We start from the raw sequence: 46,166 nt of genomic DNA, 5'->3' as shown, positions 1-46,166 counted from the left end.
TTCGGGAGCAGGTTTCTTCAACATGTCCCAATGAATCATAACCCCCCCGATGTGACCAGGGGTTTGTCAGCAGTCTGAGCCCCGCAAGCGGGGCTTTTTATTGTCCAGATTTGACAAGATCAGAATGTCAGGGCGCGGTCGCCATTCTCGTCCTTGATGCGGCTTGGCAAGCCGATTTTGTTGAGAATGTTCAAAAACGGCTGCGGTGGAAGCTCTTCCACATTTGCCATCTGCTTCACGTCCCATTCGCCCGATGCGATCAGCATGGCCGCTGCAACCGGCGGAACGCCTGCTGTGTAGGAAATGCCCTGGCTGCCCACCTCGTTGTACGCGTCCTTATGGTCGGCCACGTTGTAAATGAAGACTTCGCGCTTCTGGCCATCCTTGATGCCCTTCACGACATCGCCGATGCACGTCTTGCCGACATAATCAGGTGCCAGCGACGACGGATCGGGCAGCACGGCCTTGACGAGTTTCAGCGGCACGACTTCCAGACCCTCCGCCGTCTTGACAGGCTTTTCGGAGAGCAGGCCAAGGTTCTTCAACACCGTGAAGACGTTGATGTAGTGATCACCGAAGCCCATCCAGAAGCGCACATCGGCACCATCCATGTTCTTGGACAGCGAGTGCACTTCATCATGGCCAGTCATATAGGCCTTCTGCTTGCCGACGACGGGCAGATCGAATTCCTGACCGACCTCGAACATCTGGTTCGTCTGCCACTGGTTGTTCTGCCAAGAATAGACGACGCCGGTAAATTCGCGAAAGTTGATTTCCGGGTCGAAATTGGTCGAGAACCAGCGACCGTGGCTACCGGCATTGATGTCGACGATATCGACCGACGTGACCTTGTCGAAATACGCGTCCTTGGCCAGACGCGCATAGGCGTTGACCACACCTGGATCGAAACCGACACCGAGAATGGCAGTCACGCCCTTTTCCTTGCACTCGGCCGCGCGCTGCCACTCGTAGTTTCCATACCAAGGCGGATTTTCGCAAATCTTGGCTGGATCCTCGTGGATGGCAGTATCCATATAGGCAACACCGGTGTCCATGCAGGCACGAAGAACGGACATGTTGACGAAGGCAGAACCGACATTGATGACGATCTGCACGCCAGTCTTCACGATCAAGGCTTTCGTCGCCTCGATATCCATCGCGTCAAGCGCATGGGCCTCAAGCTTTACGTCGGTCTTGAGGCTGTTCTTTTCGCGTACGGACTCGACAATCTTGCGGCACTTTTCCAATGTGCGTGACGCAATATGAATGTCTCCCAATACATCGCTGTTCTGGGCGCACTTATGCGCCACGACCTGTGCTACGCCACCGGCGCCGATGATGAGAACGTTCTTCTTCATTTCAGGTGATGCCTCCTTTTCCCCGTAGGGGTGAGCTTGCGGATGATGTTAGGATAGGCTCTGCTGAAAATCAGCAAAGTCGAATTCACGAACGGCACGGACAGAGCCGTCCAGTTCCCTGATGGCGATGGTCGGCATCTTGACGCCGTTGAACCAGTTTTTCTTGACCATGGTGTAGCCTGCCGTGTCCTGGAAAGACACGCGGTCGCCCACCTTCAGTTCATTTTCGAAGCGGAACTCGCCAAACACGTCGCCTGCAAGGCAGGACTTCCCACAGACCATGTAAGCGTGGTCCCCTTCATTGGGGGAAACCTTGGCTGTTTCGCGGTAGATCAGCAAATCCAGCAGATGCGCCTCGATCGAGCTATCGACGATGGCGAGGTTCTTGCCGTTGAACAAGGTGTCAAGAACGGTGGTTTCCAGTGTCGTGCTCTTGGTGATCGAGGCTTCGCCGGGTTCGAGATAAACCTGAACACCGTATGTCTGCGAAAACTCCTTGAGGCGATCACAGAAGCGGCCGATCGGATAATTGTCGCCCGTGAAGTGAATACCGCCACCCAGGCTCACCCATTCCGCGCGCGTCAGAAGCGTGCCGAATTTTTCCTCAATCTGGCCCAGCATGCGGTCGAACAGTTCGAAATCGCCATTTTCGCAATTATTGTGGATCATGAAGCCGGAGATGCGGTCCATGACCTTCTCGACCTTCGTCACATCCCATTCTCCCAGACGGCTGAACGGCCGGGCCGGATCGGCAAGATCGAAGGTCGATGAGCTGACCTGCGGATTGAGGCGCAGACCGCGCGTGATGCCAGACGCCTTGTCTGCGAAACGCTCCAGCTGACTGATCGAATTGAAGATGATCTTGTCGGCATTGCCGACGACCTCATCAATCTCGTAGTCGGCATAAGCCACGCTATAGGCATGCGTTTCACCGCCAAATTTTTCGCGGCCCAGACGCACTTCGTAAAGCGAAGACGATGTGGTGCCATCCATATATTGCGACATGAAGTCGAACACCGACCACGTCGCAAAGCACTTGAGCGCCAGCAATGCCTTGGCACCGGATTTCTCGCGCACATAGGCAATCTTCTCCATGTTGCGAAGAAGCTTGGTCTTATCGATCAGATAATAGGGTGTCTGCAGCATCGGTCTGTCACACGTTCTGTAATGTCTGGGTTATGGCATCTTGAGAGGGGCCTTATATGATGCTTGTGACAGGAAAACAAACCCGCACACGAGATTCTGCAATCACTCTGTTTTTTATATCTGCAGGCGCTCACCAACGGAACAAAACCATCAGAGACACGTTCAAAGCTCAAGTGTGGGCCGTGGATACGGCGTTTTGACTTCATTCAAGCAAAGGAAACATCATGGCGACGGTTCGCAACGTGGAAGACAAGGTACGTGAAACTCTCGAAAGCGGAGAAGCTGCAGACGTGTCTGCTCAGCTGGCCCAGCTGCGTGAAGATTTGGCCAACCTCGCTGGTAGCGTGAAGGCGCTTGGCGCAGGCGTATCCCACGATGTCAAGGCACGAGCCGCCCGCGCAGCCGACGACGCGATGGCCGCCGGTGAGCAAACCGTTGAAACTGTTCGCAACGAAATCCAGTCGCTCAACGACAATCTGACCTATCAGGTTCAGAAGAACCCGTTGCAGTCTTTGGGAATCGCAGTGGCTGCGGGCTTCCTGATCGCGCTCGTCACCCGCAAGTAAGGCAGCAACATGCTTCAAACGCTGCTGCTCTATATCGGCGATACCCAGCGTGAAGGTCAATTGGTAACGCGCCGGATCAAGTCCACAATCATTTTATGGACATTGGCCGGCGTGTTTTTCCTGATTGCCTTCATCGCGGCAATCGTCGGTGGTTCCATCTACCTGGCGAAGGAAATTGGCGCTGGACCCGCAGCTCTGGTGATTGCGGGCAGCGCCTTCCTGCTCGGCGTCATCATGCTGGTCACTCTTTCCATAAAACGTAGACCTCGCGTCTACGCGGCAAGGCCGGTTCTGCCGCTGGCAGCAGCGCCCCTCGCGGCACAATCACTGTTGGGGGGTGCGCTGGGCGCCAGACCCATCGTGACGCTACTGACAGCGATTGCACTCGGGTATATCGGCACTAGAACGACGATCCTGAAGAAGAAATGATCACCCTGAAAGCCGCCCTCGACTAGAAGGCGGCTTTTCCTTTTCATCCGCAATAAATTCCACTGCCCTTCTGCCGACAAAATGTTAGGCAGTTTGCCAACACGTCTTTTAACGGAGAGAATGTTGGATGCGGAAAAAAGTCCTTGTCGTCGGCGGTGCCGGATATATCGGTTCCCACACATGTCTACTGCTGGCCGACCGGGGATATGAGCCTGTCGTCTTCGACAATCTTTCCAACGGTCACGAAGAGTTCGTCCGTTGGGGACCCTTCGAGCAGGGCGATATCAGAGACAAGGCCCGCCTTAATGAGGTCTTTGCGAAACACCAGCCTGAAGCCGTACTGCATTTTGCCGCTTTGATTGAAGTTGGCGAATCCGTCAAAAACCCCGTCGCCTTCTACGATAACAACGTCACCGGCGCATTGACCCTGCTCTCCGCCACGATCGACGCTGGGGTCAAGGCTTTCGTTTTTTCCTCGACATGCGCCACCTATGGCCTGCCGGAACGGGTACCGCTGGACGAAACGCACCCCCAGGCACCGATCAATCCTTATGGCCGCACCAAATGGGTGGTCGAGCAGGCGCTGAAGGACTACAGCACCTACAAGGATTTGAAATCCGTCATGCTGCGTTATTTCAATGCGGCGGGTGCGGACTTCGAAGGCCGTATCGGCGAATGGCACAAGCCTGAAACCCACGCCATACCGCTGGCCATCGAGGCTGCGTTGGGCCGCCGCGAGGGGTTCAAGGTGTTCGGCACGGATTACGATACGCGCGACGGCACCTGCGTCCGCGACTATATCCACATTCTCGATCTGGCAGACGCGCATGTTCGGGCGGTCGATTATCTCTTGAATGGCGGCGAAACAGTCGAACTCAATCTCGGCACTGGCACCGGCACAACGGTGAAGGAACTGCTTGACACGATCTCGGAGGTTTCGGGCCGTCCTTTTCCGGTCGAATATGCCGACAGGCGCGAGGGTGATTCAACGACGCTCGTGGCCAATAATGACAAGGCTCGTGAGGTCTTGGGCTGGGAGCCGCAATATACGCTGACAGATATCATCCGCTCAGCATGGCGCTGGCACTCGTCCCGCAATGACAGTGTGTAGGCTGCAGCCTTCCAGTCGCGCAAAAGAACACCGGCCGTGTGGCCGGTGCTTCCCGCTATAAGAACGCTCTCGTAGCTCCTCTCCCAGGTAACCGTATTATGGCTTGGGCGCGGTCGTGGTTGTGCCGCCGGTTGCAGCGGGAGCCGCAGCCCCTTCTTCGGCCTTCTTTTCCTTCATCGTGACGAACTCTGGGGCAGCCTTCAATGTTTCGGCTGTCTCGGTCGTCGTCAGACGAACAGTGCCGTCTGCTGCATCGCGGGTTACCGTCAGCTTGTCCATGGGTACGGCAACGTCCTTGGCACCGATACCGAGGAACCCGCCGACGCCGACCACAGCCGCGACGATTCCGCCGTTTTCTTCCATGATGAGGTTCGTCACGCTGCCGATGCTTTCGTCGGCGGACGTGTAGACAGCGTTGCCGATGTAATCATTCGCACTGATCTGGTTTGCGGCTTGCTGAGTAAGGTAGGCGCCACCCGAAGATGCGGTCGAGCTAGGCATCGCAGGTGCTGCTGGCGTCGCGGGCGCGGTTGCGCTTGGGGCGGCAGGTGCCGTGGTCTGGGCCATTGCCATCGGAGCGAATGCGGTCGAACCCAGCAGCGCTGCAGAGATGAGTGTCGCAAATGTCTTTTTCATTGTAAAAACCTTTCCTTGATCCTCGATGTGTCACTAGCCCGGAGCGGTAAACCCGTTTTCTGTGTGGGCCTGTTGAGTAGAAAACGGAGGAAAAAGGGATTGGTTCCGCCAAAGTTTTAGGCATATTAGAACGAATCAAATTTCGAAAATGACCTATACCCCTGAGTATAAGTAGGGATTGCGTGGCGTAATCGCTTCGGACATTCTACGGCTCGCCCACCTTAACGTCAGCTCCAGCCTAACCCGGCGAGACAATGCCAAACGCACTCATGACCAAATTCAGACAGCGCCTAGCCAATTTTTTTCCCACGGCGACAATAAGCGTTTATCTCGTTGTTATGACTGCGGTAATCACACTTCCGCTGATTATATTCGTCGGTTATCTGATGCTGAAACTGGAGGCGGGCGAAAGAGATGACCTTCAACGCGAAGCCGTCGAGGATGCGCGCTCGATCAGCCGTAACGTCGATCGTCGTCTTCAGGAAATGGCAACGTCTCTTAATCTGCTGTCACAGTTTCCCGAGCTCGAAAGCGGCGACCTCTCGGCTTTTCACAAGCGAGTGAGCGAAAGCCTCCAGCGGCAGGGCCTCTACGTCATCGTTGCGAAATCAGATGGCAAACAACGACTGAACACGCGTGTGCCTTTCGACCAGCCGCTGGGAAATGTGCCCGAGGACCTGAGAATTAAAGACATCATAACCGGTGCCCGGATCGTCGTGTCAGACATATTCTTCGGTAAGACCAGCAAGGAGTGGGTCTTCAACGTCATGCGCCCGCTTCCATCTGCGCTGAGCGCAACCGGCGACGTTTTGATGATGACCCAGAATGCGCGAGATCTGAGCGGGCTGATCAACGACGACGGTTTGCCGCCAGGATGGACGATTGCCGTTCTGGACAGCGACAACCGCGTCGTCGTCTCAAGCAATCCAGACGCCGCAACCACGGGAAATATTCTTACCCGGCCAATCGCACTTGACCAGATGCGGGCTTTAAGCGGTAGCTTCGAGGATGAGGACGGCACAATTCATGCCTATTCGCAGCTGGCCGGATGGTCCTGGAAAGCGGTCGTGTGGGGGCCAGCTGATAACACGCGCTCGGCGCTTGCAAGCACATGGCGCAAAATGATGGCGGGCAGCCTGTTACTCGTCATCATCGCCATCACCGGCGCCTATCTGGTCGGCGTGCAACTGCGCGGCTCCATCCGCGAACTCGTGGAGATGGCAGGACGCATCGGCGAGGGGAAAATCGTCGCGCCGCTGGACACAAAAATCAAAGAGGCCAATCAGGTCGCCATCGCTCTCTCCAACGCGTCTTTTGATCGCAGTCAGGCAGAAGACCAGACACACCTCATCTTGCAGGAGCTTGTCCACCGCTCCAAGAACCTGCTGACGCTGGTCCAAGCCATGATGCGCCAGCTGGCGCGCGAGAATACGACAGTGGAGGAGTTCCAGAAAGCCGTGGATTATCGCCTGCGCGGACTGGCCATGTCCATTGGCGCCTTGGCCGAGGTGCAATGGCAGGGCGTGCCGATGCGCAAGCTGATCGAAAACCACATCCAGGTCTTCGGCACTGCCATCAATCAGGTCAAGATCAATGGTCCGGACTTCATGCTATCACCGGAAGCTGCCCAGAATTTCGGTCTCATTTTGCACGAGCTCGCCACCAACTCGATGAAATATGGGGCTTTGTCCACGAAGGCTGCCGTAGTCGAACTGACCTGGACCCACCCACAAGGCCGAAAGGACGATCACGATCTGTTGACCATCGACTGGAAAGAGGTCGGCGGTCCCGCAGCTATCGAACCGACATCGACGGGTTTTGGCAACACCATCATAAAACGACATGCGGAAACGGCGTTTTCTGCCAATATTTCAATAGAATACACCGAGGCTGGATTCCGCTGGACACTCACCGCGCCGATCCGTCACTTCCTCACCCGGAAAGATACATCCCCGGTCGATTAAAAAGATGGGATGGCCTGGAACAAAAAATCGGGTGCGCCGTTATTGATGCAAGCCAAGCCACTCCCCGTCCCCGCCTGAGGCTTGGCGCAACAGGTTTTGCCCCTGAAAACCTGTCATGAATAGCACGGCTCTCCGGAGCCGTGCTTTTTTGTTTGGGTCAACCGTTCCGGTTCTGCGTCCCATCAAATCCACTTGTTTCAATCGGCGATAGCGTTGCCAACACCGATCGTTCGGTGGCGGACACGACGCGTTAGAGCGTTTCCTTGTTAAATTGAAACGTTCTAGACAGTGATATCAGGTCGGAAGAGGTGCCGGGAAACGCAGGAAGTAGTCGATGTTGTCGGTCGAGACACCGTACTTCGCCTCACCACCCAGTGCGGCAGGGACAACCTTTTCGAGAACAACACTGCCAAAGTTGCTGCGCTTGCTGCCATCCTCGGACGACATCAAGATCGCAGAACCGCCCAGAGGCTCGATCCAACGCACTTCGAAGAACTCACCGTCCTTGCGACAATCGAGTGTGATCGGTGAATGTTGCGACAGGTTGCCACCATGGCTGACGGTGTTGACCACCAGCTCGTGGAACGCGAGGCCGACATAGAGCGCGCCGTTCGGGTTCAGAAGGAGGTTCTCGCCCACCATCTTGATCAACTGCGGATATTCGGGAAGGTAAAGGTCAGACTGCTGCTTTAACAAATCAAAGATGTCGGCACCGCGCCAATCGGAATCCGTGATGAGATCCTGCGATTGCGCCAACGCATGCAGACGGCCTCGAAATTTACGCAGGAAATCGTCTTTTGTGAAACTGAACCGGGCCGTCTGGGCAGACAGGCTCTGGATGATGGCAAGCAGGTTCTTGGAGCGGTGGCTGACTTCGCGCAAAAGCGAGCGCAGCAATTGCTCACGCCGGCGTTCGACCGTCATCTCCCTGATCGTCGTCTTCAACACGCGCAGGCCGGACATGTTGACCGTGGAATAGACGTGGAACTGAAACACCCTGTCTTTGCCGGCGGTGACTTCCAGCATGCCGCGGCTACCAGCAGCAGTCAGGTCCTTCTTCAGCTCCGCCAGGCGACCGGCAATGTCCTTGCCGAACATGGACAGGTCTGTCGGCGGTTCGGCGGAGCTCGATGGGAAAGCCCAAACATCGGGAAGGTTCGCGATAAAGATATACTCCTTATCGCGGTCTTGAAGCATGACCGTTTCATCGGAATCGAGGAGAGCGAGCACGAGTGAATCGTGAAGCTCCCCCTCGTCCCGCTCACCATTATGCCACGCCAGCCGATGCAATACGATCTCCTAACGGACAACAGCGATGGTCGTCGCTACGCTCGAAACAACATAACGACGTCAACGCCGGACTATAACCCGGGTTCCAAATTATTCGACGGTGAGTTCTATATTTCAAGCGGCGACACGGGAGCTTTCATTGAAGAAGAGAGCCTGGCTGATAAGTGCCTTGACCATATCCGGGTTAAACGGCTTGGTCACCAGAAATGTCGGCTCAGGGCGTTCACCTGTCAACAGGCGCTCGGGGAAGGCGGTGATGAAAATGACCGGCAGAGTTGTCATCTGCAGAATTTCCTTCATCGCTTCCAGACCGGAACTTCCATCAGCCAGCTGGATATCGGCGAGAATCATCTTTGGCTGGGTGCGGTGGAAGAGTTCGAGCGCTTCCTTGTGGGTACGCGCAATGCCGGTGACGTTATGGCCCAGATCGGTGACCATCTGCTCGATGTCCATGGCGATCAGAGGTTCGTCTTCGATGATCATGATATCGGTTGCGACCTGACGGGCGATTTCGGATGCCGCTTCATCGATCAGCTTTCCAACTTGCGATTCAGGAACGCGCAAAATCTCGGCAACCTCTGCAACCGAGAATTCTTCGACCGTCGTCAACAGAAAAGCCTGACGCGGTACTGCGGGGACGGCCGAAAGGTTTGCCGATGCACGCTTTTCCCAACCCGTGAGGTTTTCGTCGCTTTTGATGTTGAGCGTTACGGAACTAAAGATGGATACAAACAATTGATAAAGCGAAACACGGTCGTTGCTGGTCTGCGGGAAAATGCTGACATCGGCAATCAGGGCTTCGAGGCTGGCGGCGACATAGGCATCGCCAGTGGATTGTGAACCGCATACGGCACGCGCAAACCTGCGGAGATAAGGCAGATGTGGTGCGATGCGTGTAGAAACTGACATGGAATACTCCCCTGGCTCATGCGGCTTGCACTGCAAACCTAAACGATTAAACGCCACACTTCAAAAAAAGTTCCACCGGATGTGGAACTATTTTTTCCTTTGTGCATTGTTAGCTGCGTCACCAAAGGAATACCGGAAATCATGAACATGTTTCAATCGGACCAGGATCCATCTGACAGAGGAACATCTCCCAATGTTCCCGATTCGGGTCGCGCTGTCATATCCAAGAAATTACGCGAATTGTATGATGCAGTTCAGGATGAGGGCATACCCGACAAATTTCTCGACCTCCTTGAAAAGCTTGACGAAGCTGAGAACAACGCAAAAGCTTCGAGGCGCTGATGGTCACGGAAACGAGTCAGAACGAACACAATTTCAAACGCGAAATGTTGGCAGCCCTGCCAAATCTTCGCGCGTTTGCCATCTCTCTTATCAGATCCCGTGATCGCGCCGACGACCTCGTGCAGGACACGATCATGAAAGCGTGGGCCAAACAGGAAAGTTATCAACCCGGCACCAACATGCGTGCTTGGCTCGTGACCATCCTGCGCAATGAATTCTACAGTCAGATCAGAAAATCCGGCCGCGAAGTTCAGGACACGGACGGCGTTTACACATCGCGCCTTTCCGTTCCGCCTGAACAGCATGGTTCAGTCGATTTGCAGGATTTCAAAACTGCCCTTGCAAAGCTGCCCGAAGACCAACGCGAAGCGATCCTTCTGATTGGCGCGTCGGGCTTCGCCTACGAGGAAGCAGCCGAGATTTGCGGTTGCCCCGTCGGCACCATCAAGAGCCGCGTCAGCCGTGCACGTCTTCGTCTCCAGGAGCTTCTCGGCATTCAGGACGAGAACGAGTTCGGTCCCGATGCGCAGGTAGCGGCCGTCACCTCTGTGGCTGCCATTCGCTAAAGTGGAAAACCCACAATAAGGGCGCGGCTGAACAGTCGCGTCCTTTTATATTCCAACATCTTTGACTGACTGCATGACCACGAATGTCGATGTGTTGGCAACGCACGGCAGGCTGGAAATTTTTTCGCCCAGAACCTGTCTGTATTTGCGGATGTTGGTGGTGCGCACCTTCAAGAGGTAATCGAAGGCACCGGCGATCATATGGCACTCCTCCACCTCCTTGATCTTACGGACGGCCGTGTTGAAGTCCTCCAAAGCCTTTTCCCGTGTATCCGAGAGCTTGACTTCGGTGAACGCGATATGCTCGAGCCCCAACTTGGCCGGATTGAGCATGGCGCGAAAGCCAAGAATGTAACCTTCATCCACCAAACGTTTCAGCCGTGTCTGGCACGGGGTCTTCGAAAGACCGACCTGTTTGGACAATTGAAGAATGGACATGCGCCCATCGTCGCTCATAGCCTCCAGAATTTTCAGGTCAAAGTGATCGAGATTGCCTGCTTCTACATGCTTTATCATCCATATGTTCTTTCAGATCGACAATTATAAGTCTATTTAACCTGATATACCGCTAAAATAAGACCATAGCAATTTCAGCAGTAATGATATTCTGACGGCGAAAAAACGGCGCCGAGATCGAGAGCGCACGTGACCGATATCAGGGACCGGACCGATGGCCGAAAATCTAGCTGGACTTGCGACCACAAACACCGACGAAGCAGGCGATGTTTTCGCCCGGTTCGCGCCACCGCTGCGACCGCAGAGCGCATTGCGCAAGGCCATTACGTCAGCCTATCGCCGCGCGGAGCCGGACTGTGTTGCCCCCCTCATCGAAGCAGCAACCGTTTCGCCTGAGCAGGCTGAAACCATCCGCGCCACAGCCCGCAAGCTGGTCCAGGCTTTGCGATCCAAGGCGAAAGGTACCGGTGTCGAAGGTCTGGTGCAGGAATATTCGCTGTCTAGCCAGGAGGGTGTGGCGCTGATGTGCCTTGCCGAGGCGCTGCTGCGTATTCCCGATTCAGCCACCCGCGACGCGTTGATCCGCGACAAGATCGCCACTGGCGATTGGCGATCGCATCTGGGTGGTGGTCGTTCCCTGTTCGTCAATGCCGCCACCTGGGGGCTGGTGATCACGGGCAAGCTGACATCCACCGTCAACGACAAGAGCCTGTCGACAGCCCTGACAAAGCTCATTTCCCGTGCCGGAGAGCCGGTCATTCGTCGTGGTGTGGATATGGCCATGCGGATGATGGGCGAACAATTCGTGACGGGCCAGAACATCGCCGAAGCCATCAACCGTTCCAAACCGCTGGAGGCCAAAGGGTTTCAATATTCCTACGACATGCTGGGCGAAGCCGCGACCACAGCCAAGGACGCGGAACGCTACTATCGAGATTACGAACAGGCGATCCATGCCATCGGCAAAGCCTCCGCCGGGCGCGGCGTCTATGGCGGGCCCGGCATTTCCATCAAGCTGTCTGCCCTCCACCCGCGTTACGTTCGCCCACAGGCACAGCGCGTAACGGATGAACTTTTGCCGCGTGTGAAATCCCTGATGCTGCTGGCAAAGCGCTACGACATCGGCCTCAATATCGATGCGGAGGAAGCCGACCGGCTGGAGCTATCGCTCGACCTTCTGGAAAGCATTGCGCTGGATCCAGAACTCGGCAACTGGCAAGGCCTCGGCTTCGTCGTGCAGGCCTATAGCCGCCGTTGCCCCTTCGTGCTGGACTACATCATCGACCTTGCCCGCAGATCGGACCGCCGCATCATGGTGCGCCTGGTCAAGGGTGCTTATTGGGACGCGGAAATCAAGCGGGCGCAACTGGATGGTCTCGAAGACTTCCCCGTCTTCACCCGCAAGGTCCACACGGACGTGTCCTACATCGCCTGCGCGCGCAAGCTGCTGGCGGCGCGCGACGTGATCTTCCCGCAATTTGCGACCCACAATGCGCAGTCGATGGCGACCATCTACCACCTTGCTGGACCGGATTTCAAAATCGGCGATTATGAATTCCAATGCCTGCATGGCATGGGCGAGCCGCTCTACAATGAGGTCGTCGGAAAACACAATCTCGATCGCCCCTGCCGCTTTTATGCGCCGGTCGGAACACACGAAACGCTGCTCGCCTATCTGGTGCGTCGCCTTCTGGAAAACGGCGCCAACTCCTCGTTCGTCAACCGCATCGCCGATCCGAATGTCCCCGTCGATCTGCTGCTGGAAGACCCGGTAGCCGTGGTCGAAGCCATGCCAGCACCCGGTGCGCAGCACGACAAGATTTCCAGGCCTGCCGATCTCTATGGCGCGCGCGCCAACTCTTCGGGGCTGGATCTCGCCAACGAAGACACCCTCGCCTCACTCTCTCAAGCACTGTCGGCCAGCGTTGAACATCAATGGAGCGCGGCTTGGCAACATGCCACGGGTCCTGCTCGACCTGTTCTCAACCCCGGTGATCGGAATGACGTCGTCGGCTTTGTGACGGAGCCGACCGAAGAGGATGTTACCAAGGCGCTTGAGACAGCCGCCGCATCCACATGGTCACAAACCGGTGTTGAAGATCGTGCCGCATGCCTCGAAAAAGCGGCCGACCTGATGCAGGCGAGATTGCCGACACTGCTCGGTCTCATCATGCGCGAAGCTGGAAAGTCGGCGCCCAATGCCATCGCCGAAGTGCGTGAGGCTATCGACTTCCTGCGCTATTACGCAGCAGAGGCTCGCAACACATTTGGCGTGCAGCGACAGGCGCTTGGACCCGTCGTCTGCATCAGCCCGTGGAATTTCCCGCTGGCGATCTTCATCGGTCAGGTCGCGGCAGCGCTGGTGGCTGGCAATCCGGTTCTGGCAAAGCCCGCGGAAGAAACGCCGCTGATTGCCGCAGAAGGCATTCGCCTGCTGCATGAGGCCGGCATTCCTGCAGATGCCGTGCAGCTTCTGCCGGGCGATGGCAAAACCGGTGCGCAGCTGGTCGGCGCCACACAGACCGCAGGCGTGATGTTCACCGGTTCCACGGACGTTGCACGTCTCATTCAGAAACAACTTGCCGAACGCGTATCAAACGACGGTCAGCCCATTCCGCTGATTGCCGAAACCGGCGGCCAGAACGCCATGATCGTCGATTCCTCGGCTCTGGCCGAACAGGTGGTGGCCGATGTTATCGCCTCGGCGTTTGACAGTGCGGGTCAGCGTTGCTCGGCGCTACGGGTTCTGTGCCTTCAGGACGATATCGCCGAGCGGACATTGACGATGCTCAAGGGCGCTTTGCATGAGTTGCGCATCGGCAGGACAGACCAGCTGTCGGTCGATGTCGGCCCGGTCATCACGCTGGAAGCCAAGGACAATATCGAAAAACACATCGAATCCATGCGTAGCCTTGGCAACCGCATCGAGCAGATTGCCCTTGCCGGAGAGACGGACAAAGGCACCTTCGTGCCGCCAACCATCATCGAGCTGACGTCGCTGTCCGATCTCAAGCACGAAGTGTTCGGCCCGGTGCTGCATGTCATCCGCTTCAAGCGCGAAAAACTCGACCGCTTGATCGATGACATCAACGCCACGGGGTACGGCCTGACATTCGGCCTGCATACCCGCCTCGATACGACGATCGCGCATGTCCTGTCACGCATCAAAGCGGGCAATCTCTACGTCAACCGCAACATCATCGGCGCGGTCGTCGGTGTTCAGCCCTTCGGTGGACGCGGCCTTTCCGGCACCGGCCCGAAGGCAGGCGGCCCACTTTACCTGGGACGTCTGACGCGATCAGCCCCTCATGTCGCGCGCAACGGTCAGCAGAACGACACGTCCGTGACCGATCTGGCAAACTGGCTGGATACAAAAGGCAACCCAGTTGCGGCGGAAACCGCGCGCCTCTCCGCCAAGCTCTCCGGCCTCGGTTTCGAGACGGAACTCGCAGGCCCGGTGGGTGAGCGCAATCTGTATGCCCTGCATCCGCGTGGCCACGTTCTTCTGGCTCCACTGACGGCGCAGGGATTGTTTCGACAGCTGGCGGCAGCGCTTGCAACCGGCAATACGGTCGCAATCGACAAGCAAGCCGGTCTGGAGACGGAACTGACAGGCCTGCCATCGAGCGTCGCCGCGCGCATCACCTGGTCGGATGATTGGACCAAAACCGGACCCTATGCCGGCGTGCTGGTGGAAGGTGATGCTGACAGGGTGCAGCAGGCCAATGCGCACATTGCGGAACTGCCCGGCCCGCTCCTTCTGGTTCAGGCGGCAGTGACGGCAGCTTTGCAGGGCACCGAACAGCCATATAATCTCGATTGGCTGCTGGAAGAGGTATCCGTCAGCGTCAACACGACAGCGGCGGGTGGAAATGCCAGCCTGATGTCGATTGGTTGAACCGGATCGGCTGGCGGGAAATCTCGCCAGCCGATTTTTCCGTTATTCGATGTCGAAGGTCACGCCCTGAGCAAGCGGCAGCGCCTTGGAATAGTTCACCGTGTTGGTGGCCCGGCGCATATAGGCCTTCCAGGCATCGGAGCCGGATTCGCGACCGCCGCCGGTCTCCTTTTCGCCACCGAAGGCTCCGCCAATTTCCGCGCCCGATGTGCCGATGTTGACATTGGCAATGCCGCAATCGGAACCGTCAGCCGCCATGAAGCGCTCGGCCTCCTGAAGATCACGCGTGAAGATGGACGAGGAAAGGCCAGCGGCAACGGCATTGTGGTCACTGACGGCCTGATCAAAATCGCTGTATTTCATCACATAGAGAATCGGCGCGAAGGTTTCTTCCAGAACAGGACCAACCTGCTTGGGCATCTCGACCAGGGCAGGCTTGACGTAATAGGCCGTCTCCTTGCCAGCGTCAGCCACCCGTTCGCCGCCAGTGATGACACCACCATGTGCCTTGGCGTCTTCCAGTGCCCTCTGCATGCCATCGAAAGCAGCCTTGTCGACCAGCGGGCCGACGAGTGCGGAGGTTTCCAGCGGGTTACCGACGGACACGGACGCATAGGCCTTCTTCAGACGCGGAACCAGCTGGTCGTAAACGCTGTCGTGTACGAAAAGACGACGAAGCGTGGTGCAGCGCTGACCGGCCGTGCCCATGGCACCGAAGGCGATGGCGCGCAACGCCATGTCGAGATCGGCAGAGGGACAGACGATACCGGCATTGTTACCACCAAGCTCCAGAATGGCGCGGGCAAAACGCTTGGCCAGACGCGGGGCCACATCGCGGCCCATACGGGTGGAGCCGGTGGCCGAAACAAGCGGCACTTTCGGGTGATCGACCAGCGCTTCGCCAACGGTGCGGTCACCGATGATGAGCTGGCTGAGACCTTCAGGCGCATCTGCGAAGCGGGCAGCGGCGCGCTCGAAAATACCCTGCACGGCAAGGGCGGTCAGCGGCGTCTTTTCAGAAGGCTTCCAGACCACGGAATTGCCGCAGACGATGGCGAGTGCTGCATTCCATGCCCAGACGGCGACGGGGAAGTTGAAGGCGGAGATGACACCAATAACGCCAAGGGGATGCCAGGTTTCCATCATGCGGTGGCCGGGGCGTTCCGTTGCGATCGTCAGGCCATAGAGCTGGCGGGACAAGCCGACCGCGAAATCGCAGATATCGATCATTTCCTGCACTTCGCCCAGTCCCTCGGAAGGTATCTTGCCAGCCTCGAGCGAGACCAGACGACCGAGGTCATCCTTGGCGGCACGCAGTTCTTCACCCAGCAAACGCACCAGTTCGCCGCGCTTGGGCGCTGGCACCAGACGCCATGTCTTGAAAGCGGCATCCGCCTTTTCGATAATGACAGCCACATCGCCTGCCGATACCGTCTTCAGCCGGGCAATCTCTTCGCCGCTGACGGGGCTGAAGGAGGCCATGTCACCGCCCTGATAAAGCTTAGGAGAAACGCCCATCTTGGCCAGAAGCGCTGCGGCTTCCTTGACGACATCGACCTTGGCTGCTGATTGGCTCATTATGATGGCTCCTTGGTTTCTGAACGCTGGATATTGACGCGAGACAATACCCGTTTCATTCTCTTTCCTGATCATATACGGGTTCAAGTGCCGTTTTCAAATGAGGAAACCGGTTCGGTTGATGCGAGACAGGAATGGACACACGCAGACGGCTTGTTCCCGATATCGTCACTTTGCAGGCGTTCGAATGTGCTGCACGGCACGGCAACTTTACGCGCGCTGCCGAAGAGCTGAACCTGACGCAAAGCGCCGTCAGCCGCCAGATCAGCGATCTGGAGGCACAGACCGGCATGTTGCTGTTCGAGCGTATCCGCCGCCGCGTGGTGCTTTCGGATGCCGGGCGCAAGTTTTTGCCCGACGTCCAACGATTGTTGCAGCAGTCGGAGCAACTGATGGTGCGCGCGGTCACCGCCGGAGCGTCCAGTGCCTCGCTATCCATCGCCACGCTGCCGACATTCGGTAGCCGATGGCTCACCCCTCGCCTTCACAAATTCATGGCCGCACGCCCCGATACGGTGCTGACGGTGGGCTCCCGCTCCCAGCCTTTCGACTTTGACGAAGAGGGCTTCGATATCGCCATCCATTACGGCCAGCCGATCTGGGCGCACGGCACCTGTGCCTTTCTGTGTAACGAGGTGATTGTGCCTGTTGCGAGCCCTGCCCTCATGGCGTCTCGCCCTGTCGAAAGCCATGCGGATATGCTGGAAGGCCCGCTTGTGCATGTCACAACCCGGCCGAAATTATGGAAAGAATGGTTCGAGATGAACGGGCTTGCCGCCGAAAACGCCTACCGCGGTAGCCGTTTCGACCAGTTTTCCATGCTGATCGAGGCCGCTGTCAGTGGTCTCGGATTTGCACTTTTGCCGAAATACCTGATCGAGGCCGAACTAAAATCCGGATTGTTGAATGTGGTGTTCGACGTGCCGCTGCAAACCGAAAACAGCTACTATATCGCCCTGCCCGAAGGACGGCAGGACAATGTGCTGGCGCGCGCGTTTCAAAACTGGTTGCTGGACGAAGTGGGCACGCCGGTCTAACCGACCATCATCACAGGCGATTGCGGAAAAACGGGTTCCAACGCACGACACCGAGACGGATCTTCTCGCGCATCATCGTCAGCAATCCGGCAGAGGCGATGACAACCAGGCCGGAAATCGCGAGTGTATCCGGATATTCTCCGAAGAAGGATGCACCGATAGCGACGGCCCACAATATCTGAGAGTAATGCGATGGTGCGATCTGGCTGGCGGGTGCGATCTTCGTTGCCGTCAGCAAGGTGATCTGGCCGATGGCGGTGCACATGCCGATGACGATGAAGGCACCGATCTGGTTCAGCGTCGGCACCTGGAATTCCGGGATCATCAGGATGCCATTGAATGTCAGACCGTAGATGATCAGCACACCCATGATCGATGTCCGCTTTTCGCGTCCCGCAAGCGAGCGCAGGAGAACGATGGTCAGGCCTGCCAGAAAGGCAACGCAAAGTGCTGCGAAATGGCCAAGCTCCAGCGTTTTGAAGCCGGGCCGCACAACCAGTATCACACCAACGATGCCTGCCATGACGGCAGACCACCGCCATAGCCCGATGTCTTCCTTCAGCACCAGCGCCGACAGAATGGTGACGAAAAGCGGAGACAGGAAAATCAGCGCATAGGCTTCCGCCAATGGCACACTGGTAAAGGCGTAGATGCCCAGAATACCCGCAAACAACCCTGAGATCGCGCGACCATGCACAGCCCATGGCCGGCTCATGCGCCAGAAGTACCGCCAGCGCTCGTCTTTCGGCTTTAAAAAGAAAATCAGGGACGCCGACGACAGAATGCTGAAAAAGCCGATTTCGAAGACGCTGACGTGCGAGCCGAGCGACTTGATGGTGGCGTCTCCACAGGAAAAGCTGGCATAGGCGAGCAAGCCCAGTAGAAAACCTTTTTGCATGATAACCGCTCCCGCAGCGACAGCCGGGTGGCATGGAAAGAAACTCAAAGGCCCGGCGTGAACGCTATCTCCGGGTTCTGGCTACGCCTCACATAGCAAGGGCGCAAGGCGCCGAGACGAAAAAACCGTTCGGCTGCCTGCCTTATCGAACCTCAGCACATTTCGGGGTCGATGGTGTAAAGCTCATGCGCCCGCGCAAATCCGCGCAACGCATAGCGCCCGATGGACACCATGAGGCTTCGCATATTCTGCGGGCACATTTCCATAAACTCGCGCGACATGACGGTATCGCGATCGACCGAACTGCAGAGGCTGCTGATGCGGCTGACCATGTTGACGGCAGGTCCCACGACGGTAAAGTCGAGGCGGTTGCGGCTGCCGATATTGCCGTAGAAGACTTCTCCCACATGCAGGCCGAGATAGACGTCTGTCGTTGGCAGGCCCTCCAGGCGGCGCCTGTTGTTCAACACCGTCAGATTGGTGCGCATGGTGATTTCCGATGCCAACGCCGCCGCACATCCGGAGCTTTGGTCGACATCGCGAAAAATGGCCAGCACCCCGTCCCCGATCAGTTTCAGCACGCTGCCGCCGTGGGCATGGATGGCATCGATGACAAGACCGGCATAGTCGTTGAGAAACGGAATGATCTGGTCTGGTTCGGCGCGGTCGGAGATACCGGTGAAGTCCCGCAGATCGGAGAACCACAGAACAGCATCGATCCGTTCGACCTCGCCGCGGGTAATCGTGCCGCTCATCACCTTTCGGCCCGCATCGCGACCCAGATACACATCGCTGATGGTGCCTATGATGCGCATGCAGGACGCGGCTTTGAATGCCAGCGCAAGCGTCGGCAAAAGCATGCGCAACGCGGCAAGCTCATCGTCGTGAAAGCCTTCGGGATGCCGGGTCAGCCATTGCGAGTAGAACGCATTCATTTCACCGATGCTGCCGCTTTCGGTAAAGCGGTGGATCGTGGCCAGATAGTCAGTGTGGCCAGCGCTCTTCAACTCGCCGAGTTTTCGAAAAGCCAACTCCTCACCCAGGAAAAACCGATATCGGGCTTCGTTGGCATTGTCTGTGATCAGGCGGAAAAACACCGAACTTTCCCAAGCCTCACGCGCCGTCCCATCGTCGGTAAAATCATAGACGCTCGACGATTCGAAAACGTCGTGGCTGTCCCAACGAAAGGCATGTCCTTCGAAATCCGGGTGCAACGTATCCATCAGGATCAAGGCCGAGGAAATACTGATACCGGCTGTGTTGCACCTCTCGCAGAACCCCGACAGCAAAACCTCCTCCGCCTGTCCCTCATAACCCTGCTGCGAAAGCCAAAGCGCGATGTCGGAAAGACTTGATGGCTGGATCATGAACGGGGACATTCCCTTGGAGAGCGCAGAAGGCAACGAAACAACGCTGGGTGCCGACCAAGCGTTGCCTTGCTTTCGTTGTGTTTACAACAATTTCTTGAAATCGTCAGCGGAAAGCGGCTCTGCGCTTGGCCAAGGCTGCGAAGGCAGATAAACAGCTACGCAAATGAACGGATGGCGCACATGGCTTGCGCATTCGCCTGCCTTGATCCTGAAAGGTCTTTTGATGCGTATTGTAATGATTGGCTCTGGTTATGTGGGGCTCGTTTCAGGTGCCTGTTTCGCCGATTTCGGTCATGACGTCATCTGCGTCGACAAGATGCCGGAAAAGATCGAAGCCTTGAAAAACGGTCAGATCCCGATCTTCGAGCCAGGCCTGGATGCCATCGTCGCCAGCAATGCCAAGGCTGGCCGCCTTTCCTTTACCACTGACCTCAAAGGCGCGGTTGCCGATGCGGATGCCGTGTTCATCGCCGTTGGAACACCGTCACGCCGGGGTGATGGCCATGCGGATCTGGCTTACGTCTATGCCGCTGCCCGCGAAATTGCCGCAGCCGTGACCGGCTTTACTGTCATCGTCACAAAATCCACCGTCCCGGTCGGAACGGGCGACGAGGTTGAGCGCATCATTCGTGAGGAAAACCCGAGCGCCGATATCGCCGTGGTGTCCAATCCGGAATTCCTGCGCGAAGGCGCTGCCATCGATGACTTCAAGCGCCCGGACCGTATCGTCGTCGGCCTGTCCGACGAGCGCGCGCGTCCTGTCATGACCGAAGTTTATCGCCCACTCTATCTCAACCAGTCGCCACTGCTGTTTACCACACGCCGCACGTCGGAACTGATCAAATACGCTGCCAACGCCTTCCTTGCCATGAAGATCACCTTCATCAACGAGATGGCCGATCTTTGCGAAAAGGTCGGGGCCGACGTTCAGGACGTTTCGCGCGGTATTGGCCTCGATGGCCGCATCGGTGGCAAATTTCTGCATGCCGGTCCAGGCTATGGTGGCTCGTGCTTCCCGAAGGATACGCTGGCACTGGCCAAGACCGCGCAGGATTTCGATAGTCCCGTTCGACTGATCGAGACGACGATTGCCGTCAACGACACCCGCAAGCGCGCTATGGGCCGCAAGGTCATTGCTGCCGTCGGTGGAGACATCAGAGGCAAGAAGGTCGCCGTGCTGGGCCTAACCTTCAAGCCGAACACCGACGATATGCGCGACAGCCCCGCCATTGCCGTCATTCAGACATTGCAGGATGCGGGCGCAAAAGTCACCGGTTACGATCCCGAAGGCATGGTCAATGCCCGTCCGTTGATGGAGGGAATCGAATATGCTGATGGACCTTACGAGGCAGCGCAGGGTGCAGACGCCGTCGTGATTGTGACCGAGTGGAACCAGTTCCGCGCGCTCGACCTCGACAGACTGAAATCCATCATGGCCTCACCCGTCCTGGTGGATCTGCGCAACATCTATCGCCCGGATGAGGTCACGGCCCACGGCTTCACCTATGCCGGCATCGGCCGGTCATCATGAGCAAGGTGAAAACATGCGATATCTGATCACCGGTACGGCTGGTTTCATCGGCTTTCATCTGGCGAAGCGATTGCTGGACGACGGCCATTTCGTCGTTGGCTTCGATGGAATGACGCAATATTACGACATTGCGCTGAAGGAAAAGCGCCACGCCATTCTGGCCCGCTCCAACGGCTTCAAGGCCCAGATCGGCATGCTGGAAGATGCCGATGCGCTCAATCGTGCAGCAGACCTTGCCGAACCGGAAGTCATCATCCATCTCGCCGCGCAGGCGGGCGTTCGCTACAGCATCGAGTGCCCTAAGGACTACGTGAATTCCAATCTGATCGGCTCGTGGAACATTCTGGAGCTGGCAAAGACGCTGCAACCCAAGCATCTGCTCTTGGCATCGACATCATCCATCTATGGTTCGAACGAAAAAGTCCCTTTCGCGGAAAGCGACAGGGCCGACGAGCCGATGACGATCTATGCGGCCACCAAGAAGTCTATGGAGCTGATGGCGCATAGCTACGCACATCTTCACAAGGTGCCGACGACAGCGTTCCGCTTCTTCACGGTCTACGGCCCCTGGGGCCGCCCGGATATGGCCCTGTTCAAATTCGTGGATGCAATGTTGAAGGGTCAGCCGATCGATATTTACGGCGAAGGCAAGATGAGCCGTGACTTCACCTATATTGATGATCTGGTCGAAGGCATCGTGCGGCTGAGCCACATTCCGCCATCGGAAGACAACCGCGTCATCGACGATGGTGTGATCGATACATTGTCGAAACACGCACCTTTCCGGGTGGTCAATATTGGCGGCGGTCAGCCGGTGGAACTGATGCGCTTTGTTGAAACGGTCGAGGACGTTCTCGGCCAAAAGGCCATCCGCAACATGCTACCCATGCAGCAAGGCGATGTGCCTCGCACCTTCGCATCCCCCGATCTGCTGCGGGCACTGACCGGCTACGCACCACAAATCACGATCGAAACGGGCGTTGCCGCTTTTGTGGAATGGTATCGCAACTGGCAGTCCGGCAAGGCCTGATCACTCAGGCCGCCGGACCTTCTCTCCGCGTCAGCTATTGGCCTCTTCGCCCTCGCCGGCCTGCAACAGGCGCGTCAGTTCGGCGCAATTCGGATCGCTTGCATCCAGCAACTGCACGGGTGATGTCCAGCCGAGCGTATAGCCGGCCGCAGTCGCGATGGCCCAGGACGGGTCTTCACCGGCGCGCTGGAGCAGTTTTGGCCCCTGCGCGGATATGCATTGCTGGGATTGCTGGATGGACTGCGCCGATGCGTTGACGCCTTGCATACGCTCCTGCACGTCAGCCTGAATCGGATTGAGAACAAAAAGCGTGATGAACCACGCGGCGATTTCGGAAATCATGCGCTAACCTCTGCACACTCGGCGATGACATCGAAAACGGTCCGACATCGTGAAAGCGCCGAGACTTTCACCAGAGGGGCCCGGACCAGCGGGTTGATGCAGATGTGGGAGGTGGCTCGGTCATTTCAAGAGAAGCGCATCCGAAATCAGCACGCGCCGTGCTGGTAAGCTTATACCACCCTCTTGACGCCACGCTTTCGCAGCGACAACCGCATTACATGCCTTTGGATATGGATTGGTTCTCATCAAACGGAAGCCGGTAACGGATATGGCAAATCTCGCCCGCCCCGCGCTCCACATCCACCTCAACCCCAAAGACGTCGCCGATCAGATCGGCTGTGAAGATAGTCGATGGTTTGCCCAGAGCGACCAGATGCCCGTTTTTCATGACGGCAACCCGGTCGCAGAACATCGCAGCATGGTTGAGGTCGTGAAGGGCCGCAACGACGGTCAGCCGCTGCTTGCGAACAAGATGGAGAAGCGCGATTTGATGGCCGATATCCAGATGATTGGTCGGCTCATCGAGAAGCAGAATATCGGGCTTCTGCGCCAAAGCACGGGCAATGTGCAACCTCTGCCGCTCGCCACCCGACAAAGTGTGCCATAGGCGCTCGGCAAGATGCTCGGCATCCACATCCCGCAGCGCCTGATCCACGATGGCATCGTCTTGCGAGGACCATGGAGACAGAGCGCCCTTGTGCGGGGTACGACCAAGCTCGACGGCTTGGCGGGCATTGATTCGCTCTTGCGTGTCTGCCTGCTGTTCAACAAGCGCGATGGAGCGTGCAACATCCCGCCGGTTCAGGCTCTGCATGGCCTTTCCATCGAGCGTGACATGACCGGATCTCGCTTTCCTGATTCCGCAGAGAAGCGACATAAGGCTGGTTTTGCCGGAGCCGTTCGGCCCGACGACCCCCAGGAACTCGCCCGGCCGGATCTCGAGACTGACATTCTTGACGATCTCGACACCACCCGCAGACCAGCATAGATCCTGTGCACGAAGCGTCATACCGAGCTCCGTCGCTGGCTGAGAATGAGCGCGAAGGCGGGTGCCCCGAACAGTGCGGTGATGACGCCGATGGGCAGGACCTGTCCCGTAATGATGGTGCGCGAGACGATATCGGCAGCGATCATGAACACGGCCCCGGTCAAGGCTGCAGCAGGCAACAGGCGGCCATGCCGAATACCAACGATCATGCGCGCCGCGTGAGGAATGACGAGGCCGATAAAACCGATGGAACCGACAATGCTGACCATGATGGCGGTCATCAAAGCGCAGATCCCGGTGAGAACGATATAGACCCGGCGCACCGGTATGCCGAGGGATGCCGCGGACTCCGAGCCGAATGTGAAAGCATCCAGCGCACGGGCATACCACAGACAGACGACGAAACCTCCCAGAGCGACAGGCAGGGCCAGCCAGACATCCGGCCAACGGACGCCCGACAGGTTGCCCAGCAGCCAGAACATGATGCCGCGCGCCTGTTCGGCATTGGCTGCCTTGGTGACGATGAAGGAGGTGATGGCGTTGAAAAGCTGTGAACCGGCAACCCCTGCCAGAATAATGGCGCTGTTACCGCTGCCCGCTCGCAACGCCAGGAGACTGACCAGCGCAAACGCCACCAGAGCGCCGAGAAACGCGCCGAGCGGCATGGTCAGCATACCGGCACCAAAGCCCAGAATGGCCACCCCGACTGCGCCGGTCGACGCACCGGCAGAAATGCCGAGAATGTAGGGATCGGCCAGCGGGTTGCGCAAAAGCGCTTGAAGCACCACCCCCGACAGCGCAAGGGCAGCACCGCAACAGGCCGCGACCACCGCCCGGCTCAGCCGGTAATTCCAGATGATACCTTCGTCGATCGCATCAAGAGGATAGCCCGCATGGAACACACGGTTTGCCACCGTCTTGGCAACGACATCCAGTGGGATGGATGTTTCGCCAACGGCGGCACCGAGCCAGAGCGCCAGAGCTAATAACCCAACCGCCAAAAGGACGGTGCGGGTCAGGGTGAAACAAGCGCTCATGGCTTACTTGGACAGTCCAAGCTGGACGACGGCGTCGGCCAGAATTTCGATGCCTTCTATGGTGCGGATGGTCGGGTTCATGGCCTGCGCGTCCATGACGACAACGTGGCCCTGCCTGACCGCTGGCATGAGGCTTGTGACCGGGTCTTCTCTCAGGAATGTCTGCTTGACGACGACGTCGTCGGCCGGGTAGCGCTTGCGGTCCATCTTGCCGGCAACGATGAGCGTCGGCTGCGACTTTGCGATGGTTTCCCACCCGACCGTCGGCCATTCCTCTTCGCTTTCGATGACATTCCTGATGCCCAGTGCCGACATGATGTAGCCGGGGGCACCATTCTTGCCCGCGACATAGGGGTCGATATCCAACTCTGCGCTGGAGAACCAGAAGACGGCAGAGAGCTTGCCGTCTACGGACGCGATTTTCTTGCGCGCTACCTCTTCGCGGGCCTTCAGATCAGCCACCAGCTTTTCGCCCTTGTCCTGCACGTTGAAGATTTGCGCGAGATCGGTCACTTCCTGATAGATCAGGTCCATGGTGAAGGCGTTGTGGCGAACCCCGTCGCCGCCGCTGGAATTGTCCTTACCCGTGCAATCGGCAGGTGAGATATAGACCGGTATCTTCAGTTCTTCGAACTGCTCGGGCTTACCGACCACACCTTCAGGGCCAATATGCCACTGGAATTGTGCCGTCACCAGATCGGGTTTCTTGGCCAAAACACTCTCAAAGCTCGGATCATTATCCGCCAAACGGTCAATCCTGGCATTGGCCTCCTCGTAACCTTTCAGGACGGGGCCGATCCAGACCGCGGTTCCGACAACCTTATCGGCAAGGCCGAGCATATAAAGAATTTCCGTGGTGCTCTGTCCGACAGATACCGTACGCTCCGGCGCATGCGTGAACGTCACGTCGCGGCCGCAATTCTTGAGCGTCAGTGGATAACGCGTCTCGGCCGCTTGCGCGGCGGGCAACCATGCGCTGAACGCGCTGACGGCCATTGCCGCAGCACACATCGTCTGTCTGAAATGGAATGTCATTTTCGATAGTCCCCGATCGTCATGGGCGCCACAAAGGCAGCCGTATGTGAACATGCTTAGACAGTCAGTCCGCAACGACGCGACACTGGGGCTGTCTGAAACCGGGACATGGAAGATGGAATAAGGCGCTGGGCAGCGCTTGATGCAATCACGACGTCTCCTGCTCCGGGCATCCCCGCCCGTGAATTGGAATGAACTTACGACGGCAGGTCTCCTGGCTCATGGATTTGCGTCTTCACCCGACCTTCCCGCGATATCGCTTCGCAGTGGCATGACGCTTTTCAAGAAAAACGCCAATGGGTTCGACAATCCGCTCACAGTTGCGGGGGCAGCCACGGCATCGGACCGAAATCCTCACCGTATTCCCTATTATTCCTCACGATTGCTCGCTCGAAACCGTCTCGACCAGATAGACGGAATGCCAAGATGCCGTCAAGCATTCGTTTTGTTATGTTATTACATAATCCGTTTCAAGAGAATACTTTTGTGATGTGTCCAGTTGCCAGCGCCCAACAGGCAAAAGGCCGGGAATGTCTTCCCGGCCTTCGTTATCGAACTGACTTTGGATGCTCAAGGCAGCGTGTAGGCGATGACATAGTCACCGGGTTTTGTGCCCACTGAGCCGTGACCACCCGCGACCATGACGACATATTGCTTGCCGTTCTCCATCGCATAGGTCATCGGCGTCGCCTGGCCACCAGCGGGAAGACGTCCTTCCCAGAGCTGTTTGCCGGAGGTGAGATCGTAGGCACGCAGATAGTTATCGACAGCGGCACTGAGAAACGCCACGCCACCCTTGGTAATCATCGGTCCGCCGATGCCGGGCACACCAACCTTGAAGGGCAGTGGAAGTGGCGTCATATCGTAAACGGTACCGTTCTTGTGCTTGTAGGCAACGTCACCCGTGCGCAGATCGGCGCCTGCGACGTAACCCCATGGCGGCGCCTGGCATGGAATGCCGAGCGGCCCGAGGAATGGTCCCATCAACACGCCATAGGGTGCTCCGTCGTTGCGGTTGAGGCCCTGCTCGCTGCCTTTCTCATCCTGACCCTTGGGCGGAATCTGCGCGCGAGGCACAAGCTGTGACGTAAAGGCCAGATAGGTCGGCATACCAAACATGACCTGACGCTCAGGATCGACGGCCACGGAACCCCAGTTGAAAGTGCCAAAGTTGCCGGGGTAGATCAGGGATCCGTTCAGCGACGGCGGCGTATAGCGACCTTCGTAATTCAGCTGGTGGAACTTGATACGGCATGCCAGCTGGTCGAACATGGACACGCCCCACATGTTCTTTTCGACCAAAGGCTCGGGCTTGAAGGACAACGCAGATGTCGGCTGTGTCGGCGCGCTGAAATCTTCAGGAATGGCACCGCCGGGTGCTTTCTCTTCCGTCACGGCCAGGATCGGCTCACCCGTGCGTCTATCGAGGACGTAAATGTCGCCCTGCTTGGTCGGCCCGACCAGTGCAGGAACAGTCTGACCGTCCTTTTTGGTGATGTCGAGCAGAACAGGCTGCGCTGGAACGTCCATGTCCCAGAGGTCGTGATGCACGGTCTGGCGCACCCAGCGATCTTGTCCCGTGTTGATATCCAGAGCGACGATCGACGACGAGTATTTCTCAACGCTTTCGCTGCGGCCCATGCCCAACTGGTCGGGAACCTGGTTGCCGAGCGGAATGTAGACGAGACCGAGCGCTTCATCGACGCTGAACACCGACCAGCTGTTGGGCGAGTTCGTCGTATAGGTCTGGCCCGGCTGCAAAGGCTGCGTCTGCGTCGGGTTTCCCGAGTCCCAGTTCCAGATCAACGCGCCTGTATTGACGTCGAACGCTCTGATGACGCCGGACTGTTCCTGGGTGGAGTAGTTGTCGTTGACCGCACCACCGATGATGATCTTGTTGTCGACGATGACAGGCGGAGATGTCGAGTAATAGTAGCCAGCCGGATTGTGCTCCATTCCGGATGCAAGTTGCAACGTGCCGTTCTGGGCAAACGAATTGCACACCAGGCCTGTCAACGCGTCCAAGGCAATCAGACGCGCGTCGGAGGTGGGCAGATAGACGCGCTGCGCGCAGGGCGCACCGGCGGGCACGGCAGGGTCGGCATAATAGGTCACACCCCGGCATGTCTGATGCTGACGGTCAGGGTTGAGACCCGCATTCGGATCGTATTTCCACTTTTCCTTGCCTGTGGCGGCATCAATGGCGATTGCCCAATTGTGCGGCGTGCAGAGATAGAGCGAGTTTCCCACTTTTAAGGGAGTCACCTGATAGGTTGTCTCGCCCACGTCCTCGGGCAGCTTTACGTCGCCCGTCCGGTACCGCCAAGCTTCCTTCAGGCCGCTGACATTGTCTGTGTTGATCTGGGCCAAAGGCGAGTACCGCTGACCGTAGGAGGTGCGGCCATATTGGTGCCACTCGTTGTCCGGAACAGCGTTTCCATAGGACGGCGACGCTGTCACGACCTCGGTCGGAAGATCGCCTTCCATATCATGCGGGTCTTGTGTCATGGCAAAAGCAGCAGCACCAACAGAAACCAGAACGGCTGTGAGCAGCGGAACCGCGTTTGCGCCATAGGTCGTGCCGGTTGGACTGGTAAAGCCCAGCGGCTTTCTGATCCAGGGCATCAAAAGCCACATACCCATGACGATAATGAAACCGCCGCGAGGCCCAAGCTGCCACCAGTCAAAGCCGACTTCCCATAGCGCCCATAGCAATGTGGCGATGACGAAGGCGGCATAAAAATGCAGTGCCAGCTTGTTTCGTTGAAATAACAAAACGGCAGTGATCACGAATGCGATCCCCGCCAATGCATAGTAAAAGCTTCCGCCCAGCATAACGAGCTGCGAACCGAAACCGAAAATTGCAAGTCCAATGAGCGTCAGGACGACTGCAGTGGATGTAACTGCCATAAAAAGCCCCCGGTGGTCTCCCACCCGGGAAACACCATCAGGCCTTAAAGGTTCCCGAAAAAATCACGATTTCGCCACTTTTTCGAAGTCGCCAAAAGCGGCCTGCATATCGCCGGTGTTTTGGCCCGCAGCAATCATCGCCGCAAGCAGAATTCTGGCCTGTCCGGGCCGCAATGTCTGCGAGTGGATGGCGCCTGCGGCACCCAGATCATGGCCTCCGCCACCGCCGCCATAACCGGCCACAAGCCTGCCGGTCGGAACCCTGCTGGAAACGACCACAGGCACACCGGCATCCCGGCATCGGCCAACAGCTTCGACCACACGGACATTGGCATTACCCGAACCCAGCGCAGCCAGAACAACACCATCGACGCCAGCCTTGAGACTGGCATCGATATGGGTCGCGTCGCAGCCGGGATGGATCGCGACGATGTCCACTCTGATGTCCGTCACGCTTGCCGAAAGACCGAGGCTGTGAGGACACAGGGATGTGCCTGCCAGATCGAACGCGTCGCGCTCATCCGACGAACGTTTGTAGAGACCCCATGCGGGCAGAAGCTTTCCGCCGAAGCAGACCAGAACGCCTTCTTCCACGTTGGAAGGATGAGTGCAGGCTTCGATGGCGAACGAAAGATTATCCGGCCCATCCGCGTGCGGGTGGTCGGCAGTAAATTGCGCACCGGTAAAGATGACGGGTTTCGTCAGATGGTGCTGGAGATGAACCAGAAGCGCGCTTTCCTCCATGGCATCAGTGCCATGAAGAATGACGACGCCGGACACGGCGGGATCGGCAAGCTCCAAGCCCACCGCATCGCTGATATGCTGCATGTCCGATAGCGTCAGGCTGGACGAATCCTTCGCCATCAACTCGACGGGCTTGACCGTTACATCGCCACTGGAAAGGCCGGAAACCAGCATCTTGCCAGACAGCGCCGGCTTGGCCGCGCCGGTGTCATCACGCGTGCTGGCAATGGTGCCGCCAGTGGCAATCACAGCCACCTGCATTGTCGTATGCTCACCGCTCACGCATCGCCTCGAGGTCCAGCCTGTCTGGACGTTTCGGCTTTCGCCAGTTCATGAATGCGATTTCGCAACACATACCATCCCGCAACGAGAGCTGGCGCAATGATGACGAGCGAACCGACCGTCAACGTGCCAGCAGGATAATCCAATGCCATCAGCACCAGAACGCCGAGAAGAAAGACAAGCGTCAATATACCGGTGTAAGGCGCGCCAAACATTCTGAAATCAGGACGGCGCATTTCTCCCCGCCGCGACAGGTGCCACAGCTTGAGTTGGCATAACACGATGACACCCCAGGCGCAAATAATACCCAGAGCCGAAAGATTGAGAGCAATTTCAAAGGCCTCAGACGGTATGATGGCATTGAGAATGACGCCGATGACGGTCACGACAGCGGTCACCGCAATGCCGCCATAGGGCACACCCGCCTTGTTCATTCTGGCCAGAGCGGCAGGCGCCGAACCGGAAACGGCCATCGAGTGCAGGATGCGCCCGGTCGAGTAAAGCCCCGCATTGAGCGACGACAAGACAGCCGTCAGCACCACGAGGTTCATGATGATATCGGCACCTTCAATGCCGATGGAGCCGAAGAAAGTCACGAACGGGCTCTCGCCGGCCTTGTAGGCCGTATACGGCAAAAGAAGCGTCAGAAGCAGAACCGAGCCAACGTAGAACACCAGCAACCGGAACACCACGGTGCGGATCGCGCCGGGGATGACCTTGCGCGGATCTTCGGTTTCACCCGCCGTCGTGCCGATCAACTCGATGGAGGCATAGGCAAACAAGACCCCTTGAATGATGATGAAGGCGGGTAGAATACCGTTGGGGAAGAAGCCGCCATTGTCGGTAATCAGGCTGAAGCCCGTGACATGCCCTTCGATCGGCGTGCCAAAAATGACGAAATAGACGCCGACGACGAGGAATGTTGCGAGCGCGACAACCTTGATGAGGCTGAACCAGAATTCCAGTTCACCGAACACCTTGACCGACAGCATGTTCATGGCCAGGACGATGATGAGCGCCCCAAGCGCGAAGACCCACTGGTCGATACCCTGCATCCACGGCACATATTGCTTGAAGAAGTTCATGTAGATGGCAACGGCAGTGACGTCTGCGACAGATGTCATGGCCCAATTCAGCCAGTACATCCAGCCAACCGCAAAGGCCATTTTCTCCCCGTAAAACTCGCGGGCGTAGGAAACGAAAGAGCCGGAGGACGGACGGTGCATGATGAGCTCGCCCAAAGCGCGCAGCACCAGAAAGGCAAAGAAGCCGCAAATGGCGTAGACGAAAACCAGAGCAGGCCCGGCAGCGGCCAGACGCCCGCCAGCACCGAGAAACAATCCGGTTCCAATCGCGCCGCCAATGGCGATCATCTGAATCTGACGAGGCTTGAGAGCCTTGTGATATCCAAGCTCTTCTTTGAACTGCGTGTCGCGGTCGTGGTGGTTCTGATTTGGCTGGTTCACTGACAATCGCCCCTCCCTCAGATCTTTGGTCAGCCGCGCATTCCGATCAATCAGCCAGCAAATTCCAGCCCTACGGTGTCGGCGGCCTTGGCGTTAAAGTCCAAATAAACAATATGCTTCTGTTATGCTGTTAGACAGATTTTCCGGTCCAAATACTGACCATCACGTGCGACGTCAAGCTCTATTGCCATGAGACCGCAACGGAGGTCTGGCCGCCGAAATTCGACAGGGCACAGCAACGACAAAAAAATAGGATGCCAACCAAATGCGCCAAGCACGCGCGCTTTATCTCTATTAAAATGGCCCGGAAGAATAGATCAGCGTTTCAAAACAACGGCTAACGCAGCGCCCTTTCGTCGCCCAGAATGGACGTGACGATCTGCTTGACCTCACTCAGATGCGCATCCATCGCGCTTCTTGCGGTCTCGTCCGAACCGGCGGCGATGGCTTCGGCAATCAAACGGTGCTCGACATTGGAGGCAATGCGGCGCGGTGCCATGATGTTCAACAGTTCAGATTGCTGACTGAGCGAGCCGCGCGCATCCGAGACGATCTTGGCAAAGACAGAATTCCCGGACGCTTCAGCGATGGCACAGTGGAACTCCGAGTCAAGCTTGACCCATTTCGGCGGGTCCTCCTGCGCATCCATCGCGTCGCAGAGGCTGAGGATCCGAGAGAGCTGCTCGCCGGTTCGCCTGACCGCCGCCCAACCGGCAGCGGGAACCTCGATATAGGGTCTGGCCTCGATAAGGTCGCGAGCCGAGTAGCCGCCGTAACTGAGCCCGGGACTTGGTCTATCGGTCAGAACGAATGTACCGCTGCCTGTCCGTGTCTGGGTCATGCCCAACGTTTGCAGGGAACGGAGAGCCTCCCGCACGATGGGTCGGCTGACGCCGTATTTGCCTGCCAGGTGCGTTTCAGCAGGCAACCGCGTGCCAACGGTCAAGCGCCCGGAGACGATCGCCAACCGCAAATCCTCAAAAACCGATTCCGCCGCGCTTTTGCGGGTGATCGGGCTTGTTTCTGATAACCAGTCCACCCCTGCACTCATGTGACAACCTTTTATAAACCCGAGATCGTTGTCAAGGCGTGTACGTGCTGGCTAACGGGTTTTACGAGAACAAAAAAATGGAAATATGCCCGATTTTTAGTCGCGGTTAAAAAGATTGCAAATGATTGTCTGCTACGTCATCAATGCGCTCATGACGCTGCGAGACCTGACCATTCTGGTGATCGATGAAAACGCCATCCGTGCCTCCATTATCGAGGAGGGATTGCGAGAGGCGGGGCATGACCGTGTCACTGTCATCCATCAGGTTCACGGCGTAGCACGTATCATCGACACGCTCTGTCCCGATGTTATCGTCATTGATATAGAAAATCCAAATCGGGACATGATGGAACATTTGTTCCAATTAACGCGCACAGTGGGACGCCCGATCGCCATGTTCGTGGATCGCTCGGATACAGACTCCATCGAAGCGGCGGTCGAGGCGGGCGTTTCGGCCTATATCGTTGACGGTCTGAAGAAGGAGCGCGTCAAACCCATTCTGGATATGGCCGTCAGTCGCTTCAATGCCTTCAGCCGTCTGAAACGGGAATTGGCCGACGCCAAATCGGCGCTGGAAGACCGAAAGATCGTCGAGCGCGCCAAGGGCATTCTCATGAAGATGCGCGGCCTGTCTGAAGAGGAAGCTTTCGCACTTTTGCGCCAGACGGCAATGAACGAGAAGAAAAAACTGTCCGAGATTGCGCAAAGCGTCGTCACGGCTGCCGGTTTGCTGATGTGAGCGGGCCAGGACAGGAAAGGACGTGGAAGATATGACGAGCACCGTCAGCGAGAAAACGAAAAGCGCTCCGGCAGACACCGCGCCCGCCCTGATCGGCAATGACCGCCAACGCATATTGCGGGCAGGCTTCATTCCGCTCGTTGACGCGTCTGTTCTCATTGCCGCGGCCGAATTCGGTTTCGCAGAGCGGGAAGGCCTGAAACTCGACCTCGTCAAGGACGTGTCCTGGGCCAATGTACGCGACCGCCTGGCATTCCGTCAGTTCGATATCGCCCACATGCTATCGCCCATGCCGGTCGCCTCGATGCTGGATCTGGGCTCCAATCCCTCCCCGACCATCACGCCATTCTCGCTGGGGCGCGGCGGCAATGCGATCACGCTTTCGACACGACTGTTTGGCCGCATGCGTGAGGTTTCGGGCATTTCGGAGACGGCAAGCGCGCTTGACAACGCGATGGCCCTGAAAACCCTCCTGGGGGAGATGCGCACGCGTGGCGAAGGCGCCCCGACCTTCGGTGTCACCTACCCTTTTTCCTCACACAATTACGAGTTTCGGTATTGGCTGGCGGCTGGTGGCATCAATCCCGACAGGGATGTCAAACTCGTCGTCGTGCCGCCACCTTTGACGTCAGATGCATTGGCCGCCGGTGCCATAGACGGCTTCTGCGTCGGCGCACCCTGGAACATGATGGCGAGCGAACGCGGCATAGGCCGCATCGTTGCCGCCAAACAGGATATCTGGCCATCGGCCCCGGAAAAGGTCGTCGGCATGCGCCCTGAATGGGCCGAAGCACAGCCCGAAGCAGTGTCTCGCCTGCTCGTGGCGCTGGACGCCGCTGCCCGCTGGTGTGACGATACGCAGAACCATAGCGCTCTGGCTGGGATGCTGGCAGACACGAAATATATCGCCGCGCCCGAGGAGATCATTCGGCAGGTGTTGGCTGGACGCTTCAGCGTCGATGCGCAGGGAAATCACCGCGTGATCGAGCGCTATTTCACCTTTCATGATAATTTTGCCAATTATCCTCGCAAAAGCCAAGCGCTGTGGATTTACAGCCAGATGATCCGCTGGGGCCAAGCGAACTTTACGCCGCAACTGGCGCAAGCCGCGGCATCGGCCTACCGCAGCGACCTCTACCGCAACGTCCTGGGTGCTGCCCTCGCACCGCAGGAACCGGACCTACGCATGGAAGGCGATATCGACGGCGACCGCTTCATGGATGGCCATGTCTTCGATCCCGGCTCCATCGAGGACTACGTGGACAGCTTTCCCGTCAGCGCGCGCAATCACTTTTCTTCTGCTTTCGACGACGTCTAACAGGCGCACACTGCACAAACGCTGCGCATCGAAAATGCTTCCCTCGCGTCATATGCGCAAAATATGAGCCGCAGAACGCCCGATGGAACGGAGAGAAAGTCGCTTTAATTTTCGAAATACCGTTTTTATTTCAAAGGCATAATTTATGAGGGTAAAACTGGCATAGCATTTGCTTCGAAGAAAATACTCGGTCAACGGCGATCGGGGATAAAAGCGCTTCACTGCTGCTTACCAACGACACAGACGTCGCAAGGTTTTTGCTGACCGGGACCTCCCTCCTGGCAATCGCAATCTCCGAGCGGCGTTTTTTTTGTTTTTATCTTTCGCAAACAGCGCCGGAACGGCGGATCAAAAATGGGGAACATGCGAATGAAACCGACATTCACCGGCACCATAAGCCGCCGCAGCATGCTGAAAACCACTGCCACAGCAGCGCTGATCACGGCCATGAAATCCGCTTTCCCCTCCGGCGCATTTGCCGCAAACGCCACACCGGAAGTCACCGGAGCAAAGCTCGGCTACATCGCCCTGACCGACGCAGCGCCGCTGATCGTCGCCTCGGAGAAAGGCCTGTTCGCGAAATACGGCATGCCCGATGTCGAGGTTGCCAAGCAGGCATCCTGGGGTGCAACGCGCGACAATCTCGTGCTGGGCGGTGCTTCCAACGGCATCGATGGCGCGCATATCCTCACCCCCATGCCCTACCTCATGCACACCGGCAAGGTGACGCAGAACAATGTTCCCGTACCGATGGCAATCCTGGCCCGCCTCAACCTCGACAGCCAAGGCATTTCGGTTGCCAAGGACTATGCCGAGACCGGGGTGCAGATGGATGCGTCCAAACTGAAAGCCGCGTTTGAGAAGAAAAAGGCCGAGGGCAAGGAGATCAAGGCCGCTATGACATTCCCCGGCGGCACCCATGACCTCTGGATCCGCTATTGGCTGGCCGCTGGCGGCATCAACCCGGACAAGGACGTTTCCACCATCGTCGTTCCCCCACCGCAGATGGTCGCCAACATGAAGGTCGGCAACATGGACGTCTTCTGCGTCGGCGAACCATGGAACGAGCAACTGGTCAATCAGGGCATCGGCTTTACCGCCTGCACCACCGGCGAGCTTTGGAAGGGCCACCCGGAAAAAGCGCTCGGCATGCGCGCCGACTGGGTGGAGAAGAACCCGAATGCGGCAAAAGCCATTCTCATGGCCGTCATGGAAGCGCAAGCTTGGTGTGACAGCATGGACAACAAGGACGAGATGTCGGCCATTCTTGGCAAGCGTCAATGGTTCAACGTGCCGCCAAAGGACGTGCTGGGCCGCCTGAAAGGCGACATCAATTACGGCAATGGCCGGGTGGCGCACGGCACTGATCTGCAGATGAAATTCTGGAAGGACGCAGCGTCCTATCCGTTCCAGAGCCACGACACATGGTTCATCGCCGAGAATGTGCGCTGGGGCAAGTTCGCACCGGACACTGACATCAAGGCCCTGGTCGCACAGGTCAATCGCGAAGACCTTTGGCGCGAAGCCGCCAAGGAACTCGGCATTGCTGCCGCTGATATTCCAACATCCAAATCTCGCGGCAAGGAGACCTTCTTCGATGGCAAGGTTTTCGACCCGGAAAACCCATCCGCCTATCTCGACAGCCTCTCGATCAAAGCCGCCTCTTAAAAAGCGACAGGATAAAACCATGACCGCAACAGCCCGCAAGCCAGAGAATACGGCCATCACCGCCGCTGTGCCGAAGAGCGGAACCGTTATCACCATCAACCGCCGCCCGGTACAGGGCCCGAATGCCAGGAAAATTGCGGCGTCCATCGCCCGCAATGTCATTCCACCGTTTGTCGTGCTGGCGCTGCTGCTCGGCATCTGGCAGGTGCTCTGTTCGGGACCGGGCGCAACCCTGCCGCCGCCAAGTCAGGTGTTTCAGGAAAGCTATGACCTGATTGCCTATCCGTTCTTCAGCTATGGAACGCAGGATATCGGCCTTGGCTGGCGCGTGCTGATTTCTCTGGAGCGTGTAGCCTACGGATTCGGTCTCGCGGCCATTGCCGGTGTCATCATGGGTGCGGTCATCGGCCAGTCCGTCTGGGCGATGCGGGGTCTGGACCCCATCTTTCAGGTGCTGCGCACCGTCCCGCCACTCGCATGGTTGCCACTTTCGCTGGCTGCCTTTCAGGATAGCAACCCATCCGCCATCTTCGTGATTTTCATCACATCGATCTGGCCTGTCATCATCAACACCGCCGTTGGCGTGCGCAACATTCCGCAGGATTACCGCAACGTGGCGCAGGTACTGCGGCTGAACCAGCTGGAGTTTTTCTACAAGATCATGCTGCCATCGGCGGCACCATACATCTTCACCGGCCTGCGCATCGGCATTGGCCTGTCGTGGCTCGCCATCGTTGCCGCTGAAATGCTGACCGGCGGCGTGGGCATCGGCTTCTTCATCTGGGATGCCTGGAATTCCTCGCGCCTGCCCGACATCATCGTCGCACTCGCCTATATCGGCGTCGTCGGCTTCATCCTCGACAAGCTGGTCGCGGCACTCGGCAATGTCGTCACCCGCGGCGCGGGCAACTGAGAAGGAGACCATCATGAACGCCTATCTCAAGCTCGACCATATCGACAAATATTTCGACAAGGGCGGTGTCCGCGCCGAGGTGCTGAAAGGCATCGACCTCACCATTGGCAAGGGCGAGTTCGTCTCCGTCATCGGCCATTCCGGCTGCGGCAAGTCCACCATGCTGAACCTGATTGCCGGCCTGACGAAGGTGTCGTCCGGCGTGGTTCTTCTGGAAAACCGGGAAGTCAACGAACCAGGGCCGGAACGCGCCGTGGTGTTTCAAAATCATAGCCTGCTGCCGTGGCTCAGCGTCTATGAAAACGTCAATATCGGCGTCGAAAAGATCTTCCGCTATACCAAGACCAAGGCCGAGCGCCGTGAATGGGTGATGCGCAATCTGGACCTCGTGCAGATGGCCCATGCCAAAGACAAAAAGCCATCCGAAATTTCCGGCGGCATGAAGCAGCGCGTCGGCATTGCCCGAGCGCTCGCCATGGAGCCGAAAATCCTGCTGCTGGACGAACCCTTCGGCGCGCTGGACGCGCTCACCCGCGCCCATTTGCAGGATGCGGTCATGGAAATCCATGCCCGACTTGGCAACACCATGATCATGATCACCCACGATGTGGATGAAGCCGTGCTGCTGTCTGACCGCATCGTCATGATGACCAACGGCCCTGCCGCCAACATTGGCGAAATTCTGGATGTTCCCCTGGCAAGACCGCGCAACCGTATCGACCTTGCATCAGACCGAACCTACCTCAAATGCCGCGAAGCTGTGCTGAAGTTCCTCTACGAACGTCACCGCTTCGTCGAAGCTGCGGAGTAATTCCCATGTCCGAAACACAGACAGAAAAACTTGTCATCATCGGAAACGGCATGGCGCCGGGACGCATGCTCGAAGAACTCTTCGAAAAGGCACCGGGCCGTTATCAGGTCACGATTTTCAACGCCGAACCCCGTGTCAATTACGACCGCATCATGCTTTCGCCCGTGCTCTCCGGTGAGAAGTCCTATGAGGACATCATCATCCATGGTGACGGCTGGTACATTCAGCACGGCATCACGCTCTACAAGGGTCACCGCATCGTCAATATTGACCGTGCTGCCAAGACGGTGACGTCTGATCACGGTGTGACCGAGAGCTATGACAAGCTGGTCATCGCCACCGGCTCCGTGCCCTTCATCATCCCCGTTCCCGGCAAAGACCTACCCGGCGTCATCACCTACCGCGATCTTGACGATGTGGATGCGATGCTGCTGGCGGCCCAGTCCCGCGAAAAGGCCATCGTCATCGGTGGCGGTCTGCTGGGTCTGGAAGCGGCAGCGGGTCTTTCCATGCGCGGCATGGACGTGACGGTTCTGCATGTGATGCCGACGCTGATGGAGCGCCAGCTCGATCCGGCAGCCGGATATCTTCTCCAAAAGGCAATGGAAGATCGCGGTATCAAGGTCATTACCAAGGCCAACACCAAGCGGATCCTTGGCACCGATAAAGTGGAGGGCATCGAACTCGACAATGGCACCATCATCCCGGCCACGCTTGTGGTAATGGCCGTTGGTATCCGTCCCAATGCCGGACTTGCGAAGGACGCCGGCCTTGCGGTCAATCGCGGCATTGTCGTGGATGCCGGCATGCAGACATCCGATGGCGATATTCTGTCTGTCGGCGAATGCGCTGAAGTGGGCGGCATGGTCTATGGCCTCGTCGCGCCACTTTACGAGATGGCCAGAATTGCCGCCTCGCATCTGGCTGGCGATACGACATCCGCCTTCGTCCACGCCGATACGCCCACCAAGCTGAAGGTCACCGGCATCAACCTGTTCTCCATCGGTGATTTTGCCGATGGCGATGACCGCGAGGAAATCGTGCTGCGGGACGCCACCGCTGGCGTCTACAAGCGCGTGATCCTGAAAGACAACCGCATCATAGGCACCGTTCTGTATGGCGAAACCTCCGACGGTGCCTGGTTTAATGACCTGAAGAAAAAAGCGACCGATATTTCGGCGATGCGTGAAACCCTTATCTTCGGCCAAGCCTATCAGGGAGGGTCCCCACTGGACCCCATGGCGGCCGTTGCAGCCTTGCCGGATGATGCAGAAATCTGTGGCTGTAACGGCGTTTGCAAGAGCAAAATCACCTCGACCATCACATCGAAGGGACTGACATCCCTAGACGATGTTCGCGCCCATACAAAGGCGTCCGCCTCATGCGGCTCCTGCACCGGCCTCGTTGAGCAATTGATGACGCTGACGCTGGGCGACAGCTACAATCCCGCCGCCGTTCAGCCCATGTGCAACTGCACCGAGCTCGGCCATGATGATGTGCGCCGTCTGATCAAGGCGAAGGGTTTGAAAACCATTCCCGCCGTCATGCAGGAACTGGAATGGAAGACATCCTGTGGCTGCGCAAAATGTCGCCCGGCGCTGAACTATTACCTCGTTTGTGACTGGCCGGATGAATATGCCGACGACTATCAGTCGCGCTACATCAACGAGCGTGTTCACGCCAACATCCAGAAGGATGGTACCTATTCCGTCGTACCGCGCATGTGGGGCGGCGTGACCAATGCCAACGAGTTGCGTGCCATCGCCGATGTGGTCGACAAGTTCGAAATACCAATGGTGAAGGTCACCGGCGGTCAGCGCATTGATTTGCTGGGCATCGAAAAGGAAGACCTGCCCGCCGTCTGGGCCGATCTTGGCAAGGCCGGTTTCATCTCAGGCCAAGCCTATGCCAAAGGCCTTCGAACGGTCAAAACCTGTGTCGGATCAGACTGGTGCCGCTTCGGCACGCAGGATTCGACCGGTTTCGGCATCCGCGTCGAAAAATTCATGTGGGGTTCCTGGACACCGGCCAAGCTGAAGCTGGCCGTCTCCGGCTGTCCGCGCAACTGCGCAGAAGCCACCTGCAAGGATATCGGCGTGATATGCGTGGATTCCGGCTTCGAAATCCACTTCGCCGGTGCAGCGGGTCTCGACATCAAGGGCACGGAGATTCTGGGCCTCGTCAAAACCGAGGATGAGGCGCTGGAGCACATTGTGGCGCTGACGCAGATGTACCGCGAACAGGGCCGCTATCTGGAGCGCATCTACAAATGGGCCAAGCGCATCGGCTACGACGAGGTTCGTCGTCAGATCATAGGTGATGCCGAAAAGCGGCGGGCCTACTTCGAACGCTTCGTCTTCAGCCAGAAATTCGCGCAGGTCGATCCTTGGTCGGAGCGCGTCTCCGGGGAACACAAGCACGAGTTCAAACCGATGGCGACCATCGGGTTCAATCAAGCCGCAGAGTGACGCCCCGCTTATCGAAGTGGGTCGGACGCAGGGCGTCTGGTGGGGTGAAAAGAGGAGTTTTCACCCCACCAAAATTCTAACCGCGAAGGATAGGACAAAACAATGAACTGGGTCGATATCGGAGATATCTCAGACATTCCTCTGCGCGGCGCACGTTGCGTAAAGACGCCGGCTGGCAAGATCGCGATTTTCCGCACGGCTGAAAACGATGTCTATGCCATCGAAGACCATTGCCCGCACAAGGGTGGGCCGCTCAGCCAAGGCATCGTGCATGGCGCGTCTGTCACATGCCCCCTGCACAACTGGGTGATTTCGCTGGAAACCGGCAAGGCGTTGGGTGCGGATGAGGGTGCCGTGCGCACCATTCCCATTCGCAATGTGGATGGGCAGCTTTCGGTTGCTGTCGAAAGCCGGATGATCGCAGCGGAGTGACCATGGCAAAAGAGGTCAAGACCACCTGTCCCTATTGCGGCGTCGGTTGCGGCGTCATTGCCAACATTGCGGATGATGGCACCGTCTCCGTGAAAGGCGACACCGATCACCCTGCCAATCTCGGGCGGCTCTGTTCCAAGGGGTCCGCACTGGCGGAAACCATCGATCTGGACGGGCGGCTGCTTTATCCACAGATCGATGGCGAGCGGGTGGAGTGGGACAGCGCGCTTGATCTCGTGGCCTCGAAATTCTCCGCCGCCATTGCCGAACACGGACCAGATTCGGTGGCTTTTTATGTCTCAGGCCAATTGTTGACCGAAGACTATTACGTCGCCAACAAGCTGATGAAAGGTTTCATCGGCTCTGCCAACATCGACACCAATTCGCGGCTGTGCATGTCGTCTTCCGTCGCCGGTCATCGTCGCGCCTTCGGTTCGGATACGGTACCAGGACTTTACGAAGACATCGAAGGCGCCGATCTCGTCATCCTCACCGGCTCGAATCTGGCATGGTGCCATCCCGTCATCTACCAGCGTCTTGCCGCCGCGAAGGCAGAGCGCCCAGACATGCGCATCGTGGTCATCGACCCACGCCGCACCATGACCTGCGATATCGCCGATCTTCATCTGGCCATCCGCCCGGATGGGGATGTCGCGCTGTTCACTGGCCTTCTCGCCCACTTGGCAACACGTCCCGCAATTGATCGCGCCTATATCGCGAATTTCACAAACGGTTTCGATGAAGCTGTGCAAGCCGCAACCGCGTTGAGCTCTGACGAGATTGCCGAAGCGACCGGGCTGTCCATCACGGAGCTGACACGCTTCTACCAGCTTTTCGAAAGCACTGAAAAAGTCGTCACCTGCTACAGCCAGGGCGTCAACCAATCGGCCAGCGGCACGGATAAAGTCAACGCTATCATCAACTGCCACCTCGCCACCGGTCGCATCGGCAGGCCGGGCATGGGCCCGTTTTCGCTGACCGGTCAGCCCAACGCCATGGGTGGTCGCGAAGTCGGCGGTCTCGCCAACATGCTGGCAGCCCATATGGCCATCGAAAATGCCGATGATCGCGACCGAGTCCAGCGGTTCTGGGGCTCACCCGTTATTGCCAACAAGCCCGGCCTGAAGGCGGTCGACCTGTTCAAGGCCGTGGCGGATGGCCGTATCAAGGCACTCTGGATCATGGCGACAAATCCTGTCGTTTCCATGCCGGACGCCAGCGCCGTCGAGGCAGCGCTGAAAATCTGCCCCTTCGTTGTCGTCTCCGACATCATGCAGGACACGGACACGACACGCCACGCCCATGTTCTGTTGCCCTCGCTCGGCTGGGGCGAAAAAGACGGAACCGTCACCAATTCGGAACGTCGCATCTCCCGCCAGCGTGGCTATTTGCCAGCACCGGGTGATGCAATGGCTGACTGGTGGCAGCTGACCGGAGTGGCCCAGCGCATGGGCTTTGTGGATGCTTTCGCCTTCACGAGCCCTTCCGATATTTTTGCCGAACATGCCGCGCTGTCGGCATTCGAAAACGACAGAACACGTGATTTCGATATCGGAGCGTGTTCTCGGCTGACGCCTGCGGACTATGACGACATGCAGCCGTTCAATTGGCCGCAGCCCCTATCTGGCGTTCCAGAAGACACACGTTTCTTTGCTGACGGCAAATTCTTCCATAACGATGGCAAGGCCCGCTTTATCAGCCTCGCACTGCCACAGGCCTCACGCATTGATGCGGATTATCCCCTGACACTCAACACCGGCCGCATTCGCGACCAGTGGCACACCATGACGCGCACTGGAAAAAGCGCGCGCCTGTCATCGCATATCGCCGAGCCATTCGTGGAATTGCATCCACGCGACGCCATGGCATCAGGCATCGAAAGCGCTGATCTCGTCGAAATCGAAAGCCCGCTTGGCAGGATCATTGTTCGCGCACTGGTCACGGACCGCCAAGTGCGGAGCCATGTTTTTGTGCCCATGCACTGGAACGACCAGTTCGCCGCCAATGCCCGCGTCGACAAGCTGGTTCCCTCCGTCACTGACCCGTTTTCCGGCCAGCCCGCATCGAAAAATACTCCCGTTAAGGCCAAACGTTTTCAAGCGAAAGCCTATGCCTTTGCCGTGACGCAGAACAAGCCGCAGGATCTTGATTGCGCCTACTGGGCGCTGGCAAAGGCAGACGGCGGCTATCGTCTCGAAATGGCATTCGAAGATGTGCCCGAGGACTGGACGAGTTGGGGACGTGCGGTTTTCGGCGTCTGTTCCCGTATTGAGCCAATCGGTTACGCCGACAACAGCGCCGGTCAGGTGCGTCTTGCCTTTTTTGAGGGCGAGATATTGCTCGCGGCTTTGTTCATCGCCAACACGCCTGTGGCCGTCGCCCGCAACTGGGCCATTTCCCAGTTGACCACCCGCCATGACGATTTGCGCACACGGTTCGCGCTGGTCGCGGGTCGCCCTGGTGCAGGCAAAGCGGACCCCGGTGCCACGGTCTGCTCGTGTTTCAGCGTCGGTGTCAACCAGATCACCACGGCAATACGCGATGGATGCCGCACTGTCGAAGCCATCGGCAAAACCCTGAATGCCGGAACCAATTGCGGCTCCTGTCGTGCCGAGATCAGAGGTATCATCGATGGCTGCCTCAAAACCGCAGCAGAGTGATTGCCGGTGTATCCCGCTTTAAAGGGGTTGTGATTATCCTGAATATGGAATGAGGTGCCGCGCGAGCGAATCTTAAAGAAGACATCCGTGAATACTGATCCATTCCATATTCTGAAAACCATCTATGGCTACGATACCTTCCGGGGGCAGCAGGCAGACATCGTCCAGCACGTCATCGCCGGGAACAACGCGTTCGTGCTGATGCCGACAGGCGGCGGCAAGTCTCTCTGCTACCAGATTCCGGCGCTCTCACGGCCTGGCATGGGCCTCGTCGTCTCGCCGCTGATTGCACTGATGGTCGATCAGGTCGCGGCATTGCGCCAGGCGGGCGTCAGGGCCGAAGCGCTGAATTCAAACCTCTCACCCGACGAAAGGCGGGCGCTGTGGGCCGACATCCGCGCTGGTCGCGTCAGTATTCTCTACGCAGCACCCGAAACCTTGCTGAAGCCGGATGTGCTGGATGCGCTTCAGGATGTGCCCCTGTCGCTCATCGCAATTGATGAGGCGCATTGTCTCTCCCAATGGGGTCATGACTTCAGGCCGCCATACCGGCAACTGGATCTGCTGACAGAGCGGTTTCCACACACCCCACGCATGGCCCTGACGGCGACGGCGGATGAGCCGACACGCGCCGAAATTCTGGAGCATATGCGCATCGACGGAAAGGACGCCTTCATTGCAGGCTTCGACCGCCCCAATATTCGCTACGCCATCATGGAGAAGGACAATCCGAGATCTCAGGTCAAACATTTTCTGAGAAATCATCAGGACGAGAGTGGCATCATCTATTGTCTGTCCAAACGAAAAACCGAGGAAACGGCAGAATGGCTGCGTTCGGAGGGGTATGATGCACTCTCTTACCATGCTGGCATGGAAAGAGAGCAGCGTGAGGCCAACCAGACCCGATTTCAACACGGCGAAGCCGTCATCATGGTTGCTACCATTGCTTTCGGCATGGGAATCGACAAGCCGGATGTGCGCTTCGTCATCCATATCGATTTGCCCAGCAGCATTGAGGCCTATTATCAGGAAACAGGCCGAGCCGGTCGTGACGGCCTGCCATCCGATGTTCTCATGCTTTACGGCTCTGACGATATCGCGTTACGCAATCGATTTATCGAAAAATCCGACGCATCCGACCAAAGAAAGCATATGGAACGGCAGAAGCTGGATGCGTTATTGGGCTTGGCTGAAACGGCTGGATGCCGACGACAGGCTCTCCTCTCCTATTTCGGCGACAGTTGCGAACCCTGCGGCAATTGCGACACCTGTGCCCAACCGCCGGAACTGTTTGACGGCACGATCGCTGCCCAGAAAATTCTGTCCTGCATCTATAGAACGGGTGAACGCTTCGGTCAGGCCTATATCATCAGTGTTTTGCTGGGCGCAGAAGACGAACGAATGAGCCGCTTTGGCCACGACAAGATCTCGACCTATGGTATCGGGAGGGAACATGATAACAGGACCTGGCGAGCCATCTTTCGCCAATTGATTGCATCACGCCTGCTTGAGGTCGATCTTGAGGGGCATGGTGGCCTTTCCATGTCTGAGACCGGCCGGCAGTTCCTCAGGGAAAAGCCGACGCTGATGTTGCGGAAACCTCAGGCTCCTCGCAAGGCGAGCCGTGACCGAAATCTGAGTGGAAGCAGAACCATCAGCCTTCCCGATGAAGACGCGGCACTGTTTCAGGCCCTGCGCGAACGCCGTATGGAGATCGCTCGTACCCAAAATCTGCCGCCCTATGTCATCTTCCATGATAAGACACTGATCGAACTTGCCGGTGCACGGCCGACATCACGAGCCGAGATGGCAAAAGTACCGGGCGTCGGCGACGCCAAACTGGATCGCTACGGCCCGGCATTTCTCGAGGTCATCTCGCAGTTTATGTCTCAATAGCGACAAGACGAAAGCGTCACTCGCCATTTACGACATCTAGCGCGGTCAGAAAGCGCCTGTAGGGTCGCAGCGGTTACGCCTCTATTTTTTCGCTCACGTCGTCCAACAGAAAATAGGCCACGACATAGGGTGTCTGAAAAGGCTTACCGCTATCGGACACGCCTTGCTCCACGCCTCCATCAACGGGATGCCATTTTTGATAATGCGGATTGTTGGTAATGAGGGTGATAGCCTTGCCTGAAAGTGGACCTTGGACTCTGTAACGGGTTTCGGCGAGCGGCCAGACCCGTTCATAATCAGCCTGCGTCATGCGCACCTTGAGCGCCTGACGTTTCGTTATCTCTCCGCGCTGATGACCGGCGGGATCGAGTGTGGGCACATCGAGCGTGACCTCTTGCGCATTGTCCAAAACAGAATTGAATTCGTCAGGCCACATCCGTCTCATGAAACGCTCCTCCCAAGCTTTTCTTCGTCGCATCTGGAAATATAGCCCGTCTCCGTCAGCAAGCAATCCCCTATCCACAGCGAGAGCAGATCAGAAACGGACGACCGCACAACTCCGGTTTGCGGGAACGAGATAGAAACGCGTACACCCGCCGGCCAGCACAGAGGGTTCGATCCGTAAGCTGCTGTTCCTTGCCCGTAACAACGCCAACGAAGACGCCAAACGGCGTCTGATGCCGATCTTGCGGACCCTCATTTAGACTGTGGTGATTGGCAAGACACCCGGTCGTCAACCGGCGAGCCTGCAGGTGCATGGCGACATCTCCAGTATCATGGCATCGATGGAGGTTCTCGATCTGCTGGAGCATCATTTCCTTGCCGCAGCGGGCACCGACCTGATGTCCCGCATTGCGTCTGGCGAGATCACACGGAGGCCAAACGCAAAGAGCTCCTGGACCGTTATGGTGAGGAGCTTGAGTGCAAATATTTGGAATGGAAGGTGTTAGGTGTTTTTTTGGTTGCGGGGGCAGGATTTGAACCTGCGGCCTTCAGGTTATGAGCCTGACGAGCTACCGGGCTGCTCCACCCCGCGTTACCAGGTTTTTGCACTTGCAAAAACCGACACAGCAAACCCTTGGGTTTGCGTTCCTACCCGACTTTTGCCTTGGCAAAATGTCGTTTTCTCCGGGTTTTTGCACTTGCAAAAACCGACAAAGCAAACCTTTGGGTTTGCGTCCCTACCCGACTTTTGCCTTGGCAAAATGTCGTATTGGTCTGGTTTTTGCCGAAGGCAAAATACCGTTGTTTGCACTCAAGTGGCTGACCATGTGCCTTATGAGTTATGCCG

General features: G+C 57.6%; 38 protein-coding genes, 1 tRNA gene and 1 riboswitch. Of the genes, 19 read left to right on the top strand and 20 right to left on the bottom strand.

The window, feature by feature from the left end:
• Positions 1–119 precede the first annotated feature (119 nt).
• On the bottom strand, positions 120–1,358 hold the full coding sequence (locus EKM04_RS12615; RefSeq protein WP_183897828.1) for a saccharopine dehydrogenase family protein: 1,239 nt from the start codon (positions 1,356–1,358) through the stop codon (positions 120–122).
• A 48-nt stretch (positions 1,359–1,406) separates the two neighbouring features.
• Complete coding sequence (locus EKM04_RS12610) at positions 1,407–2,504, bottom strand: carboxynorspermidine decarboxylase (RefSeq protein WP_183897829.1); 1,098 nt, start codon at positions 2,502–2,504, stop codon at positions 1,407–1,409.
• A gap of 224 nt (positions 2,505–2,728) precedes the next feature.
• On the opposite strand from EKM04_RS12610, the gene EKM04_RS12605 reads away from it, so the two are divergent.
• From EKM04_RS12605 to galE, 3 genes are all read left to right on the top strand, one after another.
• Complete coding sequence (locus EKM04_RS12605; RefSeq protein WP_183897830.1) at positions 2,729–3,070, top strand: DNA-binding protein; 342 nt, start codon at positions 2,729–2,731, stop codon at positions 3,068–3,070.
• Between the two features lie 9 nt (positions 3,071–3,079).
• Positions 3,080–3,499, top strand: coding sequence for a hypothetical protein (locus tag EKM04_RS12600; protein ID WP_183897831.1), 420 nt, complete (start codon positions 3,080–3,082; stop codon positions 3,497–3,499).
• 127 nt (positions 3,500–3,626) lie between these two features.
• A complete protein-coding gene (gene galE / locus EKM04_RS12595; protein ID WP_183897832.1) occupies positions 3,627–4,610 on the top strand; it encodes a UDP-glucose 4-epimerase GalE in 984 nt (327 codons plus the stop codon).
• 96 nt (positions 4,611–4,706) lie between these two features.
• Here galE and EKM04_RS12590 read toward each other — a convergent pair whose 3' ends face one another.
• Positions 4,707–5,246, bottom strand: a complete 540-nt coding sequence (locus EKM04_RS12590; RefSeq protein WP_183897833.1) for a PRC-barrel domain-containing protein — start codon at positions 5,244–5,246, stop codon at positions 4,707–4,709.
• A gap of 254 nt (positions 5,247–5,500) precedes the next feature.
• On the opposite strand from EKM04_RS12590, the gene EKM04_RS12585 reads away from it, so the two are divergent.
• Positions 5,501–7,210: a sensor histidine kinase gene (locus EKM04_RS12585; RefSeq protein ID WP_183897834.1), complete on the top strand. Its 1,710-nt coding sequence runs from the start codon at positions 5,501–5,503 to the stop codon at positions 7,208–7,210.
• A gap of 294 nt (positions 7,211–7,504) precedes the next feature.
• Here the strand turns inward: EKM04_RS12585 and EKM04_RS12580 are convergent, their stop codons facing one another.
• Positions 7,505–8,500, bottom strand: a complete 996-nt coding sequence (locus tag EKM04_RS12580) for a sensor histidine kinase (RefSeq protein ID WP_178111596.1) — start codon at positions 8,498–8,500, stop codon at positions 7,505–7,507.
• A gap of 114 nt (positions 8,501–8,614) precedes the next feature.
• Entirely contained in the window at positions 8,615–9,409 is a 795-nt protein-coding gene (locus EKM04_RS12575) for a response regulator (protein ID WP_174154055.1), read from the bottom strand.
• A 141-nt stretch (positions 9,410–9,550) separates the two neighbouring features.
• Between EKM04_RS12575 and EKM04_RS12570 the strand changes: the two genes are divergently transcribed.
• Positions 9,551–9,751: a NepR family anti-sigma factor gene (locus tag EKM04_RS12570; RefSeq protein ID WP_045228288.1), complete on the top strand. Its 201-nt coding sequence runs from the start codon at positions 9,551–9,553 to the stop codon at positions 9,749–9,751.
• Positions 9,751–10,317, top strand: coding sequence for a sigma-70 family RNA polymerase sigma factor (locus tag EKM04_RS12565; RefSeq protein WP_174154056.1), 567 nt, complete (start codon positions 9,751–9,753; stop codon positions 10,315–10,317). Before EKM04_RS12570 ends, EKM04_RS12565 begins: the two co-directional genes overlap by 1 nt.
• Positions 10,318–10,362: 45 nt before the next feature.
• Here the strand turns inward: EKM04_RS12565 and EKM04_RS12560 are convergent, their stop codons facing one another.
• Entirely contained in the window at positions 10,363–10,833 is a 471-nt protein-coding gene (locus tag EKM04_RS12560) for an Lrp/AsnC family transcriptional regulator (protein WP_174154057.1), read from the bottom strand.
• A 154-nt stretch (positions 10,834–10,987) separates the two neighbouring features.
• On the opposite strand from EKM04_RS12560, the gene putA reads away from it, so the two are divergent.
• The gene (putA, locus tag EKM04_RS12555) at positions 10,988–14,671 is read left to right on the top strand and encodes a trifunctional transcriptional regulator/proline dehydrogenase/L-glutamate gamma-semialdehyde dehydrogenase (protein WP_183897835.1); all 3,684 of its coding nucleotides are present in this window, start codon (positions 10,988–10,990) and stop codon (positions 14,669–14,671) included.
• A gap of 42 nt (positions 14,672–14,713) precedes the next feature.
• On the opposite strand, the gene amaB is transcribed toward putA, so the two are convergent.
• Entirely contained in the window at positions 14,714–16,249 is a 1,536-nt protein-coding gene (gene amaB / locus EKM04_RS12550) for an L-piperidine-6-carboxylate dehydrogenase (RefSeq protein WP_183897836.1), read from the bottom strand.
• 134 nt (positions 16,250–16,383) lie between these two features.
• On the opposite strand from amaB, the gene EKM04_RS12545 reads away from it, so the two are divergent.
• Positions 16,384–17,286 carry a LysR family transcriptional regulator gene (locus tag EKM04_RS12545; protein WP_183897837.1) on the top strand — a complete coding sequence of 301 codons (903 nt, stop codon included), beginning with the start codon at positions 16,384–16,386 and terminating at the stop codon, positions 17,284–17,286.
• Positions 17,287–17,296: 10 nt separating this feature from the next.
• Here EKM04_RS12545 and EKM04_RS12540 read toward each other — a convergent pair whose 3' ends face one another.
• On the bottom strand, positions 17,297–18,184 hold the full coding sequence (locus EKM04_RS12540) for a DMT family transporter (RefSeq protein WP_183897838.1): 888 nt from the start codon (positions 18,182–18,184) through the stop codon (positions 17,297–17,299).
• Between the two features lie 152 nt (positions 18,185–18,336).
• The gene (locus tag EKM04_RS12535) at positions 18,337–19,551 is read right to left on the bottom strand and encodes an adenylate/guanylate cyclase domain-containing protein (protein ID WP_178111597.1); all 1,215 of its coding nucleotides are present in this window, start codon (positions 19,549–19,551) and stop codon (positions 18,337–18,339) included.
• Between the two features lie 226 nt (positions 19,552–19,777).
• Between EKM04_RS12535 and EKM04_RS12530 the strand changes: the two genes are divergently transcribed.
• Entirely contained in the window at positions 19,778–21,085 is a 1,308-nt protein-coding gene (locus EKM04_RS12530) for a UDP-glucose dehydrogenase family protein (protein ID WP_183897839.1), read from the top strand.
• 13 nt (positions 21,086–21,098) lie between these two features.
• Positions 21,099–22,115 (top strand): NAD-dependent epimerase, encoded by a 1,017-nt coding sequence (locus tag EKM04_RS12525; protein WP_183897840.1) that lies wholly within the window; start codon positions 21,099–21,101, stop codon positions 22,113–22,115.
• Positions 22,116–22,145: 30 nt separating this feature from the next.
• On the opposite strand, the gene EKM04_RS12520 is transcribed toward EKM04_RS12525, so the two are convergent.
• The 8 genes from EKM04_RS12520 to EKM04_RS12485 all read right to left on the bottom strand — a co-directional run bounded on the left by EKM04_RS12520 (position 22,146) and on the right by EKM04_RS12485 (position 31,970).
• Positions 22,146–22,457: a hypothetical protein gene (locus EKM04_RS12520; protein ID WP_174154064.1), complete on the bottom strand. Its 312-nt coding sequence runs from the start codon at positions 22,455–22,457 to the stop codon at positions 22,146–22,148.
• A gap of 214 nt (positions 22,458–22,671) precedes the next feature.
• The gene (locus EKM04_RS12515; protein WP_183897841.1) at positions 22,672–23,466 is read right to left on the bottom strand and encodes an ABC transporter ATP-binding protein; all 795 of its coding nucleotides are present in this window, start codon (positions 23,464–23,466) and stop codon (positions 22,672–22,674) included.
• On the bottom strand, positions 23,463–24,482 hold the full coding sequence (locus tag EKM04_RS12510; RefSeq protein WP_174154066.1) for a FecCD family ABC transporter permease: 1,020 nt from the start codon (positions 24,480–24,482) through the stop codon (positions 23,463–23,465). The genes EKM04_RS12515 and EKM04_RS12510 overlap by 4 nt, the downstream gene beginning before the upstream one ends.
• Before the next feature lie 3 nt (positions 24,483–24,485).
• Entirely contained in the window at positions 24,486–25,517 is a 1,032-nt protein-coding gene (locus EKM04_RS12505; RefSeq protein WP_412762999.1) for an ABC transporter substrate-binding protein, read from the bottom strand.
• A gap of 187 nt (positions 25,518–25,704) precedes the next feature.
• Positions 25,705–25,933, bottom strand: a riboswitch (cobalamin riboswitch).
• A gap of 154 nt (positions 25,934–26,087) precedes the next feature.
• A complete protein-coding gene (locus EKM04_RS12500) occupies positions 26,088–28,427 on the bottom strand; it encodes a glucose/quinate/shikimate family membrane-bound PQQ-dependent dehydrogenase (protein ID WP_183897842.1) in 2,340 nt (779 codons plus the stop codon).
• A gap of 63 nt (positions 28,428–28,490) precedes the next feature.
• Positions 28,491–29,453: an asparaginase gene (locus EKM04_RS12495; RefSeq protein ID WP_412763000.1), complete on the bottom strand. Its 963-nt coding sequence runs from the start codon at positions 29,451–29,453 to the stop codon at positions 28,491–28,493.
• Positions 29,450–30,919: an amino acid permease gene (locus tag EKM04_RS12490; RefSeq protein ID WP_252094067.1), complete on the bottom strand. Its 1,470-nt coding sequence runs from the start codon at positions 30,917–30,919 to the stop codon at positions 29,450–29,452. Before EKM04_RS12490 ends, EKM04_RS12495 begins: the two co-directional genes overlap by 4 nt.
• A gap of 337 nt (positions 30,920–31,256) precedes the next feature.
• A complete protein-coding gene (locus tag EKM04_RS12485; RefSeq protein ID WP_174154069.1) occupies positions 31,257–31,970 on the bottom strand; it encodes a FadR/GntR family transcriptional regulator in 714 nt (237 codons plus the stop codon).
• Between the two features lie 151 nt (positions 31,971–32,121).
• Between EKM04_RS12485 and EKM04_RS12480 the strand changes: the two genes are divergently transcribed.
• The 9 genes from EKM04_RS12480 to recQ all read left to right on the top strand — a co-directional run bounded on the left by EKM04_RS12480 (position 32,122) and on the right by recQ (position 44,875).
• Entirely contained in the window at positions 32,122–32,709 is a 588-nt protein-coding gene (locus EKM04_RS12480) for an ANTAR domain-containing response regulator (RefSeq protein ID WP_183897854.1), read from the top strand.
• A gap of 31 nt (positions 32,710–32,740) precedes the next feature.
• The gene (locus EKM04_RS12475) at positions 32,741–34,027 is read left to right on the top strand and encodes a CmpA/NrtA family ABC transporter substrate-binding protein (RefSeq protein WP_183897843.1); all 1,287 of its coding nucleotides are present in this window, start codon (positions 32,741–32,743) and stop codon (positions 34,025–34,027) included.
• A gap of 369 nt (positions 34,028–34,396) precedes the next feature.
• Positions 34,397–35,695 (top strand): CmpA/NrtA family ABC transporter substrate-binding protein, encoded by a 1,299-nt coding sequence (locus tag EKM04_RS12470; RefSeq protein WP_183897844.1) that lies wholly within the window; start codon positions 34,397–34,399, stop codon positions 35,693–35,695.
• Between the two features lie 19 nt (positions 35,696–35,714).
• Positions 35,715–36,608: a nitrate ABC transporter permease gene (gene ntrB / locus EKM04_RS12465; protein ID WP_183897845.1), complete on the top strand. Its 894-nt coding sequence runs from the start codon at positions 35,715–35,717 to the stop codon at positions 36,606–36,608.
• A 13-nt stretch (positions 36,609–36,621) separates the two neighbouring features.
• Positions 36,622–37,419 (top strand): ABC transporter ATP-binding protein, encoded by a 798-nt coding sequence (locus EKM04_RS12460; RefSeq protein WP_183897846.1) that lies wholly within the window; start codon positions 36,622–36,624, stop codon positions 37,417–37,419.
• Between the two features lie 5 nt (positions 37,420–37,424).
• The gene (gene nirB, locus EKM04_RS12455; protein WP_183897847.1) at positions 37,425–39,887 is read left to right on the top strand and encodes a nitrite reductase large subunit NirB; all 2,463 of its coding nucleotides are present in this window, start codon (positions 37,425–37,427) and stop codon (positions 39,885–39,887) included.
• Positions 39,888–39,989: 102 nt separating this feature from the next.
• Positions 39,990–40,319, top strand: a complete 330-nt coding sequence (gene nirD / locus EKM04_RS12450) for a nitrite reductase small subunit NirD (protein ID WP_183897848.1) — start codon at positions 39,990–39,992, stop codon at positions 40,317–40,319.
• A gap of 2 nt (positions 40,320–40,321) precedes the next feature.
• Positions 40,322–42,979 (top strand): nitrate reductase, encoded by a 2,658-nt coding sequence (locus EKM04_RS12445; protein ID WP_183897849.1) that lies wholly within the window; start codon positions 40,322–40,324, stop codon positions 42,977–42,979.
• 87 nt (positions 42,980–43,066) lie between these two features.
• The gene (gene recQ / locus EKM04_RS12440) at positions 43,067–44,875 is read left to right on the top strand and encodes a DNA helicase RecQ (protein ID WP_183897850.1); all 1,809 of its coding nucleotides are present in this window, start codon (positions 43,067–43,069) and stop codon (positions 44,873–44,875) included.
• Positions 44,876–44,948: 73 nt separating this feature from the next.
• Here the strand turns inward: recQ and EKM04_RS12435 are convergent, their stop codons facing one another.
• From EKM04_RS12435 to EKM04_RS12425, 3 genes are all read right to left on the bottom strand, one after another.
• The gene (locus EKM04_RS12435) at positions 44,949–45,311 is read right to left on the bottom strand and encodes a hypothetical protein (protein WP_183897855.1); all 363 of its coding nucleotides are present in this window, start codon (positions 45,309–45,311) and stop codon (positions 44,949–44,951) included.
• Positions 45,312–45,834: 523 nt separating this feature from the next.
• Positions 45,835–45,911, bottom strand: a tRNA-Met gene (locus EKM04_RS12430).
• 56 nt (positions 45,912–45,967) lie between these two features.
• Positions 45,968–46,166 (bottom strand): hypothetical protein (locus tag EKM04_RS12425; protein WP_252094066.1); only part of this gene is annotated, 199 nt, incomplete at its 5' end.

It is taken from the genome of Rhizobium skierniewicense Ch11, from assembly GCF_023757665.1.
Taxonomy (GTDB): domain Bacteria; phylum Pseudomonadota; class Alphaproteobacteria; order Rhizobiales; family Rhizobiaceae; genus Agrobacterium; species Agrobacterium skierniewicense.
Note: the sequence above shows the minus strand (reverse complement) of the source record. Positions and strands in the feature narration are given on the sequence as shown.

Bases quoted from the DNA above. Each gene is read 5' to 3' on its own strand.
- galE (WP_183897832.1), top strand. From the start codon at position 3,627: ATGCGGAAAAAAGTCCTTGTCGTCGGCGGTGCCGGATATATCGGTTCC.
- EKM04_RS12560 (WP_174154057.1), bottom strand. From the start codon at position 10,833: ATGATAAAGCATGTAGAAGCAGGCAATCTCGATCACTTTGACCTGAAA.
- EKM04_RS12460 (WP_183897846.1), top strand. From the start codon at position 36,622: ATGAACGCCTATCTCAAGCTCGACCATATCGACAAATATTTCGACAAG.
- EKM04_RS12505 (WP_412762999.1), bottom strand. From the start codon at position 25,517: ATGACATTCCATTTCAGACAGACGATGTGTGCTGCGGCAATGGCCGTC.
- ntrB (WP_183897845.1), top strand. From the start codon at position 35,715: ATGACCGCAACAGCCCGCAAGCCAGAGAATACGGCCATCACCGCCGCT.
- EKM04_RS12600 (WP_183897831.1), top strand. From the start codon at position 3,080: ATGCTTCAAACGCTGCTGCTCTATATCGGCGATACCCAGCGTGAAGGT.
- EKM04_RS12515 (WP_183897841.1), bottom strand. From the start codon at position 23,466: ATGACGCTTCGTGCACAGGATCTATGCTGGTCTGCGGGTGGTGTCGAG.
- EKM04_RS12545 (WP_183897837.1), top strand. From the start codon at position 16,384: ATGGACACACGCAGACGGCTTGTTCCCGATATCGTCACTTTGCAGGCG.
- EKM04_RS12480 (WP_183897854.1), top strand. From the start codon at position 32,122: ATGACGCTGCGAGACCTGACCATTCTGGTGATCGATGAAAACGCCATC.
- EKM04_RS12535 (WP_178111597.1), bottom strand. From the start codon at position 19,551: ATGATCCAGCCATCAAGTCTTTCCGACATCGCGCTTTGGCTTTCGCAG.
- EKM04_RS12470 (WP_183897844.1), top strand. From the start codon at position 34,397: ATGAAACCGACATTCACCGGCACCATAAGCCGCCGCAGCATGCTGAAA.
- EKM04_RS12525 (WP_183897840.1), top strand. From the start codon at position 21,099: ATGCGATATCTGATCACCGGTACGGCTGGTTTCATCGGCTTTCATCTG.
- amaB (WP_183897836.1), bottom strand. From the start codon at position 16,249: ATGAGCCAATCAGCAGCCAAGGTCGATGTCGTCAAGGAAGCCGCAGCG.
- EKM04_RS12575 (WP_174154055.1), bottom strand. From the start codon at position 9,409: ATGTCAGTTTCTACACGCATCGCACCACATCTGCCTTATCTCCGCAGG.
- EKM04_RS12520 (WP_174154064.1), bottom strand. From the start codon at position 22,457: ATGATTTCCGAAATCGCCGCGTGGTTCATCACGCTTTTTGTTCTCAAT.
- EKM04_RS12435 (WP_183897855.1), bottom strand. From the start codon at position 45,311: ATGTGGCCTGACGAATTCAATTCTGTTTTGGACAATGCGCAAGAGGTC.
- putA (WP_183897835.1), top strand. From the start codon at position 10,988: ATGGCCGAAAATCTAGCTGGACTTGCGACCACAAACACCGACGAAGCA.
- EKM04_RS12585 (WP_183897834.1), top strand. From the start codon at position 5,501: ATGCCAAACGCACTCATGACCAAATTCAGACAGCGCCTAGCCAATTTT.
- EKM04_RS12530 (WP_183897839.1), top strand. From the start codon at position 19,778: ATGCGTATTGTAATGATTGGCTCTGGTTATGTGGGGCTCGTTTCAGGT.
- EKM04_RS12605 (WP_183897830.1), top strand. From the start codon at position 2,729: ATGGCGACGGTTCGCAACGTGGAAGACAAGGTACGTGAAACTCTCGAA.
- EKM04_RS12615 (WP_183897828.1), bottom strand. From the start codon at position 1,358: ATGAAGAAGAACGTTCTCATCATCGGCGCCGGTGGCGTAGCACAGGTC.
- EKM04_RS12570 (WP_045228288.1), top strand. From the start codon at position 9,551: ATGAACATGTTTCAATCGGACCAGGATCCATCTGACAGAGGAACATCT.
- EKM04_RS12590 (WP_183897833.1), bottom strand. From the start codon at position 5,246: ATGAAAAAGACATTTGCGACACTCATCTCTGCAGCGCTGCTGGGTTCG.
- EKM04_RS12540 (WP_183897838.1), bottom strand. From the start codon at position 18,184: ATGCAAAAAGGTTTTCTACTGGGCTTGCTCGCCTATGCCAGCTTTTCC.
- EKM04_RS12475 (WP_183897843.1), top strand. From the start codon at position 32,741: ATGACGAGCACCGTCAGCGAGAAAACGAAAAGCGCTCCGGCAGACACC.
- EKM04_RS12565 (WP_174154056.1), top strand. From the start codon at position 9,751: ATGGTCACGGAAACGAGTCAGAACGAACACAATTTCAAACGCGAAATG.
- EKM04_RS12485 (WP_174154069.1), bottom strand. From the start codon at position 31,970: ATGAGTGCAGGGGTGGACTGGTTATCAGAAACAAGCCCGATCACCCGC.
- nirD (WP_183897848.1), top strand. From the start codon at position 39,990: ATGAACTGGGTCGATATCGGAGATATCTCAGACATTCCTCTGCGCGGC.
- nirB (WP_183897847.1), top strand. From the start codon at position 37,425: ATGTCCGAAACACAGACAGAAAAACTTGTCATCATCGGAAACGGCATG.
- EKM04_RS12510 (WP_174154066.1), bottom strand. From the start codon at position 24,482: ATGAGCGCTTGTTTCACCCTGACCCGCACCGTCCTTTTGGCGGTTGGG.
- EKM04_RS12445 (WP_183897849.1), top strand. From the start codon at position 40,322: ATGGCAAAAGAGGTCAAGACCACCTGTCCCTATTGCGGCGTCGGTTGC.
- EKM04_RS12610 (WP_183897829.1), bottom strand. From the start codon at position 2,504: ATGCTGCAGACACCCTATTATCTGATCGATAAGACCAAGCTTCTTCGC.
- EKM04_RS12500 (WP_183897842.1), bottom strand. From the start codon at position 28,427: ATGGCAGTTACATCCACTGCAGTCGTCCTGACGCTCATTGGACTTGCA.